61 protein-coding genes and 2 pseudogenes (2 of these 63 cut by a window edge) are annotated in these 54,364 nt (G+C 58.8%); 30 read left to right on the top strand and 33 right to left on the bottom strand.

All coding sequences use genetic code 11. From position 1 onward, the window contains the following. Positions 1-387: the 3' end of a sulfite exporter TauE/SafE family protein gene (locus ACSC1W_RS05055; RefSeq protein WP_435345773.1), read on the top strand. It extends 399 nt beyond the left edge of the window; only the last 387 of its 786 coding nucleotides appear in the window; its start codon lies off the left edge, out of view; its stop codon occupies positions 385-387. A gap of 356 nt (positions 388-743) precedes the next feature. Here the strand turns inward: ACSC1W_RS05055 and ACSC1W_RS05050 are convergent, their stop codons facing one another. Both ACSC1W_RS05050 and ACSC1W_RS05045 read right to left on the bottom strand, forming a co-directional pair. Continuing rightward, positions 744-1,334, bottom strand: a complete 591-nt coding sequence (locus ACSC1W_RS05050) for a helix-turn-helix transcriptional regulator (protein WP_435345772.1) — start codon at positions 1,332-1,334, stop codon at positions 744-746. Positions 1,335-1,465: 131 nt separating this feature from the next. Beyond that, on the bottom strand, positions 1,466-2,869 hold the full coding sequence (locus ACSC1W_RS05045) for a permease (RefSeq protein WP_435345771.1): 1,404 nt from the start codon (positions 2,867-2,869) through the stop codon (positions 1,466-1,468). Positions 2,870-3,191: 322 nt separating this feature from the next. Between ACSC1W_RS05045 and ACSC1W_RS05040 the strand changes: the two genes are divergently transcribed. The 3 genes from ACSC1W_RS05040 (at position 3,192) to acnA (ending at position 6,949) form a co-directional block, all read left to right on the top strand. Continuing rightward, positions 3,192-3,491: a hypothetical protein gene (locus ACSC1W_RS05040; RefSeq protein WP_435345770.1), complete on the top strand. Its 300-nt coding sequence runs from the start codon at positions 3,192-3,194 to the stop codon at positions 3,489-3,491. Positions 3,492-3,507: 16 nt separating this feature from the next. Next, positions 3,508-4,041 carry an SRPBCC family protein gene (locus tag ACSC1W_RS05035; protein ID WP_435345769.1) on the top strand — a complete coding sequence of 178 codons (534 nt, stop codon included), beginning with the start codon at positions 3,508-3,510 and terminating at the stop codon, positions 4,039-4,041. 127 nt (positions 4,042-4,168) lie between these two features. Then, positions 4,169-6,949, top strand: a complete 2,781-nt coding sequence (acnA, locus tag ACSC1W_RS05030; RefSeq protein ID WP_435345768.1) for an aconitate hydratase AcnA — start codon at positions 4,169-4,171, stop codon at positions 6,947-6,949. A gap of 259 nt (positions 6,950-7,208) precedes the next feature. Here the strand turns inward: acnA and ACSC1W_RS05025 are convergent, their stop codons facing one another. Continuing rightward, entirely contained in the window at positions 7,209-8,018 is an 810-nt protein-coding gene (locus ACSC1W_RS05025; RefSeq protein ID WP_435345767.1) for a mechanosensitive ion channel family protein, read from the bottom strand. Further along, entirely contained in the window at positions 8,015-9,010 is a 996-nt protein-coding gene (locus tag ACSC1W_RS05020) for a hypothetical protein (RefSeq protein ID WP_435345766.1), read from the bottom strand. The genes ACSC1W_RS05025 and ACSC1W_RS05020 overlap by 4 nt, the downstream gene beginning before the upstream one ends. A gap of 390 nt (positions 9,011-9,400) precedes the next feature. On the opposite strand from ACSC1W_RS05020, the gene ACSC1W_RS05015 reads away from it, so the two are divergent. Then, the gene (locus ACSC1W_RS05015) at positions 9,401-10,210 is read left to right on the top strand and encodes a formate/nitrite transporter family protein (protein WP_435345765.1); all 810 of its coding nucleotides are present in this window, start codon (positions 9,401-9,403) and stop codon (positions 10,208-10,210) included. Positions 10,211-10,397: 187 nt separating this feature from the next. Here the strand turns inward: ACSC1W_RS05015 and ACSC1W_RS05010 are convergent, their stop codons facing one another. Continuing rightward, on the bottom strand, positions 10,398-10,931 hold the full coding sequence (locus ACSC1W_RS05010) for a hypothetical protein (RefSeq protein ID WP_435345764.1): 534 nt from the start codon (positions 10,929-10,931) through the stop codon (positions 10,398-10,400). Between the two features lie 239 nt (positions 10,932-11,170). Between ACSC1W_RS05010 and sp36 (ACSC1W_RS05005) the strand changes: the two genes are divergently transcribed. Continuing rightward, the gene (gene sp36 / locus ACSC1W_RS05005) at positions 11,171-11,377 is read left to right on the top strand and encodes a Sp36 family protein (protein ID WP_435345763.1); all 207 of its coding nucleotides are present in this window, start codon (positions 11,171-11,173) and stop codon (positions 11,375-11,377) included. After that, positions 11,374-12,390, top strand: coding sequence for a DUF7972 family membrane protein (locus ACSC1W_RS05000; RefSeq protein WP_435345762.1), 1,017 nt, complete (start codon positions 11,374-11,376; stop codon positions 12,388-12,390). The genes sp36 (ACSC1W_RS05005) and ACSC1W_RS05000 overlap by 4 nt, the downstream gene beginning before the upstream one ends. On the opposite strand, the gene ACSC1W_RS20920 is transcribed toward ACSC1W_RS05000, so the two are convergent. Beyond that, the gene (locus tag ACSC1W_RS20920) at positions 12,379-12,639 is read right to left on the bottom strand and encodes a DUF7972 family membrane protein (protein WP_492764716.1); all 261 of its coding nucleotides are present in this window, start codon (positions 12,637-12,639) and stop codon (positions 12,379-12,381) included. The two genes, ACSC1W_RS05000 and ACSC1W_RS20920, sit on opposite strands and share 12 nt — an antisense overlap. Positions 12,640-12,727: 88 nt before the next feature. Here ACSC1W_RS20920 and sp36 (ACSC1W_RS04995) point away from each other — a divergent pair, with 88 nt between their 5' ends. The 5 genes from sp36 (ACSC1W_RS04995) (at position 12,728) to ACSC1W_RS04975 (ending at position 16,191) form a co-directional block, all read left to right on the top strand. After that, positions 12,728-12,913 carry a Sp36 family protein gene (gene sp36 / locus ACSC1W_RS04995; RefSeq protein ID WP_435346011.1) on the top strand — a complete coding sequence of 62 codons (186 nt, stop codon included), beginning with the start codon at positions 12,728-12,730 and terminating at the stop codon, positions 12,911-12,913. Continuing rightward, a complete protein-coding gene (locus tag ACSC1W_RS04990) occupies positions 12,906-13,901 on the top strand; it encodes a DUF7972 family membrane protein (protein WP_435345761.1) in 996 nt (331 codons plus the stop codon). The genes sp36 (ACSC1W_RS04995) and ACSC1W_RS04990 overlap by 8 nt, the downstream gene beginning before the upstream one ends. Before the next feature lie 374 nt (positions 13,902-14,275). Next, positions 14,276-15,025 (top strand): GNAT family N-acetyltransferase, encoded by a 750-nt coding sequence (locus tag ACSC1W_RS04985; RefSeq protein WP_435345760.1) that lies wholly within the window; start codon positions 14,276-14,278, stop codon positions 15,023-15,025. Between the two features lie 12 nt (positions 15,026-15,037). Further along, positions 15,038-15,889 carry a hypothetical protein gene (locus ACSC1W_RS04980; RefSeq protein WP_435345759.1) on the top strand — a complete coding sequence of 284 codons (852 nt, stop codon included), beginning with the start codon at positions 15,038-15,040 and terminating at the stop codon, positions 15,887-15,889. After that, positions 15,886-16,191, top strand: coding sequence for a hypothetical protein (locus tag ACSC1W_RS04975; RefSeq protein ID WP_435346016.1), 306 nt, complete (start codon positions 15,886-15,888; stop codon positions 16,189-16,191). The genes ACSC1W_RS04980 and ACSC1W_RS04975 overlap by 4 nt, the downstream gene beginning before the upstream one ends. A 443-nt stretch (positions 16,192-16,634) precedes the next feature. On the opposite strand, the gene ACSC1W_RS04970 is transcribed toward ACSC1W_RS04975, so the two are convergent. The 3 genes from ACSC1W_RS04970 to ACSC1W_RS04960 all read right to left on the bottom strand — a co-directional run bounded on the left by ACSC1W_RS04970 (position 16,635) and on the right by ACSC1W_RS04960 (position 17,872). After that, positions 16,635-16,967 carry a DUF5789 family protein gene (locus tag ACSC1W_RS04970; protein ID WP_435345758.1) on the bottom strand — a complete coding sequence of 111 codons (333 nt, stop codon included), beginning with the start codon at positions 16,965-16,967 and terminating at the stop codon, positions 16,635-16,637. 119 nt (positions 16,968-17,086) lie between these two features. Next, the gene (locus tag ACSC1W_RS04965) at positions 17,087-17,215 is read right to left on the bottom strand and encodes a hypothetical protein (RefSeq protein ID WP_435345757.1); all 129 of its coding nucleotides are present in this window, start codon (positions 17,213-17,215) and stop codon (positions 17,087-17,089) included. A gap of 186 nt (positions 17,216-17,401) precedes the next feature. Further along, on the bottom strand, positions 17,402-17,872 hold the full coding sequence (locus ACSC1W_RS04960; RefSeq protein WP_435345756.1) for a DUF7992 family protein: 471 nt from the start codon (positions 17,870-17,872) through the stop codon (positions 17,402-17,404). A 760-nt stretch (positions 17,873-18,632) separates the two neighbouring features. Here ACSC1W_RS04960 and ACSC1W_RS04955 point away from each other — a divergent pair. Continuing rightward, positions 18,633-19,280: a DUF389 domain-containing protein gene (locus ACSC1W_RS04955; protein WP_435345755.1), complete on the top strand. Its 648-nt coding sequence runs from the start codon at positions 18,633-18,635 to the stop codon at positions 19,278-19,280. A 125-nt stretch (positions 19,281-19,405) separates the two neighbouring features. Here the strand turns inward: ACSC1W_RS04955 and ACSC1W_RS04950 are convergent. The 3 genes and pseudogenes from ACSC1W_RS04950 to ACSC1W_RS04940 form a co-directional block, all read right to left on the bottom strand. Further along, positions 19,406-19,629: pseudogene (locus ACSC1W_RS04950) on the bottom strand (CNNM domain-containing protein); the annotation flags it as partial. 86 nt (positions 19,630-19,715) lie between these two features. Beyond that, a complete protein-coding gene (locus ACSC1W_RS04945) occupies positions 19,716-21,689 on the bottom strand; it encodes an SLC13 family permease (RefSeq protein ID WP_435345754.1) in 1,974 nt (657 codons plus the stop codon). 8 nt (positions 21,690-21,697) lie between these two features. Beyond that, positions 21,698-21,979 (bottom strand): DUF5789 family protein, encoded by a 282-nt coding sequence (locus ACSC1W_RS04940; RefSeq protein WP_435345753.1) that lies wholly within the window; start codon positions 21,977-21,979, stop codon positions 21,698-21,700. 290 nt (positions 21,980-22,269) lie between these two features. Between ACSC1W_RS04940 and ACSC1W_RS04935 the strand changes: the two genes are divergently transcribed. Further along, complete coding sequence (locus ACSC1W_RS04935) at positions 22,270-23,073, top strand: HpcH/HpaI aldolase family protein (protein WP_435345752.1); 804 nt, start codon at positions 22,270-22,272, stop codon at positions 23,071-23,073. Between the two features lie 92 nt (positions 23,074-23,165). Beyond that, positions 23,166-23,441, top strand: a complete 276-nt coding sequence (locus ACSC1W_RS04930) for a hypothetical protein (RefSeq protein WP_435345751.1) — start codon at positions 23,166-23,168, stop codon at positions 23,439-23,441. A gap of 84 nt (positions 23,442-23,525) precedes the next feature. On the opposite strand, the gene ACSC1W_RS04925 is transcribed toward ACSC1W_RS04930, so the two are convergent. Beyond that, positions 23,526-23,954: a DUF7539 family protein gene (locus ACSC1W_RS04925; RefSeq protein WP_435345750.1), complete on the bottom strand. Its 429-nt coding sequence runs from the start codon at positions 23,952-23,954 to the stop codon at positions 23,526-23,528. A 58-nt stretch (positions 23,955-24,012) separates the two neighbouring features. Between ACSC1W_RS04925 and ACSC1W_RS04920 the strand changes: the two genes are divergently transcribed. Beyond that, positions 24,013-25,473, top strand: coding sequence for a cation:proton antiporter (locus ACSC1W_RS04920; RefSeq protein WP_435345749.1), 1,461 nt, complete (start codon positions 24,013-24,015; stop codon positions 25,471-25,473). A 445-nt stretch (positions 25,474-25,918) separates the two neighbouring features. Here the strand turns inward: ACSC1W_RS04920 and ACSC1W_RS20915 are convergent. Beyond that, a pseudogene (locus ACSC1W_RS20915) lies at positions 25,919-25,975 on the bottom strand (DUF8012 family protein); the annotation flags it as partial. A gap of 394 nt (positions 25,976-26,369) precedes the next feature. Here ACSC1W_RS20915 and ACSC1W_RS04915 point away from each other — a divergent pair. After that, complete coding sequence (locus ACSC1W_RS04915) at positions 26,370-27,233, top strand: GAF domain-containing protein (RefSeq protein WP_435345748.1); 864 nt, start codon at positions 26,370-26,372, stop codon at positions 27,231-27,233. 248 nt (positions 27,234-27,481) lie between these two features. Here ACSC1W_RS04915 and ACSC1W_RS04910 read toward each other — a convergent pair whose 3' ends face one another. The 4 genes from ACSC1W_RS04910 to ACSC1W_RS04900 form a co-directional block, all read right to left on the bottom strand. Further along, the gene (locus ACSC1W_RS04910) at positions 27,482-27,922 is read right to left on the bottom strand and encodes a hypothetical protein (RefSeq protein ID WP_435345747.1); all 441 of its coding nucleotides are present in this window, start codon (positions 27,920-27,922) and stop codon (positions 27,482-27,484) included. Further along, positions 27,919-28,143, bottom strand: coding sequence for a DUF7123 family protein (locus ACSC1W_RS20910; protein ID WP_492764715.1), 225 nt, complete (start codon positions 28,141-28,143; stop codon positions 27,919-27,921). The genes ACSC1W_RS04910 and ACSC1W_RS20910 overlap by 4 nt, the downstream gene beginning before the upstream one ends. 20 nt (positions 28,144-28,163) lie before the next feature. Beyond that, positions 28,164-30,767, bottom strand: a complete 2,604-nt coding sequence (locus tag ACSC1W_RS04905) for a heavy metal translocating P-type ATPase (RefSeq protein ID WP_435345746.1) — start codon at positions 30,765-30,767, stop codon at positions 28,164-28,166. Between the two features lie 105 nt (positions 30,768-30,872). Beyond that, on the bottom strand, positions 30,873-31,472 hold the full coding sequence (locus ACSC1W_RS04900) for an AsnC family transcriptional regulator (protein ID WP_435345745.1): 600 nt from the start codon (positions 31,470-31,472) through the stop codon (positions 30,873-30,875). A 132-nt stretch (positions 31,473-31,604) separates the two neighbouring features. Here ACSC1W_RS04900 and ACSC1W_RS04895 point away from each other — a divergent pair, with 132 nt between their 5' ends. Further along, entirely contained in the window at positions 31,605-31,802 is a 198-nt protein-coding gene (locus ACSC1W_RS04895) for a heavy-metal-associated domain-containing protein (protein ID WP_435345744.1), read from the top strand. Positions 31,803-31,906: 104 nt separating this feature from the next. Here ACSC1W_RS04895 and ACSC1W_RS04890 read toward each other — a convergent pair whose 3' ends face one another. After that, a complete protein-coding gene (locus ACSC1W_RS04890; RefSeq protein WP_435345743.1) occupies positions 31,907-32,116 on the bottom strand; it encodes a hypothetical protein in 210 nt (69 codons plus the stop codon). On the opposite strand from ACSC1W_RS04890, the gene ACSC1W_RS04885 reads away from it, so the two are divergent. The 4 genes from ACSC1W_RS04885 to ACSC1W_RS04870 all read left to right on the top strand — a co-directional run bounded on the left by ACSC1W_RS04885 (position 32,057) and on the right by ACSC1W_RS04870 (position 36,150). Beyond that, a complete protein-coding gene (locus ACSC1W_RS04885; RefSeq protein ID WP_435346010.1) occupies positions 32,057-34,156 on the top strand; it encodes a copper-translocating P-type ATPase in 2,100 nt (699 codons plus the stop codon). The two genes, ACSC1W_RS04890 and ACSC1W_RS04885, sit on opposite strands and share 60 nt — an antisense overlap. A gap of 89 nt (positions 34,157-34,245) precedes the next feature. Beyond that, complete coding sequence (locus ACSC1W_RS04880; protein ID WP_435345742.1) at positions 34,246-34,740, top strand: CBS domain-containing protein; 495 nt, start codon at positions 34,246-34,248, stop codon at positions 34,738-34,740. A 36-nt stretch (positions 34,741-34,776) separates the two neighbouring features. After that, complete coding sequence (locus ACSC1W_RS04875; protein WP_435345741.1) at positions 34,777-35,403, top strand: methyltransferase family protein; 627 nt, start codon at positions 34,777-34,779, stop codon at positions 35,401-35,403. A 132-nt stretch (positions 35,404-35,535) separates the two neighbouring features. Further along, the gene (locus ACSC1W_RS04870) at positions 35,536-36,150 is read left to right on the top strand and encodes a class I SAM-dependent methyltransferase (protein ID WP_435345740.1); all 615 of its coding nucleotides are present in this window, start codon (positions 35,536-35,538) and stop codon (positions 36,148-36,150) included. 15 nt (positions 36,151-36,165) lie between these two features. Here ACSC1W_RS04870 and ACSC1W_RS04865 read toward each other — a convergent pair whose 3' ends face one another. Then, positions 36,166-37,038: a class I SAM-dependent methyltransferase gene (locus ACSC1W_RS04865; protein ID WP_435345739.1), complete on the bottom strand. Its 873-nt coding sequence runs from the start codon at positions 37,036-37,038 to the stop codon at positions 36,166-36,168. A 7-nt stretch (positions 37,039-37,045) separates the two neighbouring features. Continuing rightward, positions 37,046-37,417, bottom strand: a complete 372-nt coding sequence (locus ACSC1W_RS04860; protein ID WP_435345738.1) for a hypothetical protein — start codon at positions 37,415-37,417, stop codon at positions 37,046-37,048. A gap of 403 nt (positions 37,418-37,820) precedes the next feature. On the opposite strand from ACSC1W_RS04860, the gene ACSC1W_RS04855 reads away from it, so the two are divergent. Further along, positions 37,821-38,015 (top strand): hypothetical protein, encoded by a 195-nt coding sequence (locus tag ACSC1W_RS04855; RefSeq protein WP_435345737.1) that lies wholly within the window; start codon positions 37,821-37,823, stop codon positions 38,013-38,015. A 154-nt stretch (positions 38,016-38,169) separates the two neighbouring features. Here the strand turns inward: ACSC1W_RS04855 and ACSC1W_RS04850 are convergent, their stop codons facing one another. From ACSC1W_RS04850 to ACSC1W_RS04835, 4 genes are all read right to left on the bottom strand, one after another. Beyond that, positions 38,170-39,351, bottom strand: coding sequence for a site-specific integrase (locus tag ACSC1W_RS04850; RefSeq protein WP_435345736.1), 1,182 nt, complete (start codon positions 39,349-39,351; stop codon positions 38,170-38,172). A 42-nt stretch (positions 39,352-39,393) separates the two neighbouring features. After that, complete coding sequence (locus tag ACSC1W_RS04845; protein ID WP_435345735.1) at positions 39,394-40,698, bottom strand: site-specific integrase; 1,305 nt, start codon at positions 40,696-40,698, stop codon at positions 39,394-39,396. Positions 40,699-41,186: 488 nt separating this feature from the next. Continuing rightward, entirely contained in the window at positions 41,187-41,747 is a 561-nt protein-coding gene (locus ACSC1W_RS04840) for a hypothetical protein (RefSeq protein ID WP_435345734.1), read from the bottom strand. Between the two features lie 64 nt (positions 41,748-41,811). Then, complete coding sequence (locus ACSC1W_RS04835) at positions 41,812-42,222, bottom strand: hypothetical protein (protein ID WP_435345733.1); 411 nt, start codon at positions 42,220-42,222, stop codon at positions 41,812-41,814. A gap of 622 nt (positions 42,223-42,844) precedes the next feature. On the opposite strand from ACSC1W_RS04835, the gene ACSC1W_RS04830 reads away from it, so the two are divergent. The 5 genes from ACSC1W_RS04830 to ACSC1W_RS04810 all read left to right on the top strand — a co-directional run bounded on the left by ACSC1W_RS04830 (position 42,845) and on the right by ACSC1W_RS04810 (position 46,292). Continuing rightward, the gene (locus tag ACSC1W_RS04830; protein ID WP_435345732.1) at positions 42,845-43,315 is read left to right on the top strand and encodes a PDDEXK family nuclease; all 471 of its coding nucleotides are present in this window, start codon (positions 42,845-42,847) and stop codon (positions 43,313-43,315) included. After that, a complete protein-coding gene (locus ACSC1W_RS04825) occupies positions 43,315-44,352 on the top strand; it encodes a hypothetical protein (protein WP_435345731.1) in 1,038 nt (345 codons plus the stop codon). The genes ACSC1W_RS04830 and ACSC1W_RS04825 overlap by 1 nt, the downstream gene beginning before the upstream one ends. Positions 44,353-44,491: 139 nt before the next feature. After that, positions 44,492-44,872 carry a hypothetical protein gene (locus ACSC1W_RS04820; RefSeq protein WP_435345730.1) on the top strand — a complete coding sequence of 127 codons (381 nt, stop codon included), beginning with the start codon at positions 44,492-44,494 and terminating at the stop codon, positions 44,870-44,872. A gap of 56 nt (positions 44,873-44,928) precedes the next feature. Next, the gene (locus ACSC1W_RS04815; protein ID WP_435345729.1) at positions 44,929-45,198 is read left to right on the top strand and encodes a hypothetical protein; all 270 of its coding nucleotides are present in this window, start codon (positions 44,929-44,931) and stop codon (positions 45,196-45,198) included. A 50-nt stretch (positions 45,199-45,248) separates the two neighbouring features. Further along, the gene (locus tag ACSC1W_RS04810; RefSeq protein ID WP_435345728.1) at positions 45,249-46,292 is read left to right on the top strand and encodes an HNH endonuclease; all 1,044 of its coding nucleotides are present in this window, start codon (positions 45,249-45,251) and stop codon (positions 46,290-46,292) included. Between the two features lie 85 nt (positions 46,293-46,377). Here the strand turns inward: ACSC1W_RS04810 and ACSC1W_RS04805 are convergent, their stop codons facing one another. The 4 genes from ACSC1W_RS04805 to ACSC1W_RS04790 are packed head-to-tail and all read right to left on the bottom strand — an operon-like array spanning position 46,378 to position 49,728. Further along, on the bottom strand, positions 46,378-48,099 hold the full coding sequence (locus ACSC1W_RS04805; RefSeq protein WP_435345727.1) for a HEAT repeat domain-containing protein: 1,722 nt from the start codon (positions 48,097-48,099) through the stop codon (positions 46,378-46,380). Then, entirely contained in the window at positions 48,099-49,007 is a 909-nt protein-coding gene (locus ACSC1W_RS04800) for an ADP-ribosylglycohydrolase family protein (protein ID WP_435345726.1), read from the bottom strand. Before ACSC1W_RS04800 ends, ACSC1W_RS04805 begins: the two co-directional genes overlap by 1 nt. A 43-nt stretch (positions 49,008-49,050) precedes the next feature. After that, positions 49,051-49,320, bottom strand: coding sequence for a DUF8110 family protein (locus ACSC1W_RS04795; protein ID WP_435345725.1), 270 nt, complete (start codon positions 49,318-49,320; stop codon positions 49,051-49,053). Between the two features lie 51 nt (positions 49,321-49,371). Then, positions 49,372-49,728, bottom strand: a complete 357-nt coding sequence (locus ACSC1W_RS04790; protein ID WP_435345724.1) for a DUF8165 family protein — start codon at positions 49,726-49,728, stop codon at positions 49,372-49,374. Positions 49,729-49,840: 112 nt separating this feature from the next. Between ACSC1W_RS04790 and ACSC1W_RS04785 the strand changes: the two genes are divergently transcribed. Next, a complete protein-coding gene (locus ACSC1W_RS04785; RefSeq protein WP_435345723.1) occupies positions 49,841-50,704 on the top strand; it encodes a CBS domain-containing protein in 864 nt (287 codons plus the stop codon). 48 nt (positions 50,705-50,752) lie between these two features. Here ACSC1W_RS04785 and ACSC1W_RS04780 read toward each other — a convergent pair whose 3' ends face one another. Further along, positions 50,753-51,277, bottom strand: a complete 525-nt coding sequence (locus ACSC1W_RS04780) for a hypothetical protein (RefSeq protein ID WP_435345722.1) — start codon at positions 51,275-51,277, stop codon at positions 50,753-50,755. A 131-nt stretch (positions 51,278-51,408) separates the two neighbouring features. Between ACSC1W_RS04780 and ACSC1W_RS04775 the strand changes: the two genes are divergently transcribed. Next, a complete protein-coding gene (locus ACSC1W_RS04775; RefSeq protein ID WP_435345721.1) occupies positions 51,409-51,609 on the top strand; it encodes a hypothetical protein in 201 nt (66 codons plus the stop codon). A 59-nt stretch (positions 51,610-51,668) separates the two neighbouring features. Here the strand turns inward: ACSC1W_RS04775 and ACSC1W_RS04770 are convergent, their stop codons facing one another. From ACSC1W_RS04770 to ACSC1W_RS04760, 3 genes are all read right to left on the bottom strand, one after another. Continuing rightward, positions 51,669-52,730 carry an HNH endonuclease gene (locus ACSC1W_RS04770; RefSeq protein WP_435345720.1) on the bottom strand — a complete coding sequence of 354 codons (1,062 nt, stop codon included), beginning with the start codon at positions 52,728-52,730 and terminating at the stop codon, positions 51,669-51,671. A 166-nt stretch (positions 52,731-52,896) separates the two neighbouring features. After that, positions 52,897-53,562, bottom strand: a complete 666-nt coding sequence (locus ACSC1W_RS04765) for a hypothetical protein (RefSeq protein WP_435345719.1) — start codon at positions 53,560-53,562, stop codon at positions 52,897-52,899. Then, on the bottom strand, positions 53,562-54,364 hold the 3' portion of the coding sequence (locus tag ACSC1W_RS04760) for a hypothetical protein (protein ID WP_435345718.1). 157 nt of this gene lie beyond the right edge of the window; only the last 803 of its 960 coding nucleotides appear in the window; the start codon falls outside the window, past its right edge; it ends in the stop codon at positions 53,562-53,564. Before ACSC1W_RS04760 ends, ACSC1W_RS04765 begins: the two co-directional genes overlap by 1 nt.

The raw sequence follows: 54,364 nt of genomic DNA, 5'->3' as shown, positions 1-54,364 counted from the left end.
CGACCGGGGAAGATAGTTGGCGCGACGGCTGGTCTCCTTGCGGGGATTTTCGGCGGTGCCGTCGCCGTCCCCGGCCCGCCGATGATCGTTTACGGCGCGTTCATGGCGGCAAGCGGGTTCTGGAGCGGTGAAGAGATGAAGGCGACGTTCACGGCGTTCTTCGGGACGCTCATGCTGTATCGTCTCGGGAGCCTCACGTACACGGGAGCGGTCACGACACCGCTGATGATCGAGGCTGCAATCGCCGTGCCGATGGTGTTCGTCGGTGCGTGGGTCGGCGTGTACATCTTCGACCACATCCCCGAGCGGATCTTCCAGTGGCTCGTGCTGGCGCTGCTGACCGTGAATGCGTTCGTTCTCCTGTTCACGTCGGTTCCGGAACTCTAATCGCGTCTAACTGTCGCCAGTTCAGGGCCCCTCCCCTTATCGCACTGGTTACAATCGCCAAAATCAGAAGTCAGCGTCCTCGAAAGGTGTGGATTCACGAGCCGTCCTTCGAGACAGCAAGTGGGGGCGACCTGAATCGGCAATTATCGAGCGAGTCGGCTCCTGAGAGTCGCCAGTAATCCGGACTGATCCCTCGCCGTCTGTTCCGTGTCTCGGGTGCCCGGTTCTTCGGTCCTCTCTTCATCCGCTTCGAGCCTCGCCGCTTCGTAGTCCGCTATTATGTAGGCGACGTGGCGATTACACAGGGGTGGATACGACGCCAAACTACAAAACTGGTCGATAAGCGCTAGCAGATGCTAGCTCTGACTCTGCTGCAGATCGTTACTCGGATAGATACGATACGTCCGGCCTTGGCGTTCACGATACAACAGACCACGTTTCTCGAGAGCACTGACCGTCTGGCTCACCTTGCTCTTCGAGAAGTCCGACCGATCCCGTAATTCGATCTGCGTGATGCCGGGCGAGGTGAGGACCGGTTCGAGAATCCGACGTTCGTCGTCTGGCAAGAGGTCCAACACGCGAGCCTGCGGCTGAGACTCTGGATTGATGGCCCCATTTGGCTGGGTGGCCACCGCTGGTGATTCTGCGCTCTCAGAGTCGGTCGGATCCGCCATCTCCTCCTGTGAGCGGTCGTTTGCGCCTGTGCTCGTGAGGTCGTCCCGGATCGCGAGATACCCCCCACCGAGGACAGCCGAGACGAGGAGGGTTCCGAGGACGTACCAGAGCGGATTCGTTCCGTGAACTGCCCCCATCGACGTGCCCATCATCGAGCCCATCTGCTCGAATGCCTGCTGTCGCTGGTAGGCTTGCCAGCTGAGTGCACCGCCGACGATGAGGACGGCAGCGACGAGAAGCCCGACCACTGTGTCGGATCGCTGTCGGTTCATCCATCCCACCTCGACCTGCCGTTATGCTTGTTCATGCCTGAGAGTTGGCGAGACATCGGTGTACCAGTTGTGATTGGCCGAAGCAATACTCGGGCTGCTTGGGCGCAAGACTTGGTCGCGAGACGTGGTATTCAGTGATGTTCATGATCCTGAGATGTCCCCATCCCTGAAACCTGTGGGTGTTGGTGGGTAAACTCGGAAGGGTGCTTCTCGAACGACCGCTTGCATCGCTTCGAGCAGAAGTAGTACGTCTCGCCAGCGTGGGTGAGGCTCGGCCCGCTGTCGTCGGTTCGCATCCCACAGACGGGGTCGCGGTACTGGCCAGGCGCGCCGAGTCCTCGGCGGTAGACGTAGAGGAGGAATCCCGTGAGCGCGAACGCGATGATATTGAGGTAGAACGTGTAGTTGAGCTCGAAGTACGTCTGTTCGGATGCCGTCTGCCCGCCGGCTAGATCCGGGACGATGCCGAGCGCGTCGAACAGCTCTTCCATCAGGAAGCCCGTGAACGCCATTGTGACGAAGAAGATGCCGAGGATGTACAGCATCACGTTCCAGCCGTAGTACTTCCGGTAGACGTTCAGTACGGGGATGGTGATGAGGTCGGCATAGACGAACGCGATGACTCCCGCGAAGCTGATGCCACCTCCCCAGAGCGCGACGGCGAACGGGACGTTTCCCATACTGCCGACGAAGCTGATTACGGCGATGGCGACGCCCATGATGGCGTTCTCGGCACTGACGAGGAGTCCATCACCCTGGAGGAAGAGCGTGTTCCACACCCACTGCGGGACGAACACGATAACGAATCCCGAGATGAGAAAGCCCGCAACGACGTCCTTCCAGATCATCGACCACTCCTTGCGGTACTGGTTCCCGATCTTGTACCAGCCCCCCCACGAAAGGAGTTCGTCGCGCCACCCGCCGCTACTTGCGGCTTCCTGCTGGTACGTTTCCATGCACCCTTCCGAGCAGAACTTCAGTGTTTCGCCGCCGTCGGTCGTGATCGAGTACTCGTCTTTGCCCTCCATCCCACACGTCGGATCCTCGGTGATCCCTTGGTCGTGGTCGCGTTGATTCAGTTCCTCCCGTACGTGCTCGAAGAGATTCTCGGGGAGCGTCAGATGGACGAGGACCGCCATCACGGCGATGAGGATGACGCCGCCAAGGAGTTCTGCAACCAGAAACTCCCACCCGAGCAGGATGAGGATCATCAGGCCGAGTTCGACGATGAGGTTTGTCGAGGCGAACATGAACGCAAAGAAGTTCACCGTGTGCGCTCCCTTCTTGAACAGCCCCTTCCCAATGGCGACCGCGCCGAAGCTACAACCACTACTCGCGGCGCCGAATACGGTTGCTTTCGTGAGACCACTCAGATTCCCCTCTCCGAGGACCTTGGCCATCCGCTCTTTCGAGACGTAAACCTGAACGAGACTCGTGATGACGAGCCCCATGATGATCGCCCACGCCGCCGTCCAGAGGAATCCGACGCCGATCCGCAACGACTCGAGAATTCCGTCGATGAGGGCGGCTTGCATATCTAGACTATCGCAGCCATCTGTTTTGTTATTTCTTCTTAAGAAACCGGGGCAGTGGGCGGAGTACATCTTGCATTCAAAGGTGACTCATGATATTCAGATGCGGTCAACCGTTCGAGGACTGCGTTCGCGCTCATCAGTTTTCGCGTGTCACTGATTCCAGTCGGTGGTTGCTCCCTGGTCTTCCGACGGACCGGTCACACAGATATGGGGGTTGTACCGCTGTTTCCCACACGATATTTTTGCTCCGTGTTACCAAGGGATCGCTCCCTTTCGAATTGTAAGAGAAACCCGATTGAAGGAGTAGAGCGTATCTCTAGTCATGAGCACTGCTACCACAAACCAAGACGGGTACGAAATGGACTCCACGACCAACGTGATGCACCTCGATTCGTTGGCACTGGCGGGCGCAGCAGCAGTCGTCTCTGCCGTCGCGATGCTCCTCCTTGGTGTGTTCGGAGCGATCGGGGTCTACGAGGGCGCAGTCGAAGCGATGGAGCAGTGGCACCTGTTCTTCGAACCGACCGTCGTCGGGACAGTGGCGGGCATGGTCGAGGCAGCGGTGATCAGCTTCGTCTTGATGTACGCCTTCGCGTGGCTCTACAACGGCTTCGCATCATAAATCAGGGAGTAAATCCATGTACGTCACCGACAAAGCCGAAATCGTCATCGACGCATCGTCCGAGGAGATCTGGGAGTACGTAACCGACCCAGTCCATTGGACGGCGTCGAACCCCGAGGAACACTATGGGCTCGAATACGACACGCCCGATAACCGTCCTCGAGAGGGCGCAACGTTCCACCAGGCCGAAGAGGTCGCCGGGATGTACGCCGACCTGCATGGCCGATTCCAGTATATCGACCATCCCAACGTGGCGGTCTGGACGGGGACTGCGTACTACCCGCTCTTTCGCGGACTCGTCACCGTTCGGATTCCCGAAGGAGGAACCATTCGACTTGAAGAGACTGCAGACGGGACTCGGATGTCACACGCCGTCTGGATGGACTTCCCGAACAACCGACGGGGACGGGCGCTGAAATGGGTGTTCACGACCGCTCTCAATGGGAAGGCGAAACTCTACGATCACACGAACAAGGAACTCGTCTTCTTCAAGGACCGCATCGAATCGGCGGCACCTGAGAAACCGAAGCCGCCGGGGACGAGTTCGTAGCAGAATCAGTTGTCAACCGAATCATGTACACCGACATCCTCATTCCACCCGATAGAAGTGACCGTCCACATCGTCACCCCGTCCATGGGGGAGACGATTCAAGGGCCACGTCACCGTAGGACAAGGTATGAACGAACCGTCTCCATTCGATGCAATCCGCGAATTCGAGTTCGACGGCACCTCCTACAAGATGGCCGACCTCACAGTCCTCGAAGACGAGGGTCTCTGCGAACTCGACCAGCTCCCCGTCAGTATTCGCGTTCTCCTCGAGTCCGTTCTCCGCAACGTCGACGGGGAGACGATAACCGCCGAGGACGTTCGCAATGCCGCCTCGTGGGAACCCGACGTCCCAGACGTCGAACTCCCGTTCACGCCCTCTCGAGTCGTCCTGCAGGACCTCACCGGCGTCCCTGCCGTGGTCGACCTCGCAGCACTCCGATCAGCGGTCGATCGCAAGGGCAAGGATCCAACCGTCGTCGAGCCGGACGTCCCGTGTGACCTCGTGATCGACCACAGCGTGCAGGTCGACTACTTCGGCTCCGAGGACGCCTACGAGAAGAACGTCGAACTGGAGTACGAGCGCAACGGCGAGCGGTACCGTTCCCTCAAGTGGGCCCAGCAGGCGTTCGACGACTTCCGAGTCGTTCCGCCGGGGACTGGAATCGTCCACCAGGTGAACCTCGAGTACCTCGGGCGGGTTGTCCACGCCCGCGAGCAGAATGGGGAAGCGTGGCTCCTGCCGGACACGCTCGTGGGGACGGACAGCCATACGCCGATGATCGGCGGCATCGGGGTCGTCGGCTGGGGTGTCGGCGGTATCGAAGCTGAAGCCGCGATGCTCGGCCAGCCGATCACGATGAAGCTCCCCGAGGTGGTCGGGGTCCGGCTCACCGGCGAACTTCCCGAGGGGGCGACCGCAACCGACCTCGTCCTTCACGTTACTGAGCAGCTTCGGGAGGTCGGCGTCGTCGATCGATTCGTCGAATTCTTCGGCCCTGGTGTATCGAATCTCACCGTTCCAGACAGGGCGACTATAGCGAACATGGCGCCCGAACAGGGCTCGACCATCAGTATGTTCCCCGTCGACGAAGCAACGCTCGAGTACCTCGAACTCACGGGCCGCGACGAGCAGCACATCGAACTCGTTCGCGAATATCTCGACGCACAGGGGCTGTTCGGTGAACAGAACCCCGAGTACACCGAGACGGTCGAACTCGACCTCTCGACGATCACGCCCAGCCTCGCCGGGCCGAAACGCCCCCAGGATCGCGTCCCGATGGGCGACATGAAGACGCACTTCCGGGGACTGGTCCACGGCGAATTCGAGGACGAACTCGACGATATCGACGAAGATGCGATCACGCGATGGATCAGCGAGAGCAGCGGTTCCGACGACGACCGACCCGACCCCGATCTTCCGGAACCGGACGTCGGCGATCTCACCGACCGAGTCGAAGTCAATGTGAACGGCGAGTCGACCGAGATCGGGCACGGCAGTGTCGTAGTCAGCGCCATCACCAGCTGTACGAACACGTCGAATCCGTCCGTGATGCTCGCGGCGGGGCTGCTCGCCCGCAACGCGGTCGAACGAGGGCTCGACGTCCCGGCGTACGTCAAAACGAGTCTTGCACCGGGCAGTCGGGTCGTCACCGAATACCTCGAAGCCTCGGGACTCCTCCCCTATCTGGAAGACCTCGGCTACAACGTCGTCGGCTACGGCTGTACGACCTGCATCGGAAACGCTGGGCCGCTTCCCGAGCCGATCGAACGCGCGATCGACGCCGAGGATCTCTGGACGACGAGCGTCCTCTCTGGCAACCGGAACTTCGAGGCACGCATCCACCCGAAAATCCGGGCGAACTACCTCGCCAGTCCGCCGCTCGTGGTCGCCTACGGTCTCGCCGGGCGCATGGATATCGATCTCGAACACGATCCGCTCGGCACCGACGACGACGGCAATCCGGTCTACCTGTCTGACATCTGGCCCGGCGCCGACGAGATCCACGCGGCGGTCCACGACAGTGTCGATTCCTCGATGTTCGAAGAGAAGTACGCCGAAGTGTTCGACGGTGACGAGCGCTGGGCGGCGCTCGACGCACCGACCGGTGACGTCTACGAGTGGGACGACTCCTCGACGTACATCCGCGAACCGCCGTTCTTCAGGGATTTCCCCCTGGAGAAGCCCGGCGTCGCCGACGTCGAAGACGCCCGCACGCTGATGCTGCTCGGTGATACGGTCACGACCGATCACATCAGTCCCGCCGGGCCGTTTACCCGCGAGCAACCGGCCGGAGAGTGGCTCGTTGAACAGGGCGTCGAACCCCACGACTTCAACACGTACGGCGCCCGGCGCGGGAACCACGAGGTAATGATGCGTGGGACGTTCGCAAACGTCCGCATCGAGAACCAGATGCTCGAAGACGTCGAAGGCGGCTACACGATCCATCACCCAACCGGCGACCAGACGACGGTCTTCGAAGCCAGCCGCCGCTATCACGAGGACGAAACGCCCCTCGTCGTGTTCGCCGGCGAGGAACTTGGAACGGGGTCGAGCCGGGACTGGGCGGCGAAGGGAACAGATCTGCTGGGTGTCCGTGCGACGATCGCCGAGAGCTACGAGCGCATCTTCCGTGACAACCTCGTCGGGATGGGTGTCTTGCCGCTCCAGTTTGTCGACGGTGACTCGTGGGAGTCGCTCGGCCTTGACGGCTCGGAACGGGTCGCGATTCACGGACTCGACGACGGTCTAGACGTGAACGACGAACTCACCGTTGTCGCAGAACGTGCCGATGGCTCGACCGTCGAATTCCCGGTCACGGCACAGGTTGGGACGCCTGCAGCCGTTCGATACGTCGAAAATGGCGGAATCCTTCATCTGGTGCTCCGTCGATTGCTCAGCGAGGAGTAGCCTCCTCTCTCCACCGAATCGTCTTTTTCAGGAACTACAAAGAATACCGCTGGTCAACAACCCCGACCGCCGATGAAACCCGCTGATGAAACTGATTTTTGTGACGTGTCAGTATTCTCACTTCTATTACGGGATACTGAGGAGGCAAAGTACCGGGTGGATCGAGCGGCATCTAGCCGGGCCTGAGAAGTGATCAGCTCCAGAATCGGCCTTCGAGATACTCGCATCGGCGGGCGAAACCAACAGGCGACACGCAGAGTCAGCGGTGCTCGGAGACGTTGACGGGCGCCTCGGGCATTTCGATCCCTTCGCTGGCGAAGGCGGCCATCGAGCGCTCTGTCACGTCCGAGGCGAACGCGAACTCGTCGCGCAGGTCGGCCACATAAGCCTTGCCGCGAATCGTCCGATAGTAGGATTCGTCCTCGACCAGGACCGTGAACGGGTGGTCGTCGTCGACGTAGACGTACTTCGAAGTCACCATGGCCTCCTTGACGATCGCGCTCGCTCGATCGACGTCGGCAGAGGCAGTGACCGCGAGTTCGACGACGACCATCATCTCCGGCTGGCCGTCGTTGGCGTTCGAGACGTTCGCAGTGAACATCGTTGCGTTCGGGATACTTACGGCGCTGTCGTCGGGCGTCCTCAGCGTCGTCGCCCGGAGATCGATGTCGGTTACCTCGCCGTAGTCGCCGTCGATGGTGACCTTGTCGCCGACCTGGTAGGGGCGCTCGGTGACGAGCACCAACCCACCAATTATCGCCGCGAAGAGGTCCTTCAGGCCGAACCCAAGAGCCGCCCCGAACAGTCCCGACACTGCGAGCAACTGTGCGGTCGATAGTTGGAGCAACGGTCCCAGGACCAGATACGCCGCAGTTCCGTAGATGAGCACCCGCGCGATCGGAATGAAAATCTTGATTCTGATCCGCCGGTGGGGAAGGCGCTCGGCGACCGCCCTGAGCACGTACCCGACGACCTGAGTGGCTAGGTACGCGGCTACGAGCACGCCCACCATTCTCGTGAGCGTCTCCTGGGCTATCCCCAGGTCTACCAGCGCCTGGAGCGCGGTCACAGTATCCGCCCCCGTTCGGTCGCCGGCGCGGCGGCCGGCACTGCCGCCGGTACCAGTTCCACGATATCGTCCTTGACCGTGACGAGACCGTCGCGCGAGAGGCGCCCGAGGACTCGGTCGAGTCCGTCAACAATTCCCGCGAGCTGTGCCCGGTTGACCCGCTCTTTCGCGAGCACGATCCGCAGGCAGAATGCCTCCTCGCGGTCCAAGTCCCGATCGGACGCGGGGACCGCGATGTCGCTCGGGCGCACCTCCGACTCGTGACGGCTCTCCCAGATCGCCGTGGCGACACCGATGTTCCCGTTCGAGACCGCAGCGAGCCGGCCGAACGTTACGTCCTTTGGATCCAGATTTCCATCCGAAAACAGGCCCCTGACTGCAACTGGACTCAGCATAGGGACCGGCACCGATACCGACCAGTCCCGCCAGCCAATCTCGTGGCGCGTCGTGACGACCAAGCCACCCCGCTCGGGGTCGTCGGCGACGAACGCTGGCATCCCGTCGTACCGATCTAACACGAGTTCCGCGATCCGTTCTGCGGGAAGGGGCTGGACCTCAACGGTGACGGGAAACTCCCGGTCGAGGGCCTGCACCGCCGCGAGGTACGCCCACGCATACCGGTTCCAGCCGGTCACCACTGTCGCATCGACGCTCGCCAGGTCGTCGAGAAACGCAGACAGCTCCTCGAAGCCGCCGATGCGACGCTCGTACAGGTGCTGGCAGTCCTCTATCACGACTGGCCCCTCGTTGATTCTCGCCCGGGTTTGGTCGACCCCGTCGCCCGGGTCAAGGCTAACCCGGGTTGCGTCCAGATCCCGCACAGCACGGTCCAGGACTGACCCGCGTCCGGAGAAGGGGTCGCCCACGACGGCAACCGGCCCGGCCTCCTCGCCCGAGAGGACCGCCTTGAACGCCTCGTGGTCCTCACCGAGGAGCGTGGGGACGTCGACGTCCGGCTTCCGACCTCTCCTTTCGACGGCGCTATCCTTCATTATATCCTTATCTTTGCGTCCAGCTGGTTGATAATACCGGACCAGGATCAACCCCGTCAGACAGTCTTGAGTGCCCTATCAATTCGTCTGGCTCGCGGCCCAACACGGCTGTGAGTCGTTCATTCGAGTCACTGATTGTTTGCCCTACCCGGCCCATCCAAGGACATTAGCGCTACCGCCGCTGAATACGCGCTCTGTATGCAGCAAGAGCTTTCCATACCCGCCCAGTCGCTGTCAGAAGATGCGTGCTGCATTTAGAGCGCGTTTCTGTCACTGGATCCCCTTCATTTGCCTTGGTCAGGGTAGAACTCTCTCGACCTGGTCACGAAGATGAGTCTGATCTGCGTTGGTCACTATATTTTTTTGGAGCGACGGATATGGAGGAAGTGCGTGAAGGAATCAGGACCGGAAAGCAAGGACACGGTTGATCCAACGCGAGTTACAGAGGTCCTTGATTCGTTGATCGAAAGCGGGTACCACGAAATCAACCGCGAGACGAACGGATTGTTACTGTCTGGATTCTCAGCCGGTCTCGATATTGGGTTTGGACCATTATTGATGGCGGTGATACTCACTCTTTCATCGAATGGGTACGGGGATCTCGGGACGGAGTTGCTACTCGCGAGTGTCTACTCCGTCGGATTCATGTTTGTCATCTTAGGACGGTTAGAGCTGTTCACCGAACATACGACCGTGGCCGTGATGCCGGTGCTCGCCGGACAAGCGTCACTCGCGGAGCTAGGCCGTCTCTGGGGGTTGGTCTACGTCAGTAATATCGTCGGTGGTGCGGCGTTCGTGGCACTCATCGTTACGCTGCTGCCCGATCTAGGTGTCGCCTCGCCGGAGGCCTTCGAGACTATCGCTCTCTCACTCGTTACCCACGATTTCACATGGCTATTCGCCGCTGGCGTGCTTGCGGGGTGGCTGATGGGACTGCTAGCGTGGCTGGTTACCGCTGCTCAAGAGACGACAAGCCGTCTCATTATCATCTGGATCGTCACGGGTGTAATCGGTATCCTCCACCTCCCTCATTCAATTGCGGGCAACGTTGAGGTGCTATTCGGCGTCTTTCTCTCGCCCCAAATATCAGTGAGTGACTACGTATCGTTCCTCGCGTTAGCCACGATGGGAAACGCAGTCGGCGGGGTTGTGTTCGTTGCCCTATTGAAGTACGGCCACGTTGTCCGGGGCGGGGAGTAGTGGCAAGTGGCCATGTTGAATCCCCACATCCAAGACAGGTATCGGTTGGCGTGCTGAATAGAGGGGAGCACATCTCTCATCGACAAACAGGCGACTACGAACCGCAAGTCACCAAGGGGTAATTCCGGAAAACACCGAGTGCGGCACAGCTCGCCAATCCTATTCGAAGAGATGGATTGAATCCACGCTACTGGATGATGGACCCGAGGTACTTGCGGAGGTCTTTTACCGCGTCTGTGACCCGCCGCCGGCGACGTGAGTTGACATCGACTTCTATGCCGTGACTCTCGATCCAGTGCCGCATTTTGGTACGACCGGCTTTCCGCTTGATGCCGATCTGCCGGAGGTGTTTGATCGGGTGTCGCAGCCAATTGTACTCCTCGTGGGCGAAAACGTCGATATACTCCGGCGAGTGGGCGATGAGGATGACGTGGATCTGTCTGTCGGCCAGCAGGGCACGTCGATACGCCCAGCTACCATTTGGCTCCGACCCAACTGACGGCTGGTGATACCACGCCAGCGGGTCCCACTCGAACCCGTGTTTCTGGAGTGTCTCTGTGAACTCGTCCAGCGGCTGCTGGACGGTGCCGACATATTCGGTATCACGAAGGCGGTACTCGGGCTGTCCGAGAGTTCGCCCAAGTCGGGTAATCAAGGGACCAAGCCGCGTTCTCACGCGGTAGGGAACATTGGGTTCGAGAGTCTCAACGATGGACTGCATTTGGTGACCGTTGGGTTTCCAACACCTCGAATGTATTGCAGACCCGGCGAAACGCAACTAAAATGAGCGACATCCCGCCACCGTATACTGAGCGGAATCGTCCCATGCTGACTACGTTCTCTGTATTCACCACGACCGCTTAAACCGATCATCAATTGAGGGTTTCGACAAGGCCGAAATAGTCCCTCCATCTCGGTGGTGGAGCGGGGTATAGAGGGCTGCAGTACCTACTAGGAGTGATGGCCGAATCAGAAGCGACCCAATGGGAGTACGAGACGCTTCGCCCACCGCGCGATGAGACCCAAAAAGAAGCAGAGGATCCGAAAGCAGAGTTGAATCAACTCGGTGCAGAGGGCTGGGAGTTTGTGGAGACGATCGACTACGAGGGAGGCGGCACCAAGTACCTCGTTTTCAAGCGACCTACCCGATCGAGTGAGCCAGTATGACTGACGAGACCGACATCAGTACGGCCAACACGATGCGTGAGCGTGCGGGAGAGAGTCGGATAAAACTCTGGGTGCTGCTTCGCGCGAACCGCCTTCTCGTATCCAGTGTCTTGACCAGTGCCGTGTTCGTTGCATTCGTTATCGCCGTCGCTGTCCTCCATCCACCGTTTTCACGGCAACTCGAGTCCGGCGACATGATCGAGACGATGTTCTCGACGATGATCACGGTCATAGTGACTGGGACGACACTCGTCGTCACGATCGGTCAGCTCGTCCTCACCCAAGAGAACGGCCCGCTCGGCGATCAGCGCGAGCGTATGTCCAGTTCGATGGATTTCCGGGACTTTACTGAAGAATTGATCGGGTCTCCGAGTCCTGTGGATCCATCCGAATTCCTCCGGCAGATCATCGGAATCACGGCACAACGGACTACGGCTCTTCGAGAGTCAATTGGCAAGAATGCTGACGAGAACCTCCGAGAAGAGGTCGATGAATTCGCTGAAAGCGTCACTGGGAACGCTGACACGGTACGTGATCAACTTGAGGGTGCGCAGTTCGGCTCGTTCGATGTGGTATTCGCCGCACTGAACTTCAATTATAGCTGGAAGATTTTTCAAGTTGAACGTCTCGCGAACGAATACGAAGAGAGCCTCACTGAGGAAGAACACGGTTTGCTTGACGATCTGAAAACAGCGCTGTCTCTGTTTGGTCCGGCACGCGAACATATCAAGACGCTGTACTTCCAATGGGCACTCATCGACTTGTCTCAGATGATTCTCTATGCTGCAGTCCCGGCAGTGGCCGTTGCGGGTATCATGGTCGGAATCGTCGATGCGGGGACCTTCCCGGGAAGCACACTCGGTCTCGATCACATCATCCTCGTCGTAGGCGGTGCGTTTGCGGTGACGCTTGTTCCATTCATGTTGTTCGTCTCGTACGTCCTTCGCATCCTCACCATAGCGAAACGGACACTCGCCATCGAGCCGCTGCTCCTCCGCGGATCACAACGCTGAGGCGTTACAGCTCCGCGTGGTGCTCGTCTGTGATTTTGATCTATTGTTCACGTCCCGAGTCTCGAATACCAGAGTCGACTCAGTTGAAAATGAGCGGCCCCATCGGAGAGTCTGTTTCGCGAGCGTCGCGAGCCGCAGGATGTACGATGTGAATAGGAGAATTGGTTGGTTTGAGATTGTGAACCCGACACTGGCGACCCAGGAATAATCTCGATCATGATTGTGATAGCCGACGATATACGGACACACCGCTCCGTTCTCGATCAGTACACGACGGGAAACAGCCTGTCAGCAGAGTCATCACCGTGAGAGCCGATAACATCTCATGGGTACCGAAATGCACCAGCAATGGGAATATAAGACACTTGATCCGCCAAAGGGATTGACCAAGCGAGAGACAGTCGATCCAACAGCCGAACTCAACCGCCTCGGTGCAGAGGGCTGGGAACTCGCAGAGACGATTAGCTACGACGGTGGCGGCACGAAACTTCTGCTGTTCAAACGCCCAGTCTCTCATGAGTGAGCTCTCGACGGACAACACGCTACGGGAGCGGACGGACGTCAACAAGTACTGGTTCTGGTTGCTGCTCGGGGCCAATCGGTGGGCCGTCGCCGGCGGGCTCGCCATCCTGATCTTCCTCGTGTTCATGCTCTGGGGCGTGATGAAACCGGTGTCATTGCATTCGACCATGCAGTCGAGCGACATGGTCGAGACGGTGTTCGCCGGGCTCGTCGGCGCGATCATCACGGGAACGACGCTCGTCGTCACGATCAATCAGCTCGTCCTCTCCCAGGAAATCGGCTCGCTCGGGAGTCAGCGTAGTCGGATGGACACGACGATGGATTTCCGCCAGAACACCGACACCCTCCTCGGGATGACGACGCCCGCCGACCCTGTGGCCTACCTCCACGCGCTCATCGAAACGAGCGAACAGCGAGCAAAGACACTGCGAGACACACTCTCCGAGACTGAAAACAAGGAGCTCTACAAGAAGGTGGACGAGTACGTCGACGACCTGGTGGAGAACGCCGACCACGCACGTAACCACCTCGAAGGCGCGGATTTCGGCACCTTCGACGTCGTATCGCCCGCGCTTGATTATAACTACGATCGGAAGATGCACGACGTTCGCCGGCTCGGGATGGAGTACGAAGACGCCCTCACCGACGAGGAACGAAGCGCATTCAGAAGTTTGCTCGAGGCGCTTACGATGTACGGGCCAGTCCGCGAGTACATTAAGGACCTCTATATCCAGTGGGCGCTGGTGAAACTCTCACGGGCCATCCTGTATGCCGCAGTGATTGCACTCACCGTCGCTGGGGGGATGGTCGTCTTCGTCGATGCGACGACGTTCTCCGGCACGTTCCTCGGCATCGAGAGCGTTCTCTGGGTTGTTAGCGCCGCGTTTGCCATCTCAGCACTGCCATTTCTCCTGTTCACATCCTACATCCTGCGGCTCGCGACGCTCGCGAAACAGACGCTCTCGATGGGACCGCTCATGCTCAGCTAACGAACTAAGGGGGCGTTCGGCTCCCGTACGTTCGACACCGCACCGGCAGCAGCATCTCGCCACCCCTGGCTCGGTCGGTCGACGGCCACGCGCTCGTGACCAGCGCGGGCTCGGGCGGGAAGTGGTCGAAAGAAGCACGGGCCCGGTTCGATGATGGCACTCGCCTGCCCGGCGAACTGGACGGCACTGTTCAGAGTGGGGTTCGCTCGGACGGCCGTACTGGACTGTACTGGTTTGTACTGAAATGTACTGCCAGACAGGACGGGGGTCCGACAGTCAGACCGGGCACGAGGTCGCCGACGGATTCCCCAATCCGAACACTGTCAAAATTGGACCGGGCCATGACTTATCCCCGTTCGACGCTAACTCACCACATGGAAATTCGTCCTGCGGAATCGGACGACCGGGAACGGATCAGAGCGATCGCACGCGACTCGCTGCAATCGTCGTACTCGCTCAGCCCACAGCAGATCGAGACAATACTCGAAGAGGAGTTCGACGACACGTCACTGAACGACCTACTCGAAGATACGGACACGACCGTGCTCGTCGTCGACGAGACGATCGACGGCACGGAGACTGTTTACGGGTTCATCACCGTCGAAGTCGGAACACGAGCGACGATCCGGTGGCTCCACGTGGATCCAGAGGCACGGGGCAAGGGCATCGCCACGGCGCTGCTTGATCGCGTTCGCGAAGAGTTTGTCAAGAAGCCGATTGCGGCGTGTATCCTCGACGAAGCCGTCGAAGGCGGCGACTTCCTCAAAGGGTTCGGCCTCAAAGAGAGCGACCACGACCAGATAATGCTCGGCGGGGAGGAGTACGATGTCACCATGTTCACGGAGGGGCAACAGACAGAGACGCCGAACGAACCCGCCGTCCCGATCCCCGAATCCGTCACCGTCGATGGAGTTGCCCGGTCCGTCAATCGCGATGAGAGCTTTCCCGGCAGGGAGGCCCCATTCTTCGCGGTGTCCCGTCTGGAGGACGAGGAGGACGCGTACGGGTACTTCTGTTCACAGTGCGGCAGTACTGACGTCTCCGCCGACGGACAAGGCAGGCTCGAGTGCGGGAACTGTGGCAACGCTCACCTGGCTGACGAGTGGGACGATGCGTATCTCTGAGATCGTCTCGTAATGGACGATGCTCAGGCGATGAATCTCGAGTCCTCCGACGTCGACCGGAACTCCTCAGGCGGTGCGGTACCTGAGTTCAATGAGGCGGATCAGCCCGACCAGCCGACTGTGGACGATCGGAGTGACGATGAGGCCGGGGCACCGATCGACGTGGGGATTCTCGTTGCGCACTCGCCTGGTGGGGATGTCGAGCCGCTCCGGTCGTTCGCCGAGCGGATGGGCCGGGACGGTATCGAAGAGCTGGCGGCAGCCACGGACGCAGCTTGGCGGATCCATTGTGTCGATCCGGACCCGCTCACCGACCGTGCTTCCCGACGGCCGTCGGAGTTCCTCGATGAAGCCGCGCTTCACATGGCGAAACGCCCGTACGACCTGGTCGTCGTCGTGACCGACGTGCCCCTCACCACGCGGGAGGAGCGATCCGTCGAGGGACTCGCTTCCCCGCTCGCCCGCGTCGTTGTCGTCTCCATACGACGACTCCTTCGGACCCACGACCGGGAGACGGTCAGAGCGCTCGATTCACCGGCCGTCCGCTGGAACGCTGCGACCCTCCTCGTTCACCTCCTGGGACACGTGTTTCGTGCGGACCACGATGATGGCGGCGTCATGGCTCCGTTCTCGTTTGACCCCTCCCGACGGAGCGTCCCGCCGTTCGATGCGGACATCACGGATCACCTCAGAGGGATCGCGACCCGCATTCCCCAAGCGGACGTCTCGCGAGGGCGGCTTCGACGGCTAGCGTTTCACGCGGTGAGCCTCGTGCGGAATCCGGGTATCGTCGCCGCGACGCTGCTGCAGAGTCGCGCCCCCTGCTCCCGTTCTCACTCCCGCGCCTCTCGACGGCCGCCGTGACGCCGACACTGATCCTCGTGTTCAGTGCCGAGGCATGGGACGTCGGGCTGAACCTGACCAACCGTACGGCCGAACTCTTCGCGATAGGGAGCGTCATCGCTGCCGCAGTCCATCACCTGTACGTTCAGCGCCTCACGTTCCCGCGAGAGCGCAGCCAGGTGTTCACCGAACACAAGCTCCAGACTGTGGACCACGGGCAAGTGGTCACCTACGAGGTCGACCGGCAGGTGGAGACCGCGAAGAGCGGTATCCTCCGGGTCGGCAGTCACTCGAAGTACGGCTTCGGTGAGCTGCGAGTGTAGCCCGTTGAACCCCGGTCGGACCAGTGTCTGAAATCAGAAGAAAAGACGAAGATCACCGGGTGAGATAGCTCATGCGAGACGGAGGAATCGGCACGAAAAATCACGCCGCGGACTGAATAAAGAAATCGTATTTGCAACAAAAAGTACGCGACCACACTCACCGACCGCGAGAACATCGGCGAAACGACCGCCGAGCGTCTCCGCTCTCGCCGTGACGTGTTCATCCGGTGGTTCGGTGGCGAGGAGTACATCCCCCGTTGTGACGACGACCAGCAGATCCTTTCGGGACAGCCAGGTCCATAGCGGGTTTGGCGCTATTCATCAGTATCTGGCAAGATCCGCCTGCTGAATAGAGAGTGGACTCAGCAAAGAGGTACCCACAGACGGAGTTTATCTCAGTACGGCCGGTCCAATTTGCGAGATGAGTGTGTTGGACCGTTGTGCTATCGGCCTATGAGTTCCAGTAGCCGTCTGTGAACGTCCTCGGCTGAGTCATACATTTCGTCATCAGTTGAAGCGAGCACGTCCTCCAGGGATTTCTTGCCGCCCTGAGTTTCAAGTTCATACTCGCCATAGGCCTCAACCAACTCATTTGTCGTGGCTGGATAGTCGTGCGATTTGAGCGCTTCATCAAGATCACCAAGCCCCTCACCAGAGTCGACGCGCATCGGCTCTTCTTCATCGGCGCGGGTACGTGCCTCCTCTTGCATCCGCTCTCGCTGGCGACGTTTTTGATCATCCGCTTGTTCATCTCGGCCCTGTTTATCATCTGCCATATACCACGGTAGGGGATTCAGGCGGATAACAGTAGGGCTGCCTATCGGAGATGTGGGTCGAACTTCCCCTCCCGACTGACCCAGATCTCGAAGCCACTCCCCAAGACCAGGAAAACGATTCAGTCGCCGACGGACGCGATCCCGGCGGCCCTGGCGCTGTTGCTGGTCTTCGGTTCCCACTGCTGGGTGTAGACCTCTTGGATCGAGAGGGCCTCCTGAGTCGCCAATAGCTCGGGAGCACGACCCATGTAGTTCGCGCGCGGTATTCGGTGGATTTAGCTACGGTTAGGATTTCATCCCGGACCACCTTCTGGAGCTTCTTGACCCCACCAACGCCCGCCAATCCACCGCTCGGCTCACCACCGTCCGCCACTCCACCCTCCGCCCCACCAACGCCCACCCTACTACCGCCCGCGTTCCTCCGTTACCTCGCTCTACTCTTCACGCTCGCCAAAGGGTTCCTCGTTCCGGTCGGAGGCGCCGCGGGTCCGCTGGAGGTAGTTCTGGAGTGTCTCGTGGACGGCCCGGCCGAGGTCATGTAATTCGCCGTTGATGGCCGAGACCGAACTCGAATCGAGCGATTCGGTCAAGTCGCGCTCGTGCCAGTCCTCAGGCACCGTCGGGGCGTCGAAGCGGAGGTGGTCGTCCGTTGGATCACGGTAGAAGTCGAAGGCCTGGAACAGGTCGAGGTCGTCGACGACTCGGACCTCCTCCTCGTCGAGATCCGTGTACTCCGCCCACTCCTCGAACGCCTCACGCCACGCGCCTTCCTGGAGGAGGTTCTCGAGATCCTCGCGGTAGAAGTCCTCGGATCCGAGGGTCTCCGATTCTTCCCAGTCGAAACCGCTCGGTCGCCCCCGGTTCGAGAGATCGGGTGGCTCCGGGATGGATACGTCGAGCGTCATACCGATAGTAGAGCGGGCACGACAATAAAGGCCCGTAGCGATTCCACGAGAAGGGAATCCGGGTGAAGTGATAATCGACGGGTCGCTCCTCCCCGACAGGCTCTGCGAACACATCGTCCCGAGTACCGCTCCCAGTCCCGTGACGAACAGTCACGGTGACTTGTCTAGCTTGCCAACGGACTCCCATGCAAGATTTGCGCTTTCTCTGTAGCAGACGTTGAACGAAGTCCCAGGCTATTGTCAGAACAGGCGTAGCCGACTTAGAGGATGAATTCAGCAGATCGGTAACGATAGGCTACAGCGTTGACGGTATGATTCGTGGCTAATAATAATAACCCGTGACCCTGTTACTCCATTACATGGCCAAATGTGCTCGATGCGGCCGTGATGTGGACGATCTCCAAAGCATCTCGCCAGATGTTATCTCGAAAGAACTAATCGACTCAATCGATCACGGCGAAGAAGACTTTGCCGGGGAGGGTGGTATGAAAGTTTGCGCCGAGTGTATGGCTGAACTGAAGGGGGACTGAAACCGAAGCGGGTATCGTTACTGATGATTTCAGCACGATCTGGATTACAAGATTCGCGCCCTCCATCTTGCACAAGCGCTCTCGACTACCGTTTCTCTGTCAAAAGCAGCGTGACCGGTACAGAGGGTAGATGGGGCGCCTAAGAGTGGAATAGTACGGACGGAGTTCCATTAGTAGACACTCTCGCATCGTCGCAATTGTTTCACCCGGCACGCCCGTATTTCTTCGAGATGTCTCCTAGAGTCTCACTTACCGAAAAGTGCGAGAACAAGTACGAACAGGTCGCCCTCGATACGCCGTATCTTATTTTGATGACGATGTCCGGTGTGCTTGCTGGTGTGGCTCTGCTCACCAATTCGATTCCGATCCTCATCGGGGCGATGGTCATTGCCCCGGCATTGACGCCGTTGGAACTCGTTTCCGCTGGCCTTGCTGCCAACCGGCTGAATCGAGCTGGATTTGGGGCCTTGGTCGCGGTCGTCGGTCTGTTGGCTGCGACTGCGGGGGCTATCGTGACGACGGTGACACTGAACATGACCGGAGTTCTCCCACCTGCAGAGAATCTCATCGATAAACCACTTCTCGAGGAGCGCATTACGGCCGGCTGGTTCAGCGTCGTTGCTGCTGCCGCGGCGGGTATCGCGGCGGGGGTAACGACCGACAAAGAACGGCAAGACACGCTCGTCGGCGTCGTCGCTGCCCTCGCACTCGTCCCGGCCGCAGCTGCCGGGGGAATAACATTACTGTCACGAGCGCCTGCCAAGGCCAGTGGCGGCCTCCTCTTACTCGTCCTCAATGCAGGCATGGTTGTGATAACTGGGACGGTGACACTCTGGCTCGGAGCTCGTGGCGATCGGAAAGCGGACACAACCAAATAGGCATGCAACGTATCTTTCGCCTGCTTCGCTCGTCCATGCCGAATCGAACGGACTCTTCTGGGAAACTCATCCTCCGTCCTCTGTATTCAGCAACTCGTTCCTATCAACCTCTGAGGGATTCAACAGAGCCAAGAGAGCGCAATCCCGAGCTGGCTGACAGCGAGATAGCCCTCGAGGTTATCGATGGCATCCTGTACCAGTCCTGCACCGGGTTTCCCGCGGTCGACGAGTGCGTTCACCCGAGTTGGCCGATTTTTACGAACGCGAATTCGGCGGCGACGAACACCCCATTCATGACCACGAGGAAGAACGCGAGGAACAACCCACCGATAGAGATCAACTCGACCATACACCGGTATTGGCGTGTGGGGGCCTTGTAGGGGGCGGCTGCTGTCGCGCCGCCTCTGCGCACGTCGCAGTCGTGATTCTGTCTCATCATAGCCCCCAGAAGAACGCGATGCCGGCCGTCGTGACGACGGTCAGGATGAGCTGGAGCGGCGCACCGACGCGCGCGAAGTCGGTGAACTTGTACCCGCCTGGCCCATAGACCATGAGATTTGTCTGATAGCCGACCGGGCTGAGTAGCGGCGTGCTGGCGGCGAACGTCACCGCGAGGGCGAACGCGAAGGCGTTGACGCCGAGTTGCCCCGCGACCTCGACAGCGATTGGCAGCATCAACACGACGCTCGCGTTGTTGCTCACCATCTCCGTAATGATCGCGGTGCCAAGGTAGAACGTCGCGAGCATCGCAATCGGTGTGAGGACGGCGCTCCCGGCCACGATGCCCGTCGCGATTAGGTTAGCCGTTCCGGACGCCTCGAACGCGATGCCGAGAGGGATGACGCCCGCGAGCAGGAAGATGACATCCCAGTTGACGGCCTCGTAGGCGTCTACGGGTCGGAGAATGCCCGAAAAGAGCATCGCGACGACGCCGGCGAGCGCGCTGACCATGATCGGGAGATACTCGAGTGCGGCCAGTCCGACGACGCCGGCAACGATGCCTAGTGCGATGGGGATCTGTGTCCGGTCGAAGTCCTCCCAGCGTCTGTCACTGGAGACGACGATATTGTTGTCCGCCCGGAGTCGGTCGAGAACGTCCTCGCTCGTCTGGACGAGCAACACGTCACCACCCTGCAGGCGCACGTCCCGGAGGCGCTGGCGAATCACTTCATTCCCCCGGCGAACCGCAAGCACTGTCGCGTCGTAGTCGCGTTCGAATCCGACAACGCCGTTCCGTCTGTTCAACCACGTCCCGGGGAGCAACACGATCTCCGTGAGCGAAATTTCATCCCCGGCTTCCTCTGGTTTTTCCGTGCTCTCGTCGTTGTTCGTGTTCGGGTCGGGTGTCGCTGACGGTCGGCTCCACGCGTGGTGTTCGGGCACGACCCCGTCGGGGAGCGGTTCGTGCCCGTCCTCTGCGGTGTCGAGGAGTTCCGGCAGGAAATCGAGGTGGTCGTCGCCGATGACCTGTTCGAGCGTCTCCTGGCTCGCTCTCACGGAAAGGACGTCGCCAGCGTGGATCCGCTCGCTCGGGAGGCCGCGGACGATGCTGCGGCCGTTGCGTACGATCTCGAACACATCCAGGTCGAGGTCGCCGCGCCGCAGCTCTCGGACCTGCGACCCGACGAGCTCGGAGTCCTCGTGCACGACGACGTCGGTCAGGTAGTCGGCCATCCCGAACTGGTCTGTGGGGGATCCTTCGGCGGTGATCCGGGCGGGTGTGAGGTATCGCCCAACGGTCAGTAGATAGACGATGCCGACAGCCAGTACGACGGCCCCCAGTTGTGTGAACTCAAACAGCGAGAACGGCTCGCCGGTCGGACCGATCTGCGCCCAGATATCGCTCGCAAGAAGGTTTGTCGACGTCCCGATGACAGTAAGAGTCCCGCCCATCATCGACGCGAACGACAGCGGAATCAGCAGCTTCGACGGCGAGGTCCCGGTCTTCCGAGCGAGGTTCGTGACGGCGGGGATGAGTACGGCGACGATGGGCGTGTTGTTGACGAAGCCCGCCGACGGGCCGGCCAGTCCGACCGTCGCGAGGAGCTGTCGTGACTCGCTGTCTCCCGCGAACGACTCCATCTTCTGGGTGAGGATCTGGATGACTCCGGTCTGTCGCACTCCCTCGCTGAGGATGAACATCGCCAGCACAGTGAGCGTCGCGGGGTTCGAGAAGCCTGACACGCCCTCTTCTGGGGAGACACCCGTCCACGGACCAAGGAGGATTAGCACGACCATCAGCGCGATGGCGGTCGTATCGATCGAGACTGGCTGGAGGACGAACAGGACGAGCGCGATGGCGACGACAGCGAGCACGACGAATACATCGATCGAGACCGGCAGCTCTACCGGGAGCTGCTGAAGGAGTGCCGGCGTCGCCAGTTCGAGGGTGTACAATCCGTCCGTCACAGAATCAATTATGTATGAGTTCCGGTGGGGCCTAACACTTCTTCGAGGGATTCCGTCCCGCCTTGGGTTTCTATCTCGTAGTCGCCATAGGCCTCGACCAATTCATCCGTCGTGATTGGATAGTCCTGGGCTTCGAGTACTTCATTGAGGTCACCAAGCCGTCCACCAGGGTCACCGCTCATCGCTTGGTCTTCGTGAGCGCGGTCGCGTACATCCTCTCGCTTCCGCTCTGGCTGTTGTCGCTGTTCGCCGTCTGGGTTCTCGTCTCGGTCCCGGTTGTCGTCTGACATCCTTTGGAATAGGCGTCCGATTCGGATAACTATGTGGACGCTCGGCGGTGTGGACTCCTCGAATACACGGTGGAGGGAGTGACAGCGTTGTCGAACCTACTCAATACCCTTCACCTTTCGAGATGAACGACGATCCGTCACTTCGTCAGTCGGTGAGAGCCGTTCTCCTGCTCGATCTTATTCGCCAGGGACGTTCGATGTCCCTCGGTGTCGAGCTTGTCACGAACGGTGAACGTAGCCTCCATTACCTGTGCAGTAGATGTTTCCCGTCCGCGCCCGAAAATACAACGATGGACCATCCAGCATCGACGAACGACCTCGCAGCCACGTTGGAGAGCGGGGGCGTTGCGCTCGGCCTGCTCGACAACACGTACAGTCCCACACTCGTGGAGTTCTACGGTGAACTCGACGTGGATTTTGTCTGGATCGATCTCGAACATGGTGGACCGGACCCGTGGGATGCGAATCTGATGGAGGACCTCCTATGCGCAGCTGAACGGACGGACCTCGAATTGCTCGTCCGACTCCCCGACACGGACCCAACGCTGGTCCGGAAGGCACTGGACCTCGGAGCCAGGAACGTCTTTCTGCCACGCGTGGAGACGGCGACAGAGGTCCGTGAGGCAGTCAAATCCGCTCGATTCCGCTACGACGACGGACCTGGTGATCGAGGACTTGGGTCGCCCCGGGCCAGTCGCTGGGGGCTCGCCGACGACTACATCGCCACCGAGGACCGGGAGACGATCGTCGGCGTGACCATTGAAACCGAGGCGTCCGTCGAAAATCTGGACGCAATCCTGGATGTCCCGGAACTGGGATTCGTCTTTATCGGCCCGCTCGACCTCTCCGTATCGCTCGGCTGTCCCGGCGAAATCGACCATCCGGATGTGCAAGAAGCCGTCGAGACCATTCGTTCAAACGCCGTCGACGCAGGTGTTCCCGTCGGCGGCCTCGGATTCGGGATGGACGATGTCAACGAGAAGGCAGCGAACGGCTACCAGATGCTGAACCTCGGGAGTACGACCGGAGCGCTCAAACAGACCGTGACCGATTGGTTCGACGCCTATACGGGCGAACGTACGGTGAGTGACTGAGTAACAGGAACCGTTCGTTCTGAACCGGGAGTTCGACCCGTGGCGATACAATGCATCGGAACCGTTTTCCCTATAGATTGCGATAAATAATTATGAATTCTGAAGAGGATATCCCAGAGGGCTGGGTGTTAGAAACCGAGCAGACAACACACGACGAATTCATAGGTCGGGATTATACCACGGTTCTCTATCGTCAGAAACACACCAGAAGCGCAGTATACATCCACGAGGTCATCGACGGAGGGAACGTCTGGGAATACAGCGTGCATCACTCGGGTCGGGACGGTGACCTTGGAACCGCCGCCGATCTGGAAACAGCGAAGGAGATAGCGTTCGCGTACATGAACGACGCCGTCGCCAGCGTGTGATCTCCGTCGCGCCGTCAGCGGCGGAATTCGCTCGCTGGAGTATGATAGCTGCGTACGATCACCAAACAGTGGATCCGATCGGATTTATCGCTGGGTTTGGCGAACGAACTCGTCGAGTTTCGCTTCGATGAGTGTGGCGACGCGCCCGCTGTATTGCCAGAGTGCCGCGTTGAGTCGCTCTTCAGTCTCGTCGTCGAGTTCGTCGCCGCCACGGAGGACGGAATCTCTGGTGATTTGCGGGTGATACACACAGACCACCCCGAGTGAGGTATCCGAACTCGAGGTCCCCGCCGTGTGAATGCCGTACTGATCGGTCCCCCAGACCCCATCGCCGCCCTGGCGCTCCAGTTCGGAGTCGAGCGCGTCGAGGAGTTGCATCTCTTCAGGGGAGAGGATCAGATCGTCGCCTTCGAACAGATCAGCGTACGCCTCCATTCGGGCATTTCTCGTCCACTGGTCCAACTGGGAACGCGCCCCGAGTACGAGCTGTCGGTCGTCTGGAAACTCGGCCATACTTCTAGCACGACGGCCAGGTGAATCAACGTTCGTACGACACTTCCAGTTGGAAATAGTGACGTTGGCGTACTATCTCAGGCAGAACGGTTCGTCTCACACGCGGACGCTCCAGAAGAACGCAATCCTGAGGACGGTGACGATCGAGAGGAGGAACTGTACCGAGAATGAGGGAAACCAGCTACTACGTAGGATGGCGCACCGACTCTTCTCTCTTGCTCGTATCATTCAAGCAGACGGAGGTGCCAGGGGTACAGTAGAGAGCAAACAACTCATGGTCGAGACAACCGCTGTTGTATTGGGAGTACTCGTCTCCTTCGTAATTGCTATCGGTGTCCGGTTTCTGGCAAATCGAGTCACGTTTCCATATACCGTTTTACTTGTCACAGTCGGATTCACATTGACGATTTTTCCTCTCCAGACGTATCTCGGCTTCAGCCTCGACCCTCTCTTTACGCATGACACGATCCTCTTCGTATTTCTGCCCGCAATTTTGTTCTATGGCGCTGCGGAGATCGATCACGATCTGTTTCGACGCAACTTGCTGATCATTGTAATAACCGTTCTTGTCGGGCTTCCCGTCGCTATTTTAGCAATCGGCTGGATCGGCGCGAAGCTCTTCGGAATCCCGCTGTTAATCATGCTACTATTTGGAGCGATGGCCTATCCGATAGATCCCGTTGCTGTCCTCTCACTCTTTGAGAAATCAGGAGCTCCACCACGATTGGCGGTTCTTGTCGAGGGGGAGAGCCTTCTCGATGATGGACTTGCTATCGTTTTGTTCTCGGCGGTGTTAGCACTCGTACGTGAGGCTAGCCCCACGGATCTTACTGGAACAGGGCTCTTCTCGTTCGACCGGTTGGGGGCATTTCTGATTAATTTTCACATTGTGAGTCTCGGTGGCATTCTGGTCGGTGTTGGAATTGGATACGCCACGTACCGGACACAACGGGTAGTGAACGACAGGACGAATCTCTTCATGATTTCGGTCATCGGGGTCTACGGGGGCTTTTACCTCGCGGAACACGTGCTCCACGTAAGTGGAATTCTCGCCACGGTAGTCACAGGCATCGTCCTGGGAACATTCTCCAGACAGTCTGCGCTAAGTGAGGAGAATCTCGAGTTTTTGGGGGAGATTTGGGAGAAAATCGTCTTCCTGTCCGAAACGATGCTGTTCGTCGCCATCGGCATCGAGGTCTCGTCAATCCAGGTGCTCAGGACCCTTCCGGTCGTGTTAACGACTCTTCTTCTTCTGATCGGTGTCCGTGCTGGCGTGATCTACGGGATCGTGAATCTCCTGAATCAGGTGATTAAGGACCCCGTCCCCGTAAGCTATCAGCATGTTATAATTTGGGGTGGGATGCACGGCGTGATACCAATTGCTCTCGCACTCAGTCTCGGGCCATCCGTTCCCTTCGGAAGTCAGCTCAGGTCGGCGGTGTTTGGAGTCGTCATCGCAAGCATGATCATCCAGGGACTGTCGATGACAAGTGTGCTCAAAGCGACCGGTGTAACCTAACCTTGTGAGGAGAATCGAATGAACACCGTCTTTCTCTAGCTTTAGCCCACTCTTTGCGTCCTTAAGTGTCAATACTGGCGCTGATTCGAAGGTCACCTTATTGTGGGAATTAGTGCAAATCCCCCTTTGGGGTGCCGATCTGCCTTGCGTTCAGTTGGGACATTTACCGTGTTGCATACGCGCCCTGCCTTCAACACAGCCGCTGAAACTCCCGAAGCAATGTGCTTCGCTGAGATGGCGGACTGTCTGTGGATCCGACACGATGGCACCGGTCGACGTCGTCGCTGCTTGGAGTGTTGCCATAGGTTTTACTCGGGGGCGTTTTTCTGTCCATCCCCCTTTCAGGGGAATAACAAACGCATCCTGAGACGAACCTGCTCCAGGAGCGTGAGCCTGTGTCGAATCGCTCCCGATCGGCGGAATCCAATTCCTCGGCGTCGATATCGCTAAGATTGCTGAGCGAACGGTGTATCCGGTAACTAGGTGTTTCTCGTGGATCCATGGGTCGCCTCGCCGATTTTCGGCGTTGACGAGGCGCAAGGCGTCTCGTTCGTACACCAGAACGCTTCGCGTTCTGGGGACGCAGAAAAACGTTCACGAGTGGATAGTAGAGCCACTCCGAGCGGTCCTATACTGGTCTTGAGTTATCCAACGACTATACGCCTCTATCCCGCATCGTTGGTTAAGCTTGGGCGCTATTTTGTAGAGCTACAGAAGGAATACAGCCCCTGCGATAGATACAGGGTGTTGATTTAGCAGAAGGAGCACTCGCTAAGTGGGTTCTCTGGGCGTCAGTTCAGGACTCCCAACACCAGATATATGTTACCGTGGCACATATTCCTCTGCGCAAGCTAACAGAAAGAGCACGCCACTCGCACGGCTACGTGGCTCATTCAATGACACATAGCATCTGTACATCGGATGCGGACGAGATGTTATCCTATTTTCAGCGGCTAGGACGAACGTTGTTTGCCCCCAATATCGAACCAAGAACCAGACTCGAACAACTATTCGAAGACGAAACCGCCGAATTCGACTTGGATTACGCGTTTCTGTCGCACATCGATCTAGAAAACAAGACGGAACGTTTTGAAGTCGTACATGGGTCCCACGAGATTCTAAAACCAGGTACCACCGTCCCACTCTCCAAAACGTACTGTCGGAAAACCATCGCGGACTCGGAAGGGACAATAGCCGTCAGTGATGCCCTCGATGAAGGGTGGGAAGATGACCCCGCATATGAAGCATTCGAGTTTGGGAGTTACCTCGGGACGACGGTCTCGGTTGCCGACGAACTTTATGGAACGCTCTGTTTTGCGGACACCGCCGCTCGTGATGAACCACTCATCGACAAAGACAAAGCCCTTGTGGAGATGTACGGCCAGTGGGTAGGGTACATATTGAGCTTCCGGGACGAAGCGCCGATTCAGGAGACGCCTATCGATATTATCGAGGGGCGCGGCGTTTCTTCGGAAGCCATTGACTCGATGATGGGTGCACTCACAGATCGCACAAGGCGCGTCATTCTCATGGCGCTGTTAGGGGGCACCACCGAGACCAGTATCGCCACGCTCGAACGAGAGCTAAACCACGAGAAAGGCCGATTACGACTCTACCATAATCACTTGCCCAAATTAGCCAACTCCGGATACATCAAGTGGGACAAGGATGCGAATACCGTCTCCAAGGGGCCGAAGTTCTCAGAGGTGGAACCACTCGTTCAACGGCTGAAAGAGTATGAGACGGCATTCTCCGGGTAGAGGTCATACGTTGCCCCTTCTATCAGTTTCGACAGACCGTTTGTCGATCAGTAAGCAGGCTTGACTGAACAGACCATTCTCCCCTAACCGAATTGAAATTAACTACCTTGTGAACTGTTCTATGACACCCTCGGCGTTCCACAGATCGAACGGTATCCCAGGGTACGATATCTTCTCGGCTGATAGCGTGTGACTCGAGTTAGCAACGATTCGAGGAACCACACCTCATTCGAACGCGGACCCCATATTCACATTCCGGCTTCGGTATCGCGTCGACTCGTCATTATGACACCACTGAGTAACATCAGGACGGCGAGCGCGACCATGCCGAGATCCCAGCCCATCCCAGCAGTCATGCCAGCTCCCATCCCGCTGCCCATACCGGAACCCATGCTTCCACCCATCCCCCAGTTCATGCTTCCAGTCGTACCGACGAGGGCCTGATTGAGCAACATCACCAGCGAGTAGCCGATCATCAGCGGACCACTCGCGTTTCCGAAGCGGCTGGCGTAGGGCGTCAGCAGGACGACGCCGTGAATCACAACGACGATGCCGAGAACGGTCATGAGGAGACCGCTGTTCGACCCCATCATCCCGGTGCCACCCGTCGCGGAGATCAGCGAGTACAGACCGGAAGTGAGCGCGATCGCTGCACCGTACTGCCGCGTTATCGTGTTGGCCGCATTCATGAGTCAATCGCCTCGATATGCCGCGTCGCGTTCTTCGACCGGCCCCAGTGTTCGAGGGACACGCCGATGATGTCCTCTTGGAGTCGACCCAGCTGCTGTGCGACGGCCGTGGGTGAGCCGTCGAGATTGCTGGTGAGTTCACCAGCCCGGAGAGAAGTAGGCTCGGCACTGACTGCCTTGACGAGATACGTCCGAACCAGTTGACGGGATGCGGTGGACATGATGGCTCTGAGTTGGTTGATTAGCGGAGTCGGCCGAGCAACTCGTAATCGTGATCCGGAGTGTACCGTCGGAACAGCAGGCTATTCGACAGCACCGACACGCTGGAGAACGCCATCGCGCCGGCCGCGAGCACCGGCTGGAGTAGGCCCAGCGAGGCGAGCGGGATCATCGCCGTGTTGTAGCCCAGCGCCCACACGAGGTTCTGTTTGATCTTCTGGAGTGTCGCGTCCGAGATGCGGATGGCCTTCACCACGTCCAGTGGATCGTCGCGCATCAGCGTCACGTCCGCCGCTTCGATGGCGACGTCCGTCCCGCTCCCGATAGCGGTCCCGACGTATGCGACCGCGAGCGCGGGGGCGTCGTTGACGCCGTCGCCGACCATCATCGCCTTCCGCCCTCCGTCCTGAATGCTCCCGACGGCGTCGGACTTGTCCTCGGGGAGGACCTCGGCGCGGACGTTCTCTGGGTCGATGCCCACCTGCTCGGCCACTGCTCGGGCAGTTCGCTCGTTGTCGCCCGTGATCATCATCACGTCGACGCCGCGCTCCTGCAGTTGGCTCACGGCCTCCGTCGCACTTTCTTTGATCGTGTCGGCGTCAGCGACCACACCGACGAGTTCGCCCTCGTAGGCGACGAGCATGGCTGTCTTCCCCGCGTTCTCGAGGCGCTCCATCGTTTCCTGCGCGGGCGAGGGGTCGATTCCGTTGTCACGGAGGAGTTTCCGATTGCCGACCAGCACCTCGCTGTCACCGACGGTCGCTTTGATGCCGTGACCGGGGACGTTCTCGAAGCTATCGGGATCGGTCACGTCGATGCCGCGATCTTTGGCACCGTCGACGATGGCACGGGCGAGCGGGTGTTCGCTCCCACTTTCGGCCGTGGCCGCGAGCCGCAGCACGTCGTCCTCGCTGAGGCGCTCCTGTGCGGTTAGCTGGCCCCCATCGGTAGCGGGATCCCCGCCGTCTGTGACGGGCTGTCCATCGCTGTCGAAGACGACGACGTCGGTCAGCTCCATCTCGCCTTTCGTGAGCGTCCCTGTCTTGTCGAAGACGACCGTGTCGACGTCCTTCGCTCGCTCGAGGATGTCACCGCCCTTGAACAGGACCCCATTCTGTGCGCCGATGGTCGTCCCAACCATCGTTGCGGCTGGGGTCGCCAATCCCAGTGCGCAGGGACAGGCGATCAACACGGCCGACGCGAAGACGATGACGGCGAACTCGAAGACCGACACGCCACCGGCCGCGACGGGGCCGCCTGCAACGAGGCCCCACAGCGGGAGCCACTCGACGAATCCAGCGAGGACTTCGGGGAAGAGGTACCAGACGAGCCCCCAGAGGACGGCGTTCGCGATGACCGCGGGGACGAAGTAGGCCGAGATGCGGTCGGCGAGGTTCTGAATGTCGGGCTGGCGCGACTGCGCTTCCTTCACCGTCTGGACGATCTGTTGGAGGGCGGTGTCCTTTCCGACCTTCGTCGCTTCCACGACGAGGACACCGTTCTCGTTGATGGTTGAGCCGACCACTTCATCGCCCTCGCTCTTCTCGACGGGGACGGACTCGCCGGTGACCATCGACTCGTCGACCGCCGACTGGCCGTCGACGACGACGCCGTCGGTCGGGATCTGTTCGCCCGGACGGACCTTCATCCGGTCGCCGACCTCGACGTCTTCGAGGGGGATTTCTTCCTCGTTACCCTCTTCGTCGACGACGGTGGCCGTCTCGGCCTCCATTTCGAGGAGCTTCCGGAGTGCTTCGCCGGCCTGCCCCTTCGAGCGGGCCTCGAGGTAGTTCCCGAGCGTGATGAACACGAGGATGAACGCGGCCGTGTCGAAGTACAGTCCGCCGGCGACTACCGCGAGCAGAACTGCCACGGAGTAGACGTACGCGGTGGTCGAGCCCAACGCGATCAGGACGTCCATGTTGGCGCGGCCGTTCGTAACGAGCGCCTTGTAGGAGTTCTTGTAGAACGGCCAGCCCAGCACCAGTTGGACGGGCGTCGCCAGCGCGAACATGATCCATCCGGACGGAAGGCCGAAGAGTTCGTCCCCGACGAGTCCGAGCGCCAGCAGGTGGTCGACCATGAACACCAGCAGGGGCAGGGACAATACGGCGCCGAACAGCGTCAGACGAAGTTGCCGACGGACTTCCTCCTGCCGGGCGGCCTCTCGCACGTCACCTCCTGACCCGTCTCCAGGTTCAGCGTCCTCGCGGACGGGTGAGTAGCCAGCGTCCTCGATGGCGTCGTAGAAGTCCGTGAGGCTCGCCTCGGCCGGATTGTACGTGACCTGTGCCTCGTCGGTCGCGAAGTTCACGTCCGCTGTGACGACGCCCGGCGTCCGCTCGAGCGCGTCTTGGACTGTCTCCGAGCAGTTCGCACACGACATATCCGTGATGCCGATGCTCACCGAATCTGTGACCGGCGAGTAGCCGGCGTCCTCGATGGCATCGAAGATTTGTCCGAGCGACGTTTCGTCCGGATCGTACTCGACGCTCCCCTCGTCGGTCGCGAAATTGATGTTCGCGTCCGAGACGCCATCTACAGACTTGACGGCGTCGGTGATGGTTTGCGAGCAGTTCGCGCAACTCATCCCCTGGATGTTAATTTGGCTTCGGCGCTGACTCATTACATACTCATACGGACCCCTCGTTCAATCGGTTTGCCCTTTCAGGTGTTCGGAAAATGAGGCTGTGACATTTCGAATCCAAAGCAACCTAGCAGACTTCCCTAATCAATTGGCTCCCTGCTGAAGCTGCTCGTACTTCTCCTCGAATCGGGATTCACACGATGGACAGCAGAACTGGTACAACTCCCCGTCGATACGGGTCGCTGTCCCCTCGCTATCGACTGTATTCCCACACTGGGCACAGGTGAGCGCGAACTCCGTCTCACCCAGATCGGGCGACCAATCAGCGCCTGCGAGGAGCGTCACTCCGAAATCTGCGATCGTTCCGTCTTCGAGCGTGTCGTCCAGCCAGCTCGCAACATCGTGGTCCGGCACTCGCGCAAAGACGACCAGATCGGCTTCAGCGGTGGTAAATACGTGTTCGACCGCACCCTCGTTGAGCAGGACATCTTTAGTTGACGCAACTCCCGGACCGTCAGAGGAGACGTCCAGCGTCAGCAACACCGGAATGCCCTTCCGGAGTTGTGAGTGATCGACGTCAAGCGTGAATCGGTTGATGATTCCCATCTCCTGCAGTCTCGCCACCCGATCCGATACTGCCGGTGCCGAGAGACCGACGGCATCAGCGATGTCACTGTACGGGCGACGAGCGTTCGACATCAATAGCTGGAGAATCTCGAGGTCGGTTTCGTCGAGGTCGCGCATAGTGGTACAAACGGTGACGAATGACTAAAGCATCTCGGCGGGATACGCTTAGTTTCCAAGTTTTGGGATGCCCACGACCCACTAGTTCAAAGGGAAAATCCGCATAAGACAGGGGAGCGTATGTATTCGTGTATGTCAACGACCATCACCGTCGAGGGAATGACCTGTGGCCACTGTGAGCAGACAGTCGAAGAAGTGCTTCGAGAGGTGAGCGGCGTGACCGACGCGACTGCCGATCGAGAGGCCGAACAGGCGAGCGTCGATGGTGACGCTGACACCACAGCACTCGTTCAAGCCGTCGAAGACGCTGGATACACGGCACACGCCTGAAGCGCTGTAGTCACACGTCACACCTGACTCCCTGTCCCCTACATCCATCACTATCCGGCGCGTACTCTCAGAAACACCGATGAGCTATGGACGACCACGAACACTCAGACGACGGCGACCACACCCATCACGATCACTCCGACCCCGGCGCGAGTGACGAACCGAATGAGATAGCCGACGACCGGGATGTCGACCGGGTCGAACAGGGAATACTCGAGGAGGAAGGGGAAGACGCCTAAAAAGCCGAAGAGGAGATCCACGAACGAACCGAGCACGAGATAGGTCACGGAGCGGACGGTCACGGAGACGGTCACGACGGTCACGACGGCCACGGCGGAATGCACGAGGGGCACGAGCAGATGTTCCGTCGGCGTTTTTTCGTCTCGACGCTTCTCTCGATCCCGGTTCTCCTGTACAGCGAAACCCTTCAGGGGTGGCTTGGATTTACGGTGCCGGCGTTCCCGGGCAGCGAGTGGATAAATCCCGTCTTCGCGGTGATCGTCTTCGCCTACGGGGGCGTGCCGTTCCTCCGGATGGCTCGTCCGGAAATAGAGGATCGCTCGCCCGGAATGATGACGCTCATTTCGATGGCGATCACGGTCGCGTTCGTCTACAGCCTCGCGAGCGTCGTCTTCCCCACGCAGTCGGCATTCTTCTGGGAGCTCGTGACGCTAATCGACATCATGCTGTTGGGCCACTGGATCGAGATGCGCTCCGTACGCCGAGCGTCGAGCGCACTCGACGAGCTGGCAAAGCTCATGCCCGATACGGCAGAGCGGATCACTGAAAGTGGGGATACCGAGGAGGTGCCGGTGAGCGAGCTATCGGAGGGCGATCTCGTCCTCGTGCGGCCGGGCGCGAGCGTCCCGGCCGACGGCGTCGTCGAGGACGGTGACTCCGACGTGAACGAGTCGATGATCACCGGTGAGTCCAGACCCGTCTCGAAAGAACCTGGCGACGAGGTCATCGGTGGCACTGTCAACGGCGATGGGAGTCTCCGTGTTCGAATCGACGCAACAGGTGACGAGACGACGCTCGCAGGTATCATGCGCCTCGTCGAGGAGGCCCAGGAGAGCAAGTCCAAGACCCAGGTGCTGGCCGACCGCGCGGCAGGCTGGCTGTTCTACGTCGCCGTTGCGGCGGCAGTCGTGACCGCGATTGCGTGGACGGTTGCGATCTCGTTTGATGCGACGGTAATCGAGCGTGTCGTGACCGTTCTGGTCATAGCGTGCCCACACGCACTCGGGCTCGCTATCCCGCTCGTCGTCGCGATCAACACGTCGCTTGCAGCCCGGAACGGTATGCTCGTCCGAGACCGGATTGCCATGGAGGAAGCCCGGAACCTCGACGCAATCATCTTCGACAAGACCGGGACACTCACCGAAGGCGAACACGGCGTGGTCGGGATGGAGACCATCGACGGCGTCGACGAGGACGACGCCCTAGCCCTAGCAGCAGCCGTCGAAAGCGACTCGGAACACATGATTGCGCGGGCGATCCGGCAGGCGGCCTACGAGCGGGGGATCGACGCGTCCGATGCTGATGACTTCGAGGCGATGAAAGGGCGGGGCGTCCGAGCGATGGTAGACGATGACGAGATATACGTCGGCGGCCCGAACCTCCTGAATCACCTCGACAGTGACGTTCCGTCTACACTCCAGACCTTCGCCAAAGAGGCCGGTGAGAACGCACAAACGGTCGTGTACCTCGTTCGTGAGGGCGAACTAATCGCCGCCTTTGCCATGGCGGACGTGATCCGCGAGGAGAGCTACCGGGTCGTCGACGCGCTCCACGAACTCGGCATCGAAGTGGCGATGCTGACTGGCGATTCCCAGGACGTGGCCGACGCAGTGGCCGACGAGTTGGGCATCGACACGGTGTTCGCCGAGGTGCTGCCCGAGGCCAAGGACGAGAAGGTTCAGGAACTCCAGGACCAGGGAAAACTCGTCGCGATGGTTGGCGACGGCGTCAACGACGCGCCGGCGCTGACGCGGGCGGACGTGGGTATCGCCATCGGGAGCGGCACCGACGTCGCCGTCCAGTCCGCGGACGTCATTCTCGTCCAGAACAACCCGATGGACGTCGTCCGTCTGGTGAAACTAAGCAAGGCGAGTTACCGGAAGATGCAGGAGAACATCGTCTGGGCCGCCGGCTACAACGTCTTCGCCATCCCGCTGGCCGCGGGCGTCCTCGCTCCAATCGGAATCCTCCTCTCACCGGCCGTCGGTGCACTCCTGATGTCGCTGAGTACCGTCATCGTCGCGATCAACGCACAATTACTCCGCCGGACCGACCTCTCGGTCCCGGGTCTCCCGGGTGTATCTCCGCCGGGTCAGGCGCGGCCGGCAGACTAGCGATCGCAGAATCTCCTCCATCGGCTACATACGGCGCCACTGTACGCGGTGTGCTACCATTTTTCGTTCCAGCGGTCGAACGCTGTGCCATGGGATCGAAACGCTCCGACCTCCCGATGCGGATAGAGAAGTTGGCCAGAGAGGACGTGGTCTCTGCAAGTCCGGACACGCCCGTCAGAGAACTCGCGGAAACCATGTTCGAGCGCTCCGTCGGGAGCGTCGTCATCGTCGAGAGCGATGAACCGGTCGGTATCGTCACAGACCGTGATCTCACCGTCGAGTTACTCGCCGGAGAGGGAGACGTAAACCTCTTCGAGACGGAGAGAGACCTCACAGAGATCACCGCCGCAGACGTGATGACCGCCGACCCGCTCGTCGTGAACGCCGACGATGAACTGCCGCGCGTACTCCACCACATGGACCAGGCTCACGCCAGACGAATTCCGGTGGTTGACGACGGTACACTTGTCGGAATCCTCGCTCTGGATGACGTGGTGATCCACTTGGCCGGCGAGAGTGCTCACGTTTCTGCGCAACTCGACAACGTTGCCAGTGTCATTCGCTCCGAGTCTCCCGAGCAGTAACCAGCAATGGCTGTAACAGAACGCGCGTGATCGACTGTGACCGCGACGACCGGAGTAGAGACACTGCTTTTCGGCGTGGGGCTGGTAGCCGGTGCTACCCTCATCGTTGGGCTCCTCATCAGTATTCGTAGCCCGACGTGGCGCTTCTGGCCGCACGGCGACCGCGACTGGACGTTCTGGATCGGTTGGGCGGCCTGGTTACTCTACTTTGGGAGTCTGTTCGGCGTGACCTCTCTCGACTGGTGGAACTGGTACCGACCGCCGACGCTCGTCCAGGGGATCAGTCTCCTACTAGTGTTGGCTGGAGCCGTGTTGGCTACTTGGGCCGTGTGGAGCCTCGGGTTTTGGGAAAGTAGCGGTCTCGAGGGGCACCTGAACACCGAGGGCCCGTACCGGTATTCGCGCAACCCGCAGTACGTCGGATACGTCGGCATGCTCGGAGGTGGCGCTGTCCTCGCCGGATCGTGGATGACAGCTGTCCTCGCTCTCGTCGGCATCGTCTGGTTTCTACTCGCCCCACTCGCCGAAGAACCGTGGCTCCGCGAGCAGTACGGAGACGCCTACGAGGAGTATCGGAGATCGGTACCGCGGTTCCTCGGCCGAAGACACCTTGAACCGTCACAGCAGGACCAGACCGACCGATCGAAGGGAGGCAATCTGTGACCAGTGATTCCCCACAACTAATCGGAGGAAGCGGGTGGACTGTTCCACCTGGAAGAATACCGAGATTTTGAAAAGAGAACACCAATGACTGGCCCATCACACCCGATATTTGCCCGACTGTACGACCCGGTGATGAAGCCGGCAGAGCGAACTGTGCTCGCTGACCACCGCCGCTATCTTGTGGATAAGATCTCCGGGGCGGTTCTGGACCTCGGAGCGGGGACGGGTGCGATGTTTCCGTACTTCAGTGAGGCCATTGCTGATGGTGGCAATCTCACTCTATTCGCGATCGAGCCAGACCCACACATGCGCCGGCAAGCAGTCGAACGAGCACGTGATCTGGGGCTCGACATCGAGATCGAAAGCGCCGGTGCTGAAGCACTCCCGTTCGCAGACGGTTCGTTTGACGTTATCATCGCGTCACTCGTGTTCTGTACAATTCCCGACTTTGATGCTGCACTCTCGGAAGTTGCCCGAGTATTGAAGCCGGGGGGCGAGTTCCGGTTTCTCGAACATGTCCGCGGAGAGGGCGCCGTCGGTGTCGCCCACGATGTACTTGCCCCAGCGTGGCATACTGTCGCTGGGGGCTGTCACCTAAATCGCGAAACTGACGAGATATTTCGAGACGACGAACGATTCGAACTCGTGGATTACACGCGGTTGGAGGACATCCCGCAGGTCGTTCCCATCGTCCGTGGGACACTCAAACGCCGACGTGAGGGATCGATTCTTTCTCAGTTCGTGTGAGTAGTGAAGTTGCGGTCACCTCTTCGCAACAAGGATGACGTGCTGTAGGAACGGCAACGCATGGTGCCCAGCCCTCACCTGCTCGGTGATCACCGATGGATCAAGGTCATACGCTCGTAGCAGTGGTTCAACGAGAGACCGGATTGGACTCCTGAGTAGCTGCAGGTACAGCGTTGTCCACTTCCGGAAGCGCCCGACGCTGTGCCCCGTGATGTCTTCGACTGCTTTGAGTTCAAAATTCGCATCGTCGAGAGCGGTGTTGTATTGTTCGACAGTACCCAACGACGGCATGTCCCACGTGTCTGCAAACGAGTCGACGTGTTCTCGTTCCGTCTCGCTCACGTCGGGCTGCATCACGAGGTCGGAAAGTACGAGGACGCCCTCAGATTCGAGGACATCTGCGATCGCAGTGAAAACGCGGTTCCGATCAGGGAGATAAACGAGCGCATCGATGGCCGTACAAGCGGCAAACGAGTCGGTCGAAAATGGGAGTTGCGTCGCGTCGCCGACAACGAACTCGGTCTCGACGCTCTTCCCGCGTGCGTTCTCGGTTGCCCGTTCAATATTGTACGGAACGAGGTCCAGTCCAGTGACGCTGAATCCGAATCGATCGGCGAGGTGGATCGCCGGACCGCCCCGTCCACAGCCGACATCCAGAAGAGGCACCCCGTCAGTAGCTGGCAGGTGCGACGCAATCCTCGAGCCGACTTCCGTGACGAGACGGCGCTGACTCGACCCGACAATATGTGGTTGGTACCACTCCGAGTAGCCGAGATTAAGAAACTCGTCAGTGTCGAGCAGGAGGTCGAACGCCCGCCAGATGTCGGCTCGTTCGCCACGGTAGGAGAACTGGTCGGTGATCCGCTCGCGGAGACGGTTCTGATTCATCGGCCACCTACTCCAAGTCGGAAACTTCCGAGTAGCAGTACTCGGATTCGCCGCAGTACGCGAGGTCGGCGCATCTGCGGGGTCGCTGGTAGTCGATCCCCTTGTGCCGTCGGAGATACGTCACGTAGCCGTCGTCGACACGGTCGAGGATGTCGTGACAGATCCACTTCTCCCCGAACCAGGTGGTACCTAAATTCCGATATGGGCACAGGAATATCGTCCGTTCGACCGAATCGACCTGTGGCGTCTCGACGATCCGGACACCGACGAGGCGATACGCGACGCGAAGTCGCTTGACAACCGCGTCAGGTGTCCTAGCGCCGAGGAAGAGAACGTGCGCAATCACGTATCCGAGGTCGTGGAGGAGGCGTCTGATCATCGATTAGACTGTATACTGCCGTCCCAAAGTATCTTGTACCAGCTGCTTTCGTCCAATCGAACGAGAGCTTCAGAATGTGCTCGTCTGGCTTGACTGTGGCTTCTATCGAATGCCGTTGGGTGAAGAGGTCAATCACTTCCTTACCGGCCTTGAAGAGTTGCGTACGGGCCCGAGCGATATTCTGCTTGAATTCATTTAGGAGCCTGACTGCGAACTCCTATCAGATCAAAGGTTTTGTCTAAGGTCTCTGTGGGTGACGTCGAACTGTAGGGAGATATCATCTGATTGACTACTGGTGTCATTGCCTTTCTATGGGAACGTTGTTATTCCAATCTACCTGATTTGACCTACTGTGCTAACTTAGATCGAGGAGATTCATGAAGTCAGAAAACAAATACCAACTATGACCGAACCTGCGACGGTTGACGGAGATCAAGATTTTCTCCTAAGCGAAGAGGAGATTGAGAGGGACATCACTTTAGTGAAAACCACAGATGGAGTATGGATAGCTATCGACGAAGTCCACGACGAAAGTGTCGAAAGGCGGAGTCGCGGCCAAGCACTACGGGCACTCGATGACTCCATTGGCATCTCATAGAGGAGTCGCGTTCCTCCGTTGAGGTGTTGAGCTAGTAATAGAGATTCGACAACGATTCATCGTGAATCCTTCTGATGATCAGGGTCGAACTGGTAGAATCTAAAGGCTGACCGATGACTGAGTACATCTGACGGTTTACACACTCTGGGAAAGGTTAGTCGTGATTGAACCCGGAGTTGGGATCGTCGTCGGCGTTCCGGAACTCGTCCTCAAAGCGTTCGCGTTCCTCAGCGTCGTCCGGAAGGTCGTAATGGAGCTTCTGAACTCTCGGGGAAACATCACACCGCTGCTCGATCCCCTCTGCTGAGACGCCCCTATTCTTCTGGTCGGTGATATACCCGCTCCGGATGTGGTGCGGGGCTCGACTACTAGGGCATTTGAAGGCGGAGTTGTTCTTCTGTGCCGCTTCGCAGTCCTCGGGGTCGCGGTCGTGAGGACAGTCTAAACCGACCATGCACGGTCGAGTCCACTTGTAGGCGATCTTCTGTAGCGTCGACGGACTCATTCTCCCGTCACCTTTTGTGAGCAACGGTTCTCTTCCCTCCTCATCAGTTTCAGGCGGTCGCTGATCATTGAGATAGTCCTGAATGATCTCTGGAACATCACTGTAGAGGGTTATCTCCCGTTCGCTACTCTCGTCGTTCTTGAGCGGTGTCGTCTCGTCGGTCTCGTACTTGAGAACCCGCTTCTCGTAGGCGAAGTCAGGGACATCACGGCCAATTAATCCGCCTTTCCGGGGACCAGACTGACACATCAACTCCATCGAAACATGCTCGATATCGGCGTACTCGTATTTCCGAAGGTAGTCCAGCGCTGCTTTCGCTATCTCCGGGTCCAGTTTCTTCTCGTCGACACCCTCGCCACTAGCATAGTCTATTTCCGGGATTTGGACGCACTTCTCGAAGCGAACTGGAGCCATCCGATGTTCGATCAGATACCGAATGAACTCGCGGAAGAGGTACATATCGTCGCTAAGCGTCGTATCCGCTAATGGTTCGTCCCGAGGCAAGGACTCGTACTTCCGCCATTTATCGTATTGCTCAACGTCCTCACTCGTGAGGTCCTCGGTCGATTCGATGAGCGCCTCGTCTTCAAGGTACGTCTGGAGGTAGTCTAGTTTCCGCCTGTACTGTCCCGTTGATTCGACTTCGTCCAGTTTCTTTTCACGGAACTCATCCAAGACCGTCTCCATTGGGCGGGACTTCAGCGATAACTCGGGAAACGAATCCGCCATGTGGTCCACGACAGTGGACGCAATTTGTTCGAGTAATTCCTCTGGCGGATCACCCGAAAGGTGTTGTTTGAGGAACTCTACGTCGTCGAGATGGTCGGGCATTGGTTGGAGTTGTTAGTTTGAAGTTTCGTGGTGGGGCGCGTCTCACTCGAAATCGTCAAGTGAGCTGTCGAAATCAGTGCGCGTGCTGTACTGTGTGTGGGCGTCGTCCGGCAGGATTCGACGGATGCGCTGTCGGAAGAGGATGTGTCTGTACCGTCTCCGTTTTTCAGAAGTGAGGTAGAAGTCTCGGACTGCCTTGGCATCGTTCGAGCCTTGTTCCTTGGCGATCTCACCTGCCGTTTCCAACAGGTCTGACTCTACATCTGTCAAGAGGTTGTAGTAGAAGGCTCGTCCGTGCTTCGGAGTACCCGCTTTACCGTCAACTTTCACGCCAGCTTTCCGGCACAAGTCTTTGAACCGCCGACGCATCTGCTTAGGGCCCAAGAACGATCGGTTCGGTGCGTCACTTGGGAAGAGGTACCCATTCCAGTTTGGTCGCTTTGCACGTTCGTCGAGCAAGTTAGCGAGTGCATCGAGGCCGAACATGAGGGAGACTTGACCCTGTCCGTTCTTTCGGTCAGGTTCCTCGAACTCGATGTATGAATCGTGTACGTTGAGCGTGATCTGGTCTACATGGACGGCGGGGAGTTCCTTCGTACGGACACCCCAAACGCAGTACCCAATTACCAGCATTCGCTCTTCATCCGTCTCGGCAGCGACCCACAGTCTCCGAACCTGGCTAGGCGTCAGAGGCGTCGAGTCAGAATGCCAGTCCCACCGGAACTCATCCTCGATGTTCTCCATCGGATCGTAGGCAATGCGGTCGGACCGGTCGAGCCACTCGAAGAATCGATGTGCAGCGCGCACGTAATGATGGGCCGAATCGCCCGAGGTCAGCTCCTCTCGAAGGCTCTTGACGACCTCCTTGAAGGATTCGTAGACATCGGTCTTACGTCCGGGGTCGTTGGCAATGGAGAGGATTCTGTCATCGTCGTATTCGTCTGTGAACCGACGGAGAACCTCGTTGATCCGCGCACGCTGTGTCCGCGTCGTGGAGGGCCTCCAACCGCGACACTCGATGCGATCATCGAGGTATGCGTTAGCCCGTTCGATGGTAGCGACGTCGTCGGTGCTCCATTCGTACTCTTCCGATCCGCCTGCTGAGGTGAGTAGAATGAAGAATTCGGGCGTTCCCATATCGTGTTTCTCACGGAGTACCCACCGGAGGTGCGAGTAGCCGTTATCGGTCAGCCATCGCACTGCCGGGTAATCCCGTGGTGATTGTTGATGATTTGTCCTCCATTCTTCGAGGAGTTCTTCCCCGATTTCCTGAAGGGTGGCCAGATCGTGGCTCCAGTCACGATACCCTTCGGGTTCGTTTGAGTTGTCTTCTGGGCTGTTCGCCATATCTCCCTATTACGGTGGTAGTAAAATAGAACTTGTCAGGATGATAATATGTATCCCGTGGGGATTTGTGGACGATCAAAATATGTTTCACCGGAAAATTTTTAATGCCAGTCCAAGACGGCGGCGGTCGCACACCCGGTACTCACGGACCTCACAACTGCTCCTACGAGCATCCCGAACGATAACATTCTAACTCTGTCACAATTGCACACGGCTGTGTTGAATTCTATGTCAAACCCGTTCGGCGTTCTGTAGTTCAACTGCGTCCCGTCGTCCAAATTCAGGAAAGCTGAAAACAACCGTGTGTAATTTCATGCGTGCATCCCACTGCCGTCCTGCATTTTCTAAATTTGTCATATCACGATGTAGTATGATAAGGATTCAGACAGGTCGGTTGTTACTGGGAGACTTGGCGTATTGATGAGACACCGATTCGGCATCAATCTCACCGGCAGTTGAACCGGGATGAAGGCATCCAGTGTTTAAGTTCAGACGGAATTGGCGTGATTATGGTATGTTCCAACGACATCTGAGGTGTCGTTCGTACTTGCTTCGTTACCAGCAGCCGGAATTTGGTCGTAAGTCACATTTGGGAGGGTTCCACGATCATACTCTCCCGCAGGGTAGACGGAGACACAAGTTCCGTTCAGTTGGGGATGGTGGGTGGCGTACAGCGGCTTCAGTACGAGTCGATCAGTGGTGAGTCTCTCGTAGAGGGCGTTAGGCAGATCGTTGATGATGGTCACCCGCGCACTGCTCACATCGTCTGATTCCAGTTCATCGTTACTGACACCGGAGAGTGCAGAGGCACCCACCAATTCTAGCGATGGTCTATCTATCGTGTTGTCTGCGAGGACTGCCTTCTCATCCTCTTCGTGGTAGTACCACGCAACCTTTGCGCTTCGAACAGTGTCCCATCGCGGGCTCCTGAATCCGACTTCACGCACGAGTCGTGCTGGAAGCTGAAACTGGTTTCCACCAATCACGGGACACCGAACTTCGGACGGGAACACTTCGCCAGACGATTCATCTTTCGTTGTCTTTGCCATCGGTCTAAACCCGTTAAATGGAACTCGTGAATAAGAACCCTTGCCACCCGCAAACGAACCGTCCTCAAACAAGAAGGGCTACAAGCCGGTAAACCGCGGTATCAGAGTACATCTCGCCGAATTCGGTAGAACTGCCCTCGGGAGCGATTGTCCGAGTACCGGCGGGGGCGGCCTCAATGAAATCTTTGGAACCAGTAGACAGCCTCCGTTTTTGCGATAATCCTGCTCCGATATCACAGCAGGACATCGTATCGAAGACGTCACCATCACCAGTATTACAGAGACTCGCTAAGACTTCGCATGCTCGGTTCTCCAAAACCTGCCGTGAATAATGAGAGTCGTGCCGGTCACCGTCCGCGACAACCTCGGATGTTCGGTAAGATATCGACTTGGTTACCAACGCCTCGTCTTCGATCTTCCACGCAAATGGTTCTCGCGGATCAAGCTCGTGTACCTTCAATACCTGCTCGTCCACTCGTAACGTCATTACGAGTTCGTCACCGTACTCCCGCGCCTGTTCCCGGCTCAGAACCAGGATTCTCAAAGTACTCGTCGCTGGTCGCCGATGGTGTAGCCCACTCGATAGTTCACTCCAACCCGATATCTGGGGACACACATCAAAAAGCGCCGTCAACGTCAGAAATACGTAGTGATACCTGGATTTGGCGCACCTCACCACGGTATCGCCGTTACAGTCAATACAAGACGAGATGATTCCCGCCTCATGGCTGGAAACTATGTCCCGTGTCTCGTGTGCGACCCTGAATTGCGACGAAACCCGGAGATCAGATTTCTTCACCCAGCGCACCATCAAACACACGCTCCTGGACTCCCTCACGACCACGAGTCCTATCGACAGTGGGTAGCTGAGGAGTACGATCTTGACCTAGACCATCCCGTGTTTGAGCCAGGTGGATTGACGAAACCAGAGGATTTCGAGGACTTTGAGCACCTATTCAAAGAGTAGAGTACCTGCTCGTCGCGCGTCCAAACCGTGGAACTGCGTCCGCCCAAAGTCGTTGTATCTCGCGTTAACTGTGGGGCGTAGAGTACGGACACGCGAACACTATTGACAGTGGGATGACTCTCATTTACTCATGGCTCGAATCTGGGTGACCAATGGAACGCCCACCATGCCGGGGATTTTGAATCCGCTGACAGCGGCCTGCGATCGTGGATACGTCCCGAATGAAGCATGGGTGCTTTCGAATCCAGGGGTTGCTGAGTCCGTCGCAAACGCCACCGACCAGTTCGAGGTCATAATCGAGGCGTACGGTGGCGACGCCGACGTGTCTGCGCACAAGTTGAATCACGAGACTGACTTCCGCGGCATCATCGAGTTCTACCGGTCTACTATCGAAGCAGCTCGTGAGAATGGCGATACGATTGCTGTTGACGTCACTCCCGGACGAAAATTCATGTCTGCCATCGCATTCCAAGCCGGATTCAAATTTGACGCCGACCACGTTTTCTATTTCCACCGGAAAGCAGGGGGCTATCACGGGCAATTCTACGCTGAAATCCCGCGAACCGCGACTGACTTGATCGACTTCAAGGAGGTGCTGTAATGCAAATCGAACGCCGTCGATTGATGGTTCTGTTGAATGCGTTGTACGATCAGGGCGTCGATTCGATCCCCGTCAAACATCCTTGCGAGGACATCGGCGAACTCGTCCGGATCGAACTGGAGGACGATGGACAAGCGACGGTTCGATTCACGCAGGGCACGATGACGTACCAGGACCATCGTGAAGCGATTCCTATGAAGCACGGTCAGCCCGCTTACGAGGATCTGCCGGATGCTGAGACGTATACCCGCATTGCGGTCGCCAGCGGCCATGTCCAACTCGCCAATCACGATGATGTCGGCGAATTTATCAAACGGCACGGTTATGCTGATCTCGAAGCCGGTCACGACCCTGTTGTCCTCGGGCTTGATGCGAACATCATTGCCTGGAGACTCCCAGAAGTACTTGGCATCGACAGTGAAACAGGAGCCACAGACGACCGAGATAGACGACCAACCAACGGGTACGCGCTTGCAACTGGCGTCAAAGAAGAGTTGGACTGGCATTACAAGCAGTACAACACACACGAGCTGACCGAAGCCTTCGGCGAGGAGTTTACACGTCTCGACAATCAGCCAGCCGGATCCAACCGGGAAGGATTCCTCGGCCTCTACGAGTACCGTCGCCTGAGAACCAACCGGACCGTCGATGTCGTTGAGTGCGACACCGGTGACGAAGCAATCGTCGCTGCCTATCAAGAGTTCAACCAGAACAGTCGAAAGCAAGCGGTGTTACTTAGCAACGATCACGGATTCGTCGACAGAAGTATCGACGCTGGCGTCCCAGCCCAGCACATCGTTTACCCGATAGACATTCCGCGGAAATCCATAGGAACATGGACGCAGGCAGCTGAAATCCTGTACTACCTCTCGATTCTATTCGGTGTCATTCGGCTTCCGAAAGTCACCGTCTACGGGGTTTGGAACGGGAAGGACGGTCGGCACTGGCAACACGAACAACTCGACCTCGACTGTCGGAGCCCCAAAATCGAACCTCAACTGGAACGAGATCTCACCATCCTCAACTCAACCTATTGATGAGAATAAGTGACTGCAATGTCTCAACGTGATAACGCAGTGCGGAAACGAGGTGTGCGGTTCTACGGAACGCTGTCAAGCCGAATTCGACTTGGGGCAGGGAAACTGATTACTGGTACCCGGATGTATCGCCGTATCAATGCCCCAGATATCCGATTTCTACTGTACGAACCCGGACTGTGAGTTCGAGATGCCGTCCGGCTGGGGGTACTACATGTACGCGATTGCGGGCGACGGTGAACGCGTCCACTGCCCACATCCCGGAGAGATGGGGCGAGCGCGGGAAGTGATTGGCGAGGACGCATCCCAAGAGGAGATTGACCGTCGCACCGGATTCAATACGCACTGCTTCTGTATCCACTGTGAAACGCAGGTAGACCTGGACTTGGATCGGGATGAGAAAGCGTGTCCGGAGTGCCGGTCGAACGCGGTCAAGACCATCGATGAACTCGTCGACGAACAGTGCCCGGTCTGTGAAACTGGAACGGTAGTCGCGGAAGACACCGGCGCGATAGCATAGTTGTCGAGCCGCCCCCGAATACATAGTCCAGCGCATCAATCCGAACAGAAGAAAGGATGAGAGTCACCGGGAACACGATTTACGAACACGACGAACACGGAGCGGTGCTCGTTCTCGACGTTCACCACGTCTTCGACGAGTACGATCTCGAAACCGGAAGCGGGGAGCTTCACTCGCGCGTCGTTCGATACACCTCGAACTGGGATGACTACGGACCGATGCCGGGAAGCATCCAAGTAGCGTCAACGGACGACTTCCGAGAGCAGCTGGGTGACCAGGTCAGAACGTTCGAACCGCCTGAACCGCAGGCTGAAACGGACGAGTAGCGCGTATCACGCAGGCATTTATTGACTGACAGACGTAATGCCGCGGTATCATGCACCACGCGTTTCGGGTCGGGCAACAATACCGCGACACGGGGAGTTACCGCAACTCGAACGACCAGTTCCTGCGGTGGATCCGCGGCCCGCTCGACACCGGCATCAAGAATACCGGCGGCATCCGTGATCTCGGTGCGGACCGGTCTGATACGCCCGCGGCGCTCGTGCTCGTCTCCAACGACAGCGGCATCTCCCAGCACGACGACCCGTGGGAGGACACGCTCGCCGTCAATGCCGGGTACATCAGCTACTGGGGCGACGCAAAGGCCTCGAACCCTTACGACGAGTCCGCGCAGAATCAAAAGATCAAGGCCGCTTTCGACACCGCCGCGGCCAGTCGTCGTGAGGACGTCCCGCCCGTTCTGGTCTTCCGCAAACCCGAATCAGGCGTCGTTGAGTTCTGTGGTCTCTGCGTTCCCGACCACTTCGAAGTCCGCGCGTACCGTGCTGAGGACGGAACGCAGGTTCCGAACTACCAGTTCCATTTCTCAATCCTCAACACGAACTCCGTCCCTGTCACGTGGCTGCACGACCGCGCCCTGCAGAATGACGACAGCGAGGCACCGGACGTTTGGCAGCATTGGGTCCAGACCGGGGAGGTGGCCCAGTGGCCGACTGGAGAACCCCTCGATTCGAGTGGCCGGATTCGACGCTATGAAACGTCCGAAATCACCGTGAGCGACGCCTTCCGGGCAGACATACTCGACCGCTACGACCACGCGTGTACCTTGACCGGTATTCAAGAAGACGACCTGCTCGATCTCGCACACATCCTCCCACGAAGTCAACGCCCCGAACTCGCCGAACATCCGGAGAACGTTCTCGTATTGAACTCGCTGCACCACCGCGCATTCGACGCCGCTCTTTTCACCATCGACAGCAATTACCGCATCCAAGCAAGCCCCTCATTCGACCCAGCCCATCCGTTCCTCCGCGAAACGATCCTAGACCGGAAAGGCGAACAACTCTCGTTCCCGCCCACTGTTCAGATCCGGCCGTCCTTCCTCGAAGAACTCAACACTGGTCTCTCGTGGCTATAGTTCATCCTGACAATATGGAACGGCTGAACTCGGTTTGTATGGAGTCTCGCCCCGTCGCCGATGTCTGACTCGATTCACGTGCGTCTCAGTCCAGACGTGAAATCGCCCATCCCGCTCGGTCGCGCACTGTCTCGTCCAGATCGTTCTCTTTCACTTCTTCAAGCGTCTCGATAGGCACGCTCACGTACGCGTTCCCGATCAACGAGCACACGTTCGCCCGGACTTCCGGACTCGGATCCTGCAACGCAGCCTCTAGCCGATCCTGTTGTACTCGAATCGCAGCAGGATCTGCCTCACCTGCTCGCTGGAGTGCAATCGACGCGTTCACCCGCGCCTGAATATTGTTATCCTCCAACCGTGCCGCGATCTGATCAGCGTACTCAATCACGACCGCCGGATGTTCCTGCGCGAGGTCACCGAGCAACCCGACCGCATTATTCCGAACGCGTTTCGCGTCGGCGTCCAGTACTGTCACTAACTCGTCCACGATGGGTTCCGCAGCGTCCGGGTAGTTCGACGCGATCTTCCCGAGCGCCGCTAACGAATTCGTCTGCGTCGTCTCATCCTCACTCTGCATCGCCTCAACCAAGGCAGCAATCGCGGGAAACACCTCTTCAGGATGCGCTTCCGCGACGCAGGAGAGTGCGTACACCGCGTAACTCTGTGTTGCCCCCGCCTCTGCCGTTGCCGCCGCTTCGAACGCGGGAACTGCGTCGAGAACGCTCGCCGGATCAGCGTCCGCCAACTCCATCAAGCAGTGCGTCGCGGCTGCCTGGTACATCGAGTCCTGACTCGCGTAGGCTGCCAGGTCTCCCACGTGATCGTTCACCACCGCTGGGTCGTCCGTCGCGGCTTCGTGGAGTGCTTGGAGCGCCGCTCGGTCGAGTGCCGACGGCTCGTCAGCTAGTAGCTCGAACGTTGTATCGACAGCGAGCGCCCGAACGTCGTCGCAGTGCTCTACCGTGGTAATCGCCAGATGAAGCGCTTCACGGCGATCCACGTTCGCTGCGTCCGCGGCCGCATCAGACAGCATCGTTTGGAGCGTGTCTTTGTCCACCGAGGCAGGGTCATCTTCGAGCTGTTTTCGAACCGCTGCGAACGCAACCCCCGCGAATGGATCAGCGAGGCGGTCATACGGGACAGGATGCAACGCCTCAATCTCGGGGAGTCGAACGGAGAACCGCTCGTCGTTTCCGACAGTCTCGAACCAGAACGCTGGCGGGCCTTTCAACGGCGTCATCGACGGACGATCCGGTTCGAAATATGTGACGAGATGCGTCTTCTGTTTACCGTCCGTCCGGTGTGTGAGTTCGAACACGTACCCGTCCGCAAGGACCTCTCGAACTGCGTCACCGGATTCAAACCCGCCATCCGGCCTCAGATCCGTTGAGGGCGGTGCTGACAGCCCGAGCTCTCCTTGCCGGACATACTCGACGAAGTCCCACGCGTGGTAGTGCTCCCAGCCATTGACATGGCCCAAATCGAGATCATCAACAGTGATGTACCCCTCGGCGTCCGGGAACAACTCCGCAAGAATCCGGAGACGCTCCTCGCGTTCAGGCCACCACTCGTAGTACCCGTACTCGTCCTGTTCGCCGAGCGCATCGACGTGTCCGTCACGCCGCCGAATCGACTCCACCGTGCCCGGAATGTCTGCTTCCTCTACGAGGTCCTGATTCCCGATAGCCCAGACTTCGTGACCGGCCTCGTGTGCCCATAACTGCACCCACTCCAACGGCACCGCTTCTCGCCGAGGATGCGGATTCACGTCCACCGTCCAGTCCCGGTCGAACGCCAACACGTACATCACGCCACCTCCACGAGTCGCTCCGCCAGCGTTTCGAGTTCGTCGGTGTCGTCGATAGCACTCACCCATCGATCCGGAAGCTGTGACGCCCCAAACCGCGCCCCAGCGACTGCACCCGCAATCGCCCCAATCGTATCCGTATCACCGCCACGATTCACCGCCGTCACAATCGCGTCCTCGGCACTGTCCACGACAAGGCCATCGTGGAGTGCCGTCTGCAGCGAATGCACAACGTACCCCGATGTCTCCAACGTATCGGGGGAGTCGCCACGCGCAAGCGGTCGGAGTGCCGTCACGAACTCATCAGGTGCGTCCGCATCGACGTAGTCAAGCGCGTCCTGCAACGGTGTGTCCGCATCGTCAAGGAGGCCAGCCACTGTGAGATTCAGGATCGCACAGCCATCAGTACATCGTGGGTCAGCGTGCGTGATCTGTGAGGACTGCCGACTTACCTCGACGAGTTGGCCCCAGTCATTCGCGTATGGGATGGCGAGTGGTGGACACCGCATCACGCTCCCGTTGCCTGCGTTCTGGCCTTCTCGGCTCTGCTCCCACACGTTCTGGCCTGCCTCGTCCCATTGGTCGCCGTGTTTGAGGCGGCTGAGCGACCGCATCGTCATGCGCCCGATATCGAACGGCCCGCTGTCGTACCACGCGACGAACCGCTCTGCGATATCCGTCGGATCGAACGTTTGGTGTTCTACCAGACTTCGGGCGATGCACAGCGCTTGTTCGGTGTCGTCTGTGATCGTCCCGGTTGGCTGGTTCCATGTGCCGTGCCCGACCATCTCGTCGAGCCGGCCGTGCTCAGCACTGATCTCCGACGCAGACATAAACTCGACTGGCCGGCCAAGCGCATCCCCACACGCTAGCCCAAGGAGGACACCACGCGCCCGATCCAATTCCATACGTCACTCAAGAACTACCGCTGAGAAAAATGTAGGGTAGGAGTCACTCGCCAGGTTTCGTTCCGGTACGGAGGTTTTCTCGATACTCCGCCCACGCTTGATACATTTCGATTCGTTCCTCCTCCGTCATCGTGTCGTGCTTGTCCGCGTCGTAGAACGGGAGTTCGTCTTTTTCGGGCATCTTCATGAGTCTCCCGAGCGGGTAGAGTTGCTGGTAGTAATTCTCCAGCACCCAGTCTTCGCCGTGTTCGTCGACAGCTTGCTGGATGTACGGGGCGGCTTCCGGATACTCATCGGCGAGTGTCTCAGTCATTAGGAGTCGTTTGGTGGGGCTTGCTGGGTTACGTGCGTCTGCAGACCGGGTTCAGGCGTTTGTGAATTCAGTGAGCGAGTGGTTAGGACTGTCTCGGTTCCACTTGCCGATCTGGATGAGGTCGAACGTGTCTACGGGGTCGTCAAGCTCGTTAGCGAGCTGGGTCTGAACTGCAGTGGAGAGACTGTCGACCGGGATTGCGGTGAGTGCGTGCTGGGTGAGGAAGTAACTGGTTGCAAAACTCGTCGGGACGACGACAATGACGTCCGATCCATCGACGTCGTCGAGCGTGATCTGGGCATCTTGGTACTGGAGCACCGTCGCATCCAGTTCATCGACGGGGAAGAGGCAGCCAGCAGCACCGTATTCGATACTCGCCCCCGCCGACTCAAAATACCCTTTGGGCATAACCAAATACGAATATATGCTTTATGGGCATTAACTTTGTGGTGGATTGGTACTTCTCCCCCTTCACTTCCTCACCCTCATTTTGACTACCCTCGGCTCCCCACCGAGCGATATGCCCCGCGACCTCTACGACTGCACCGCAGCCGAACTCGCCACCCACTCTGTCGAACACCTCGACCACGACACACCACCAAGCGACGCCGCCGCGTGGCTCGTTGAGAACGGGTACGACGCCGCCCCCGTCTATGCTGACGACGACCCGGTCGGATTCATTCACAAAGACGACGTCACGACCGACGACGACGGCGATACTCTTGACAACCATCTCACCCCGCTGACCATCGACTACATGATCAGCGGCGACACCTCGTTCCCAGCCGCCCTCGACGCTCTCATCGAGAAACCCGTCTACTTTCTCGGCGGCCACAACCACGTCACCGGTATCCTCACCCGCGCCGATCTCAACACCGCCCCTGCGCGTATCTACCTCTTCGACCGCATCACCTACCTCGAAGAACACCTCCACGAACTCATCCTCGACAAGAAACCGGACTGGAAAACCACGCCGGTCACCGCAGACGAACTCGACGATATCGAAGACCGGTACGAAGACGCACAAGCCGCCAACGTTGCGTTAGACGAACTCCACTACGCACAATTCTCCACGCTCGAAACCATCGTCACCAGCGTCGAAGCCTGCTGGCAGGCGTGCGGCTTCTCGACGAAAGGCGGTGCAGACTCCCGACTTCACGACGTCACTGACCTCCGCAACGATGTCGCCCACGCCAAACTCCTCGTCGAGAACACCGACAGCAACGAGTTCCTCAGCACCGGCCGCACTACAGAAAACCTGTATGACACTCTCGAAACCATCCACGATATCCTTTCGAACCTTCAAGACGCAGGATACGATCCAGGGGCGACGAAACCACGTAACGAAACCACTCTAACATCTCCAGGTTCATCGCTTGAGTAACTACAGATCACGCGATAGTCTGCGCAGCAGCAGTCCTCAAACGTCGGCCTACGCGATACCGTTCTCTTCTCGATATTTCTGATAGTATGCTTTCTCCACCGTTCGGAGATCGAATCCTCCCGGATTCCGGTCACGCAACTCCGAGAGCAACTTTGGATAATCTGTCACCCGCATCTGCCGATCTTCGCCGAAGACCAAATCCACCATGTACCGATCTCCCACAGCGTATCGCTCCGGATCGTAGAACGTCAGCACCACTGTTGCAGTCGCACACCCAATCCCGGGTATCGAGGACAACGTCTTGAGTTGCACCTCTGGATCGTCAACCAACAAGGCAGCCTCGCTTACCCGCCGCACAAACGCATCGGGAACCCGATTCACTCGTTCAATATTCCCGCTTCGACGTCCCGCTTGATTATCCAATTTCCACGTAACCACATCACGAAGCTGTTCTTGGGTGATGTACCCCTGCCCTTGCAACGCTTCGTGCAACGTCTGTTCAATCTCGTGGAGTTCCTCATCGTAACTCTCCTCATACAACCTCGCCCACTCCCGAACATCGTCCGCATCCATACCCCTATCTTCCAATTCTACGGTGATATGTTTCCCTCACGACTGACGTGAGACCGAGTGGAGGTTAAGCTATCCCGGTGAGTAGCTCCGAGGTGCGCAAAAATAATGCCCGTCGATAGTCGCGTGAGTATATGGCAAACCACATTCTCTACGAAGATGCGCCGGCGCGTGTGGAAATCGAATTCGAATACGATGAGTCAAACGATAAACTGAATCGCGTCGCGGAGGAGATCCTCGATATCGAAGGGGCAGATCATCCAGTTCTCTACTGTGAATGCGGATCAGAGTTTGAAAACTTCGAATCCGCGATGGAACATCTCCGAGAGGTGTGAGGATAGCTGTTCTTCGATCACTTGCTGTAAACCAATTTGACGATGCTCACGTAGGCCCGTTACAGCGCTTGCTCCACCTCCTGTAGCGCGTCAATTGCGTGCTGCAGATGCACACGCAGTTCATCGTCGGCACCGCTCTCGTTCAGATCTGCATCTTCCACGTTCTCATCTGAGGACCGCGTTTCGGGTTCAGCCTCTGGCGTCCCCCACGTTTCCGTCCGGCCCAGCGAGTCAGAGTCTTGTTCGGCCACTGCATCAAGCCGCTGCTGTTCATCGCTCTCTCCCGCTGTTGTGTCGGTCGCGGTGGTGCTGCGTTCCGAACGGTCACCATCTGTCGGTCGTCCACCGCGGTTGAACGCGGACAGCGGGAAGTCGTACGCACAGGCGCGCTTCTTCTTGTTGAACGTGGTGCGGCGCGAGATGCCGAGCACGTCAATGATGTCGCTCCGATCACAGCCGCGGTCAAGTGCCTGTCTGACTTGCTCATCCTCCATGCGTTGAAGCAGCAATTGCGGGTCATCCGGAATGTGGCCACGAGCCGAGTTCTCTACCTGCTCAGTGAGGCCCCATTCACCGGTTTCGACATCTTTGTCCACAATCTGCCGGTCTCTCGTCTCGACGAGGTTGTCGAGTCCCATTAGCACCCACAACCGCTCACGAACCGCTGACACCGAATGATCGCTCGGCAACCCGGACGCGATGTCCCCCGTTCGAGCCGGGCCGTTCTCCGCTAAGCACCGGAGGATTTCGATGTCCTGCGGGAGCAACACACTCTGATCTTCCTCAGTGATCTCTACTGGCGAGTCGTCCGGCGTGCTCTGCTGGTGAAACCAGCTGTGACACGACCGGCACAACAACGTCAAGTTCTCCAGGTCGTGCTCATCCATCCCGTCCGGATTCCGTTCGATGTGGTGGACATGCAGGGTCGCTAGACCGCCCTTCTTCGGGCCGCGCCGCCCGCACGCCTGGCAACGGTGCCGGTATTCCGTCAGCACGTCGTCTCGCGTCTCTGGATCCACCGTCTCGTGGCACTCCCGGGGGCTGGTCACCCCGGATTCGTCGCTCTCTGTGTTTGCACCGCTCAATTCATCCGCACTGGGTCGTGATTCAGCTTCTGCCATGTCGTATCTCAATTCGGGCTTCCGTTCGTCTGCGACTGGTACTGCGCCGCTCTACCGCAATCTGCTGGATTATCGCTTCAATCCGTACCAGCGGCACTACCGACGCTGTCTGTCTCCGGCACGAGCGAGAGCCCGTGTCTTCATCGTCCGGCGAATCGCGTGTCGATCACGCATGACGTGTCGGAGTCAGTGATTTCAGTTTGAAATCGGATTTCGAGCAGTACCGTTCTGCGAGCACCCCTAACTGTCGCGTCCGCAGGACGTCAGCGACATTGTGCACCACGAGGTCAGTGAACTGGCCATCCTCGTACGCCGTCACGGCTTCCCCGCTGTCTCCGAACGGGTCGAGATCACCGTACTGCCCCTCACACAACGTCTCGTACACGCCGGCCAGATCCGACCGCGACTCGCCGTCCTCGTCGGTCGTGTTGAACCGGTTCGTCACGACGGGCAGTAGGTCAGCATACGGCATCTCTTTGAACGGCCACTCCACGTCACTCCGCGAAAGCCGCGTCCGCAAGAACGGCAAGTCGAACCCAGACCGCCACAACTCACCATTGAACGCAACCAGCAATACGTCGCTTCCGACAAGTCGCTCTGCAGCGAACGCGCCGACCGCCTCCAACAACACCCGTTCCGATTCGTGTGTCGACACCTGGACGTGCGACTCGACGCGATCACGAACCGAGGTCTCCACGTCAGGCGCTGCTCGCCCGTCGGTCTGTACGAACACCCGAACGCCCAGTGGCACGGCAAACCCGACGACCGTCACTTCATCACGAACCTCGAACCCCGTCGTCTCGATGTCGAACGCCACCAACTCCAGCGTCATCACCGCTCACCTCCAGCATACTCACGGACGGCCGCGTTGCTCGCACGCTCCGGAACGCGGTCAGTACTCACCGGCCGCAGCCGGAACTCACCGAACCCGTACCTGGCGTGCGTCCCGACCCGAAACACACCACTCTTCGCAGTGCCAACCGGGTCAGGTCCGCCGTACCCGACGACCTGCCCGTGATCAATCGTCTCCAACCCGTAAACGTCACCATCCTCAACGAGTCGCTCCTCGCGTCGACGCAGCCCGCCCGGGCGCGGCGTCCACCACCACGGCACCGACTGGTCATCCGCCCCGGGATACTCACTCGTCGTCACGTACGGCGACACCAACTCCAACTCGAACTCGAACGACCCCTCAGTGTCCTCCAACATAGAGTAATCGAGTGAATCTAGATCGACTGTCTGCGTGTCCTTCAGACTCGTCTCCCCTAAGCCGTAATTCCGCGCCCCGCCGAGCCGCAGCCCGTCCAGCACGTCCTCGTCGAGTGGGACGATATCGCTACTGCCGGTGTCGTCGTGCACGTAGAAGTGCACGTACCACGTCATCGTTCGCTTCGAATTCCGCGACTCCCGCGGCAACCCGAACCGGACGGTCGGTGAGAACGCCACGCGCCCACCATGCACTCGCAGATCGTGCGTGTTGTGCGCGTCCCGCGGCCGCGACGACGACAACCACCGCTGCGCCGCACCGCGGAAGAGGAACAGGTCTTCGTACGACTCGACCGGCCGTAATCCAGCCCCGAAGTACGCCGAACCGTCAGACTGCGAGTGCTCGTCCGGGTACCCGCCGTGCTCAC

The organism is Haloarchaeobius marinus, from assembly GCF_051207415.1.
Classification (GTDB): domain Archaea; phylum Halobacteriota; class Halobacteria; order Halobacteriales; family Natrialbaceae; genus Haloarchaeobius.
The sequence above is the reverse complement of the archived record's forward strand: the minus strand, read 5'-3'. Positions and strand labels throughout refer to the sequence as shown.

What these genes read in the sequence shown, in the direction of transcription:
- ACSC1W_RS05050 (WP_435345772.1), bottom strand. Translation starts at nt 1,334, where the DNA reads ATGAACCGACAGCGATCCGACACAGTGGTCGGGCTTCTCGTCGCTGCC.
- ACSC1W_RS05045 (WP_435345771.1), bottom strand. Translation starts at nt 2,869, where the DNA reads ATGCAAGCCGCCCTCATCGACGGAATTCTCGAGTCGTTGCGGATCGGC.
- ACSC1W_RS05040 (WP_435345770.1), top strand. Translation starts at nt 3,192, where the DNA reads ATGAGCACTGCTACCACAAACCAAGACGGGTACGAAATGGACTCCACG.
- ACSC1W_RS05035 (WP_435345769.1), top strand. Translation starts at nt 3,508, where the DNA reads ATGTACGTCACCGACAAAGCCGAAATCGTCATCGACGCATCGTCCGAG.
- acnA (WP_435345768.1), top strand. Translation starts at nt 4,169, where the DNA reads ATGAACGAACCGTCTCCATTCGATGCAATCCGCGAATTCGAGTTCGAC.
- ACSC1W_RS05020 (WP_435345766.1), bottom strand. Translation starts at nt 9,010, where the DNA reads ATGAAGGATAGCGCCGTCGAAAGGAGAGGTCGGAAGCCGGACGTCGAC.
- ACSC1W_RS05010 (WP_435345764.1), bottom strand. Translation starts at nt 10,931, where the DNA reads ATGCAGTCCATCGTTGAGACTCTCGAACCCAATGTTCCCTACCGCGTG.
- sp36 (WP_435345763.1), top strand. Translation starts at nt 11,171, where the DNA reads ATGGCCGAATCAGAAGCGACCCAATGGGAGTACGAGACGCTTCGCCCA.
- ACSC1W_RS05000 (WP_435345762.1), top strand. Translation starts at nt 11,374, where the DNA reads ATGACTGACGAGACCGACATCAGTACGGCCAACACGATGCGTGAGCGT.
- sp36 (WP_435346011.1), top strand. Translation starts at nt 12,728, where the DNA reads ATGCACCAGCAATGGGAATATAAGACACTTGATCCGCCAAAGGGATTG.
- ACSC1W_RS04990 (WP_435345761.1), top strand. Translation starts at nt 12,906, where the DNA reads ATGAGTGAGCTCTCGACGGACAACACGCTACGGGAGCGGACGGACGTC.
- ACSC1W_RS04985 (WP_435345760.1), top strand. Translation starts at nt 14,276, where the DNA reads ATGGAAATTCGTCCTGCGGAATCGGACGACCGGGAACGGATCAGAGCG.
- ACSC1W_RS04980 (WP_435345759.1), top strand. Translation starts at nt 15,038, where the DNA reads ATGGACGATGCTCAGGCGATGAATCTCGAGTCCTCCGACGTCGACCGG.
- ACSC1W_RS04970 (WP_435345758.1), bottom strand. Translation starts at nt 16,967, where the DNA reads ATGGCAGATGATAAACAGGGCCGAGATGAACAAGCGGATGATCAAAAA.
- ACSC1W_RS04965 (WP_435345757.1), bottom strand. Translation starts at nt 17,215, where the DNA reads ATGGGTCGTGCTCCCGAGCTATTGGCGACTCAGGAGGCCCTCTCGATC.
- ACSC1W_RS04960 (WP_435345756.1), bottom strand. Translation starts at nt 17,872, where the DNA reads ATGACGCTCGACGTATCCATCCCGGAGCCACCCGATCTCTCGAACCGG.
- ACSC1W_RS04955 (WP_435345755.1), top strand. Translation starts at nt 18,633, where the DNA reads ATGTCTCCTAGAGTCTCACTTACCGAAAAGTGCGAGAACAAGTACGAA.
- ACSC1W_RS04940 (WP_435345753.1), bottom strand. Translation starts at nt 21,979, where the DNA reads ATGTCAGACGACAACCGGGACCGAGACGAGAACCCAGACGGCGAACAG.
- ACSC1W_RS04935 (WP_435345752.1), top strand. Translation starts at nt 22,270, where the DNA reads ATGGACCATCCAGCATCGACGAACGACCTCGCAGCCACGTTGGAGAGC.
- ACSC1W_RS04930 (WP_435345751.1), top strand. Translation starts at nt 23,166, where the DNA reads ATGAATTCTGAAGAGGATATCCCAGAGGGCTGGGTGTTAGAAACCGAG.
- ACSC1W_RS04925 (WP_435345750.1), bottom strand. Translation starts at nt 23,954, where the DNA reads ATGGCCGAGTTTCCAGACGACCGACAGCTCGTACTCGGGGCGCGTTCC.
- ACSC1W_RS04915 (WP_435345748.1), top strand. Translation starts at nt 26,370, where the DNA reads ATGACACATAGCATCTGTACATCGGATGCGGACGAGATGTTATCCTAT.
- ACSC1W_RS04910 (WP_435345747.1), bottom strand. Translation starts at nt 27,922, where the DNA reads ATGAATGCGGCCAACACGATAACGCGGCAGTACGGTGCAGCGATCGCG.
- ACSC1W_RS20910 (WP_492764715.1), bottom strand. Translation starts at nt 28,143, where the DNA reads ATGTCCACCGCATCCCGTCAACTGGTTCGGACGTATCTCGTCAAGGCA.
- ACSC1W_RS04905 (WP_435345746.1), bottom strand. Translation starts at nt 30,767, where the DNA reads ATGAGTCAGCGCCGAAGCCAAATTAACATCCAGGGGATGAGTTGCGCG.
- ACSC1W_RS04900 (WP_435345745.1), bottom strand. Translation starts at nt 31,472, where the DNA reads ATGCGCGACCTCGACGAAACCGACCTCGAGATTCTCCAGCTATTGATG.
- ACSC1W_RS04895 (WP_435345744.1), top strand. Translation starts at nt 31,605, where the DNA reads ATGTCAACGACCATCACCGTCGAGGGAATGACCTGTGGCCACTGTGAG.
- ACSC1W_RS04880 (WP_435345742.1), top strand. Translation starts at nt 34,246, where the DNA reads ATGGGATCGAAACGCTCCGACCTCCCGATGCGGATAGAGAAGTTGGCC.
- ACSC1W_RS04870 (WP_435345740.1), top strand. Translation starts at nt 35,536, where the DNA reads ATGAAGCCGGCAGAGCGAACTGTGCTCGCTGACCACCGCCGCTATCTT.
- ACSC1W_RS04865 (WP_435345739.1), bottom strand. Translation starts at nt 37,038, where the DNA reads ATGAATCAGAACCGTCTCCGCGAGCGGATCACCGACCAGTTCTCCTAC.
- ACSC1W_RS04860 (WP_435345738.1), bottom strand. Translation starts at nt 37,417, where the DNA reads ATGATCAGACGCCTCCTCCACGACCTCGGATACGTGATTGCGCACGTT.
- ACSC1W_RS04855 (WP_435345737.1), top strand. Translation starts at nt 37,821, where the DNA reads ATGACCGAACCTGCGACGGTTGACGGAGATCAAGATTTTCTCCTAAGC.
- ACSC1W_RS04850 (WP_435345736.1), bottom strand. Translation starts at nt 39,351, where the DNA reads ATGCCCGACCATCTCGACGACGTAGAGTTCCTCAAACAACACCTTTCG.
- ACSC1W_RS04845 (WP_435345735.1), bottom strand. Translation starts at nt 40,698, where the DNA reads ATGGCGAACAGCCCAGAAGACAACTCAAACGAACCCGAAGGGTATCGT.
- ACSC1W_RS04840 (WP_435345734.1), bottom strand. Translation starts at nt 41,747, where the DNA reads ATGGCAAAGACAACGAAAGATGAATCGTCTGGCGAAGTGTTCCCGTCC.
- ACSC1W_RS04830 (WP_435345732.1), top strand. Translation starts at nt 42,845, where the DNA reads ATGGCTCGAATCTGGGTGACCAATGGAACGCCCACCATGCCGGGGATT.
- ACSC1W_RS04825 (WP_435345731.1), top strand. Translation starts at nt 43,315, where the DNA reads ATGCAAATCGAACGCCGTCGATTGATGGTTCTGTTGAATGCGTTGTAC.
- ACSC1W_RS04820 (WP_435345730.1), top strand. Translation starts at nt 44,492, where the DNA reads ATGCCCCAGATATCCGATTTCTACTGTACGAACCCGGACTGTGAGTTC.
- ACSC1W_RS04815 (WP_435345729.1), top strand. Translation starts at nt 44,929, where the DNA reads ATGAGAGTCACCGGGAACACGATTTACGAACACGACGAACACGGAGCG.
- ACSC1W_RS04810 (WP_435345728.1), top strand. Translation starts at nt 45,249, where the DNA reads ATGCACCACGCGTTTCGGGTCGGGCAACAATACCGCGACACGGGGAGT.
- ACSC1W_RS04805 (WP_435345727.1), bottom strand. Translation starts at nt 48,099, where the DNA reads ATGTACGTGTTGGCGTTCGACCGGGACTGGACGGTGGACGTGAATCCG.
- ACSC1W_RS04800 (WP_435345726.1), bottom strand. Translation starts at nt 49,007, where the DNA reads ATGGAATTGGATCGGGCGCGTGGTGTCCTCCTTGGGCTAGCGTGTGGG.
- ACSC1W_RS04795 (WP_435345725.1), bottom strand. Translation starts at nt 49,320, where the DNA reads ATGACTGAGACACTCGCCGATGAGTATCCGGAAGCCGCCCCGTACATC.
- ACSC1W_RS04790 (WP_435345724.1), bottom strand. Translation starts at nt 49,728, where the DNA reads ATGCCCAAAGGGTATTTTGAGTCGGCGGGGGCGAGTATCGAATACGGT.
- ACSC1W_RS04785 (WP_435345723.1), top strand. Translation starts at nt 49,841, where the DNA reads ATGCCCCGCGACCTCTACGACTGCACCGCAGCCGAACTCGCCACCCAC.
- ACSC1W_RS04780 (WP_435345722.1), bottom strand. Translation starts at nt 51,277, where the DNA reads ATGGATGCGGACGATGTTCGGGAGTGGGCGAGGTTGTATGAGGAGAGT.
- ACSC1W_RS04775 (WP_435345721.1), top strand. Translation starts at nt 51,409, where the DNA reads ATGGCAAACCACATTCTCTACGAAGATGCGCCGGCGCGTGTGGAAATC.
- ACSC1W_RS04770 (WP_435345720.1), bottom strand. Translation starts at nt 52,730, where the DNA reads ATGGCAGAAGCTGAATCACGACCCAGTGCGGATGAATTGAGCGGTGCA.
- ACSC1W_RS04765 (WP_435345719.1), bottom strand. Translation starts at nt 53,562, where the DNA reads ATGACGCTGGAGTTGGTGGCGTTCGACATCGAGACGACGGGGTTCGAG.